Below are 55946 nucleotides of genomic sequence, written 5' to 3'. Positions count from 1 at the left end.
GCCGTTCTCCGGCGACCATCGCGAGCGGGCCGTACCCGGACTGACGGCGAGGATCTCCGAGACCATGGCCCACTTGACCTTCCGCTCGCGGGCCTGAAGCACCACAGCGGCCGTGAGCGCCTCGAGCTCCCTGCGCAGCATGGTCAGCAGCTCCAGTTCGGCGCAGGGACCGGGGCGGTCGTCCTGGGAGTCGGCGAGCCTCTGCAGCCTGCGGGCCTGGGTCACGACCTCATGGGACAGCCTGGAGACGGTCACGTCGTAGAGGCCGCGTTCTGGTTGGGGGCCACCCGCCGCGGCACGCCGCGCTGCCGCGCGACTGGAGGCCGCGCGGCACCGCGGGGTGCAGAAGCGCTGCGGTCGGCCCTTCGCGCTTGTCCGCGTGAAGTCGCTGTCGCACTGCTGACACACCATGATCTGCCGGGTCTCGGACATCTGCGGGTCGTCCTCCAACTGAAAATTCGCGCTATAGGGTGAGACCGCTGCGCGGTTTGCAACGCAGCGGAGAGGAATCTGACGCAGTCGCGCGTGCGAAAAGCGTCTGATGTCCCAGGGCGGGAGCCGACGGCTGGCCCGGGGCACCGGCGCGGAAGAACCGGCACGGTGAACCCCGGGCCCGGCGGCATCTCAGAGGCTGCGCCGCTGGTAGCAGACGTAGGAGCGGTTGGCGACGGCGCCGGCGCCGGCCAGGGCAAGGGCCCCGCCGCAGGAGAGCGCCTGTCCGTGAATGACGATGGCCATCGCTCCCGGAACGGCCACCAGAAGCCCGAACCTCAACATTGCCCAGCAGTCAACGACCTGCCGGGTTTCACGGGCGCGCAGATCAGGCATGTTAGTTTCGGGGCATCCCGCCGCCGGGAGCATGAGAGCCCGTCGGCCACTGCGGTCAAGAGTCATCGGAACTCCTTGGTCGTGATGATGTGTCAGCGGCTGAGCCCCGGCCCCGGTTACCAGGCCATTGGTCCGGGGCTCATCCGTACGGGGACCCTACCCCCCTGTCCGACACGCTGAGTCGAGCATTCATCACGTAAACGAACCGCCGATACGACCGTTCAATCCCATAAGTGCCCAGACACGGTCAGTACTGATCGACGGTGGCGCAAGTTCGGTCGAACGCCACCGGAAAACGGCCTGAAGCTGAGACGCCCCGCTCAAATCGGCCAGCGCAAGTGCCAACCGGACGAAACTCAAAACCTCCCGCAACCCGGCTCGTCCACCTCCCCGGCACACAGTGCCTGAACGGGCATTCATGCCAGAGCGGACACACCCGGGACCGCCGGGAAGCCACAACTGCACGGAGCGCGATGCCCGGGCTACCGGTCGGTGAGCCCCCGGGGTATGAATCGGCCGGGCCTTGGCCATGGGGACGGCCCCGGGCGGCGCGGTGTGTTTGATCGAGGCAGTTGTTACCAGGCGCTTCCCGCGGGCTGCGCCTTCTGCCCGCCTTGATCGCGCTGACTGCTACTAGCTAAGAGCTGTCCCGCCATGCCCTACGGCCGGCGAGCGGCTGACTCGGCCGGGACCGTACTGTTCATTCGGTGATCAGTCACGCTGGTCGAGTCGCGGTCCTCGGCCCACGTTGACGGGGTTACAGGTCGGCTCGATCACGGGCCCCGGCTCATGGAGGTCGAACCAACTATGTGGACCGAAGCCGTTTCGGCCCTGTCCGTCACAGCGGTCCTCCAGCCCCCTGCATCGGAGTCCTCACTGATCCGCTGTGCCACGATCCTCGGTCACCCACTGCCTGCGGACCTGGTCGCGCTGCTCCGCGAAAGCGACGGCATCGAGGGCGAGTACGGAGACGGGCTCATCTGGTCGGCCGAGCGCATCGCCTCCGAGAACCAGACCCTTCGCGAGGACACCGAGCTCGCCACCCTGTACATGCCGTTCGAGCCACTGCTCTTCTTCGCGGACGCGGGGAACGGAGACCTGTTCGCGCTCCTCCCCAGGATCGACCGGCCCGATGTCTTCGTCTGGAACCACGATGACGACAGCCGCACCTGGGTGGCACCCAGCCTGGTCAAGTACCTCGAATGGTGGCTGACGGGTCAGATCAAGCTGTAGGACCACGCCTCACGGCCCACCCGATCCAGAGGGCGGCGGACTTCGTGCGGGACAGCCTCGCGTCACTGCTCCCTAATCCTCCCCAGGTCACGGCCGGCCAGGTCGTGGCTGCTGGGTAGCGACCTCCGCAGCGTCCCTCACGGCACTACGACCAGAGCCCAATTCCTCTTGGAGCGGGATTCGGTAGGGGTACGGTCACAGACGTCGCGACCAGGTGACAGCTATCGCGACCGCTCACATCGGCCGCGGCCAGAGCCGGTTCAGCGCAGGCCGCGCCACACGGGCTGGCGGAGGCGGCCGGCGTCGGTGAGTTCGAGGAACTCGACCTCGGCGCGCAGCTCGGGGCGGACGAATCGGACGATGGTGCCTCGCGGCAGTCCCAGCCCGGCGGCGGTGAACGGGGATACCGGGGAGTCGATGCGCCGCAGGACGGCGGCGAGGGCGCGGCGTTCCGCTCCGGCGAAGCCGGTGCCGACCGAGCCGACGAATGTCAGCGGGCCTTCGGCTTCGAGTGGGACGCCGACCAGGACCGCGCGGACCGACGCTTCGCCGGGGCCGGGCAGCCAGCCGCCGATCACGACGTCGGCGGTCCTCAGATGCTTGATCTTGATCCAGTCTCGGGAGCGTGCGCCCGGCCTGTACGGGGAGTCGGACCGTTTGGCGACGACACCTTCCAGTGCGTGCTCCCGTGTCCAGCCGAACGCCTCGGCGACCGAGTCCCACGTCGGCGGCACCCGCAGGCCCGGCCGCTCCAGTTCGAGGTTCTCCAGCAGTTGGCGCCGCCGCACGTACGGCTCCGTGAGCTGTGACCGGTCCGCAGTGTGCAGGAGGTCGAACGCGACGAACAAGGCCGGTGTATTCGCTGCCCCGGCCCGTACTGCGGCGGGGCTCGTGCGGTGGACACGACCCTGCAGCGCAGCGAACGAGGGGCGGCCTGCGCGCATGACCACGAGCTCGCCGTCCAGGATTAGCGGCCCGCGGAGCGTCAGGGCCTCGGCCACCTCCGGGAACCGGTCGGTGAAGTCCGTGCCGTGGCGGCCGAGCAGCCGGACCGGCGCGGCCTCGGGCACGTAGGCCACGCACCGCACCCCGTCCCACTTCACCTCTCCCATCCACCCCGGCCCGGATGGCAGTGGGCCGGCCGTGGCGAGCATCGGCTCGACGTGCGGCAGTCTCACCTGCGCGGATCCCCGGGGACTCATGCTTCCAGGGTGCAGGTGGCCGGACCCGTCGTGGGGCCGGATGCGGCCGGTCGGCCGACACCGCGACCCGGGCACGCCACGGCGGACTCGTGAGCGTCCCCAGGAGATCGGGACGAACCGCGGACGTCCGCAGGTATGGGCTGTGGTGGGTCAGAGGCGGCGCAGGACGGCGACGACCTTGCCAAGGATGGTGGCGTTGTCGCCGTTGATGGGTTCGTAGGCGGGGTTGTCCGGCATCAGCCAGGTGCGGCCGTCCTCGCGCTTGAGGCGTTTCACGGTGGCCTCGTCGTCGATCATGGCGGCCACGATGTCGCCGTTTTCGGCAACGGGCTGACGGCGCACGACGACGGTGTCCCCGTCGGCGATGGCCGCCTCGATCATCGAGTCGCCGCACACTTCCAAGGCGAACAGCTCTCCGCCGCCGACGAGTCGGCGTGGGAGAGTGATCTGGTCCTCGATCGTCTGCTCGGCGAGGATTGGGCCGCCGGCGGCGATCCGGCCGACCAGCGGTACGGAGACGCCGATCTGAGCGGGCTGCGGCATGGGGCCGGGGTCGTCATTGAGGAGGCAGTAGGCGCGGGGCCGGTGCGGGTCCTTGGCGACCAGGCCCAGCTTCTGGAGCCTGGCGAGCTGATGGGCGACCGAGCTGGAACTGGACAGTCCCACGGCTTGGCCGATCTCGCGGACGGACGGCGGGTATCCGTGACGTTGGACATAGGTCCGGATCGCTTCGATCACCCGGCGCTGGCGCTCGGTCAGCCCGTCGTCGCCTACGCGGACACCCTTGGGCCGGCCACTGCGGGCACGGGGGATGCTGGTGTCGTCCATCGTGGTGCCCTTTCGGTCGTTCGGGGGGACTGTATCCCGTTTGGGGATGAATGGTCACCCGGGTTGGTGCGGTGACCTGCGGGAACGCGGTTGTTGTCGTGTGTGGTCATCGGAAGTCACGGCTGCGGGCGCCGGGGGCGAGGGTGAGTGGGGTGAGGCGGGTGGCGACGAGGTTGACGGCGCCGTCGCGGCGTTCGGCGGTGCCGTGGACGAGCAGGCCGGCGGCCTGGGTGGCGGTGCGCCGGTGGCGTTCCCACACGTGCGGCTGGCAGACGACGTTGACCAGGCCGGTCTCGTCTTCGAGGGAGATGAACAGGACGCCTCCGGCGGTGGGTGGGCGCTGGCGGTGGGTGACGAGTCCGCCGACGGCAACCAGCGCGCCGTCGGCGGCGGCGGTCTTGAAGCCGGCGGCGGTGAGCGCGCCGCACCGGTCCAGGTGGGAGCGGGCGTGCTGGACGGGGTGGCCGGTGGCGGAGGTACCGGTCGCCCACAGGTCGGCGATGGTCTCCTCGATGGCGGTCATCTCCGTGAGGCCGGCCGGGGCGGTGAGGGCGGGAGCGGTGCCGGGGAGCATGCCGTCGCTGGTGCGGGCGAGCAGGCCTGCCGACCACAGGGCCTGGCGGCGGGTCACGCCGAGGCCGGCGAACGCTCCGGCGGTGGCGAGGGCTTCGAGGAGGGGTGCGGGTAGGTCGGTGCGGCGCGCGAAGTCCTCCAGGTCGGCGTAGGGGCGGTGGGCGGCGATCGCGTCGGCCTGCTCGGTGCCGAGGCCCCGGACGGCGGCGAGGCCGAGGCGGATCGCCGGCCCGCTTGCCGCGTCGCCGGTGCCGGCGGGGTCGGGCTCGAGGGTGGGCTGGGCGTCGCTCGCGTTGACGTCGGCGGGCAGGACGGTGACGCCGTGGCGTCTGGCGTCGGCGACCAGGGTCAGCGGTGAGTAGAAGCCCATCGGCTGGTTGGCCAGCAGAGCGCAGGTGAAGGCGGCCGGGTAGTGGTGCTTGAGCCAGGCACTCGCGTACACCAGCAGGGCGAAGGAAGCGGCGTGGCTCTCGGGGAAGCCGTAGCCGGAGAACGCCTCGATCTTGCCGTAGACATCCTCGGCGACCTCGGACGGGATGCCGCGCTCGGCCATCCCCGTGAGCAGGCGCTCGCGCAGCTCGGCGACCCGCTCGTGGGAGCGTTTGGAGCCCATCGCCTGACGCAGCTTGTCGGCCTCGGCGGGAGTGAACCCGGCGCAGTCGATGGCCAGTTGCATCATCTGTTCCTGGAACAGCGGCACTCCGAGAGTCTTCTTCAGCGCTCGCTCCATCAGGGGGTGCGGGATGGTGGCCTTCTCGCGGCCGTTGCGGCGGCGGATGTAGGGGTGGACGGATCCGCCCTGGATGGGTCCGGGGCGGATGAGGGCGACCTGGACGACGAGGTCGTAGAAGCGGCGCGGGCGCATCCGTGGGAGTGCGGTGGCCTGGGCGCGGGACTCGACCTGGAAGACGCCGACGGTGTCGGCGCGGCAGAGCATGTCGTAGACGGCGGGGTCGTCCGAGGGGATGGTGGCGAGGTCGTGGCGGACGCCGTGGTGTTCGGCGATCAGGTCGCAGGCGTCGTGGAGGGCGGAGAGCATGCCGAGGCCGAGCAGGTCGATCTTCACCAGACCGGCTTCGGCGCAGCTGTCCTTGTCCCACTGGAGGACGGAGCGGCCGGGCATGGTGGCCCACTCGGTGGGGCAGGTCTCGGCGATCGGCTCGCGGGTGAGGACCATGCCGCCGGAGTGGATGCCGAGGTGACGGGGCAGTCCGCGCAGCTGGGCGGCGAGGTCGCGCACGTCCGCCGGGACCGGGGCGTCAGGGGGCGGCATCTCGTGCCAGCCGGTCTCGCGCGCGAAGCGGTCGAGGTCGCCGGGGGCGTAACCGAGGGCGCGGGCGGCGTCGCGGATCGCGAGGCGGGGCTGGTAGGTGATGACGTTGGCGACCTGGGCGGCGTGGTCGCGGCCGTAGGTGTCGTAGACGTACTGGATGACCTCTTCGCGGCGGCGGTGCTCGATGTCGAGGTCGATGTCGGGTGGTCCGTCCCGCTCGGGTGACAGGAAGCGTTCGAAGAGCAGGCCGTAGTGGATCGGGTCGACGCTGGTGATGCCGAGGGCGTAGCAGACGGCGGAGTTGGCGGCCGAGCCGCGGCCCTGGCACCAGATGTCGGTGCGGCGGGCGAAGTCGACGATGTCGTGGACGATGAGGAAGTAGCCGGCCATGCCGAGCTGGTCGATGACCTGCAGCTCGTAGGCGATCTGGCGGTGGGCTTTCTCGTTGTCCGGCGCGAAACGCTCGGCGGCGGCGCGCAGGGTGAGGTGGCGCAGCCAGGTGGCCTCGGTGTGGCCGTCGGGGACGGGGAAGCCGGGAAGGGCTGGGGCGAGGTCGCGGAAGTCGAAGGCGCAGGCGCGGCCGAGGTCGACGGTGGCCTGCTGGGCGCCGGGCCAGGGGGTCAGGAGGGCGGCCATCTCCTGCGGGGAGCGCAGGTGGGCTGCGCCGGCGGCGGCAAGGTAGGGCTCGGCGTCGGCCAGGGAGCGGTTCTGGCGCAGTGCGGCGAGGGTTTGGGCGAGGCGTAGTTGGGCGGGGGAGGCGTGGTGGGCGGCGGTGGTGGCGATGAGGGGCAGGCCGAGGCGGGTGGCGAGGGTGGCGAGGGTGTCGTTGCGGTCGTCGTCGCCGGGCATGCGGTGGTCGGTGAGTTCGACGTAGAGGTTGTGGTGGCCGTAGCGGTCGGCGAGGGCGCGCAGTTCGCGTTCGGCGCCGGCTTCGCCTTCGGTGTCCAGGGCGCGGCGTACGGCGCCTTTGCGGCAGCCGGTGAGGACGGCCCAGTGGCCCTGGTGGGCGTGGGCGAGGAGGTCGCGGTCGTAGCGGGGGCGGCGTTTTTGGCCGCCGGCGAGGTGGGCGTCGCCGATGACCTTGGCGAGGCGGCGGTAGCCTTCGGCGCCGCGGGCCAGTACCAGGAGGTGTTCGCCGTCCTGGTCCGCAACACCGGTGGGCGCGAGCGCTGCGTCCAGCGTCAGCTCTGCGCCGAAGACCGTGCTGATGCCGGCGCGGCGGGCTTCGGCGGCGAGGACCGGGGCTGCGTAGAGGCCGTCGTGGTCGGTGACGGCGAGGGTCTCGATGCCGAGGCGGGCGGCCTCGTCGACGAGGGCGGCCGGGTCGCTGGCGCCGTCGAGGAAGGAGTAGGTGGTGTGGACGTGGAGTTCTGCCCAGCCCGGTCCGGCCGGCGGCGCGGCGGGCCGGAGTGGAGGGGCGGGCTCGGCCTGCGGGCCCGGGCCGGGAAAGGGAAGGACCGTACGGTCACCGCGGGGCTGCGGGGCGCCGGCCAGGCGGCGGTGCAGCTCGCCCCAGGGGGTGTGGGGGTGGTTGGTGAAGCCCATCGTGCTCGTCCAGGTGGTGGTTCTCGGTCGTGGACAGGGCCGGCGGTGCCGGCAGGTGAGCGGGTGTCAGGTGTCGTAGTCGCCCTCGATCGTCCAGCGCCCGCCCGTGACGGCCAGCAGTAAGGCGCGCCCGTCCTCGACGACGACCTGAATCCGGGCGGTGCGCCGTGCCTGCTCCGGGTCCCACCAGCGTTCCTGCTCCGGCCACGGCCCGGCCCAGCCCACCACCCGCGCGCTGTCGCCGGGCAGCACCAGGCGTGCCGGGGCCGAGCGCACCTCGGCGCGAGCGGTCACTTCGACGTCGCGTCCGTCAGCGTCCAGCAGCCGCACCGCCGACGGCGTCGGCGGCACGTGGGTCGGGGACGGCGCGGGAAGCCGCCCGGGCCAGGGACCGTCCGCACGGCGCTCCTGATGGGCGTCGCCCCACGGGGTGCGCACCACCCGGTCACCCGGTGCCCGGCCGCCGGCCAGGTCGAGGGTCACCGGCGCGCCGTGACCGAGGATCGCCTGCACGCGAGCCACCGCCCGCTCCGCGCGCTCCCGCGCCTCTTGGTCACCGTCCATGAGGGAGAGCTGACGGCCCGGGTCGCGCACCAGACCGTCGGGAACCAGGCGCAGCACCGTCACCCCGCCCGCCCGCTCGTCGAACAGGGCGCGCTGCTGCCAGGCCTGCAGCTGCCAGCGCACCCGCTCGGCGACCGCCCCGACCGACAGGACACCCTCGTGGCGCCACGCCCTGCCGGCGGTGGTGCCGTCGGCGCACTCGATCTCCACCTCGACGCGTTCGCATGCCAGGCCTGCTGCGGCGAGGCCTGCGTGCAGGCGCTCCGCGAGGCCACGTGCGTGGAAGACCATCGGCTCGGCGAGCGTCATGGGCTCCTCGAACCGTTCCTCGGCTGTCAGGTCCACCCCCGGCGGCCGGGCAACGACCGGCCTGGCCTCCAGGCCGCGCGCCAGGCGGTGCGAGAGCAGGCCCGCCTGGCCGAAGCGGTCCGCCACGCTCGCGGCCGACAGGGCCCCGAACTGGCCGAGCGTCATCAGTCCGAGCCGGCCCAGCAGGTCGGCCAGCCTCTGGTCCCCCAGCTCGGCCACCGGGTACGGAGCCAGGAAACGGGCACTTTCCCCTTCGGGGACGATGCGCTGCGTGCGAGCGGCCAGCCGTGCGGCGAACAACCCGTCGGCGACGCCGACCCGGCAGGGATGCCCGGCGGCCTCGACCGCGTCCATCACCCGCTCGGCCAGCACGTCCTCGCCGCCGTGGAAGCGCGCCGCACCGGCGGCCGCGAGCGCCAGCAGCCCCGGGCGCACCACCTCCAGGTGCGCGGCCAGCGCGCCGACGGCATCCGCGACCGGCTCGAACCGGCGTGCCTCGGCGTCCAAGTCCCGGTCGAAGATAGTCAGATCCGCGACCAGGGACTGGGCGGAGCGCACCTTCTGCCCACCGCGGACCCCGGCAGCGCGGGCCGCACCACTCGCGGCCAGGATCCGGCCGTGCTCGGCCACCGCCGCCAGCCGTCCCGGCTCCGGCTCTTCACCGAGTACCGCGACCACGGGCCAGTCCGGAACCCAGCCGACCATCAGCCGCGCCACGTCCTCGCCCATCTCACACCACCACCAGCGGAGCCCGATCCGTGAGCACCGGCCGGTCCATCCCGCCCACAGTGCCGGCCGGCTGCTCGACGGCGCGGACCACACCCTGCGCGTCCGGAAGCCACAGGCCGACCCGGCGCTCGCGCGCAGCCGCGCCCCGCCCGCCGGCCTCCACCACCAGTTGCCGTGCCCGCAGCCGGCCCCGCCCCTGCCGCAGCCCCTCCCAGTGCCGCGCCACCACCCGCAGCCGCACCCGGGCCCCCGGCCACTGCCCCGCCACCACCACCGCGCACCCGCTGCGCCGGGCCACCGTGACCAGGCGCTCGGCGACCGGACCGGGCGGCGGGGCGCCGTTCAGAAGGAGGATCCCGAATCCGTCGGCGAGTGCCATCGCGACCTCGGCCCGCCGTTCGCGTGGGGCGTCGACCACCACCAGGCGGCCGATGTCGACGCCGAGCTCCGCTGCCGCGAGCGCCCCGATCCCGTCGAAGCCGAGCGCCGCGCAGTACAGGCCGGACGTCGTCGCGGCGGCGGCGAGCGCGAGCACCAGCGCGGTCGCGCCGCCGGTCACCGACACGACGGCGCCCGGGCGCAGCCCCCGCTCCGGGAGAAGGTCCTCCAGGGCGGGCAGCACCGGGACCAGCGGTCCGGGACGGGAGAGCTGGAGCCGGGGGGCCAGCGCTGCGAGGGTTGCGTTCACACCCCCAGCATCGAACATGCGTACGAAAATGAGCAAGCGGAATCGCATCTCTCATTAAATCGGTCACCCGTTCGATCGAAGGTCGTTACTGCAGGTCACAGCCCCACCGGTGCGGTACTGTCCCGGCATGCCGCACCCCGGCGGCAGGGGCACACAGCGCGAGGAGGCCGGACCGTTGGAACCGATCCGTCGCACCTGGCGGCCGCCGTTCCCGCTCGACCTCGCCCAGGCCCTCGGCCCGCTGCACCGCGGCGCCGGCGACCCCGTTTCCGCGTGGTCGACCGGCGAACTCTGGCGCACCTTCCGCACCCCGGCCGGCACCGGCACCCTGCGCGTCACCGCCCGCCCCGCCGCCAGCGAGGTCTCCGCGCAGGCCTGGGGCGAGGCCGCCCACTGGATCCTGGAGCGCCTGCCAACCCTGCTCGGCGGCAATGACGCCCCCGAGCAGCTCGTCCTGCCGCCCGGACCGCTGCGCGAGGTCCAGCGCCGCCACCCCGGCCTGCGGCTGTGCGCCACCGGCCTCGTCCTGGACTCCCTGGTACCCGCGATCATGGAGCAGAAGGTCACGGTGACCGAGGCACGGCGGGGCATGCGCTACCTCGTCCGGCGCCACGGCACCCCGGCGCCCGGACCCCGCCCAGACCTGTACGTGATGCCCTCAGCCCGCGCCTGGGCCGCGGTGCCCAGCTGGGAGTGGCACAAGGCCGGGGTCGACCCGAAGCGCGCCTCGACGATCCTGCGCGCCGTCCGCCTGGCACCGCGACTCGAGGAGGCCTCGGCGATGACCAGCCCGCAGGCCTTCGAGCGACTCATGACGGTGCCCGGCATCGGCATCTGGACCGCGGCCGAGACCCTCCAGCGCTCCAACGGCGACGCGGACGCCGTCTCCGTCGGCGACTACCACCTCGCCAATCACATCGGGCACTACTTCACCGGACGTGCCCGCAGTACCGACGAGCAGATGCTCGGACTCCTCGCGCCCTACGCAGGCCAGCGTCACCGGGTCTGCAAGCTCGCCTTCCTCGCCGGCGCCCGCGCTCCCCGCTTCGGTCCCCGTCTCGCCCCCAACGACCACCGTCACCGATGAGCAGGCCGACCCGGGCTCGTCGGTACTGGCCCGGTGACGACGGCCGCCCGCGCTAGCGTGGAGAAGAAGGCAGATCAGCGGCTCGGAGGTGCCCATGCCCGAGACGGCGACGATGGTGTGCGAGGCCTGCGGCCGCAGGGCCCCCTGGAACCCGTGGCTCGCCTGCTCGATCGGGTGCTTCGACCGCGACCGCGGCACGGCGCAGGAACAGCAGGCCATGATTGACAGCGCTCCGGAGGCGCTCGCCTACTTCCTCGGCCTCGGCCCGGGCACGCGCACGGACGACGACGGGTAGACCGGCGCCCGGGCCCGGCGTCCTCAGGGCGGGCCCGGACACCGGGCCGGCCGTAGAGTCCGAACGTGGCCAGCCCGCACGACTTCGACGAGATCGCCGACACGCTCTACGCCCTCGCGCCGCCGGACTTCACCGCCGCCCGCAACGCGCGCGCCGACGACGTCAAGAAGACCGACCCGCCCCTGGCCAAACGCATCCGCGCGCTGCACCGGCCCACCCTCACCGCGTGGGCGGCCAACGCCCTCACCCGCCGCCACCGCGACCTTGTCGAACAGCTCCTGGACCTCGGGCAGGCCCTGCGCGACGCCCAGGACCACCTCGCCGGAGACCAGCTGCGCGCGCTCGCCGACCAGCGCCGCCAGCTGGTGCGGTCGCTGGCCGAGCAGGCCCGCCGAAACGCTGCGGCCGCCGGCCACCCGCTCGGCGCGGACGCGGCCGCCGACCTGGACCGCACGCTGTCCGCCGCGCTCGCCGACCCGGACGCCGCCCAGGCCCTGGCCGAAGGCCAGCTGACCGCCGCCCTGGAACCGCCGCTGTGGCCGGGCACCGCCCCCGGCGGGACGCAGACCGCGCAACCCGACGTCCCGGACGATGTCGACGCGGGCTCGGGCACGACGGGCCGCAAGCGAGCAGAGCGCTCCGGCCGCACTCCTGCCCGTGCTGCCGGCGAGCCGTCCGAAGACCGGGGATCGGCCGCGCGGGCCCGAGCCGAACGCGAGCGTGCGCGTGAACGCGAACGGGAGGAGGCCGAGGTGACCATGGCCGCGGCTGAGGCAGCCGAGCGGGATGCCGCCGAGCGGGCCGCAGCCGCCGAACAGGAGCTGCGCGCCGCCAGGTCGGCCCGGCAGGGCGCCCAGGGTGAGGCCGACCAGGCCAACGTCGAACTTAGCCACGCGCAGGAACGCGACGACCGGGCCCGGGACACCCTCGCCCGGGCCGACAGCCGGGTACGGACCGTCGAGGACGCCGTCGACTCCGCCCACGCCCAGGCGTCCCGGGCGCACGAGGCCACACGGGAGGCGGCCATACGGCTGCGGACCCTGAAGGACGACGACCGGGCCGGCTGACCCGCGATCGCGCGGGCGCTCGTGGTTTGGGTCGACGGGCCGCTGCGCAGGCGCCCGGTAGGGCGCGTCGCCGTGTCGCCTCCGAGCGGGGCTCAGCAGGGCGGCGACGCCCGCCGGCCCAACACCGCGTGCGGAAACCCCGGCCAGGCGGCGACGCTGGCCGTGACCCGCCGCGGCGAGCGACGGCGGACCGGCTCGGTAAAGGAGGCGGCCTTCATGGCCCGACCCATGTGGAGCGGGGTGCTGACCTTCGGCCTGGTCACCGTGCCGGTCGCCCTGTACACGGCCACACAGTCCCACGACGTGCGCTTCCACCAGCTGCAGCGCGGAACGTCCGACCGGGTGCGCAACAAGCGCGTCAACGAGCGCACCGGCCAAGAGGTGGAATTCGCGGACATCGTGAAGGGATACGAGGTCACCGAGGGCGAGTACGTGGTCGTCGAACCCGACGAGCTGGAGCAGATCTCACCCGGCCGCTCCCGCACCATCGACATCGCCGGCTTCGTCGACCTCGCCGACGTCGACCCGATCTTCTTCGACCGCACCTACTACCTCGGCCCCCGCGGCAAGGAGTACCAGAAGGTCTACGCCCTCCTCGTCGAAGCCCTCGACCACGCCGGAAAAGCCGGGCTCGCGATGTTCGCGATGCGCGGCAAGGAGTACCTGACCGCCATCCGCTCCGAAAACGGCCTCCTCGAGCTGCACACCATGCACTTCGCCGACGAGGTCCGCGATCCCCGCCACGAGGTCGGCGACCTGCCGGAAAAGATCAAGCTGTCCGCGCAGGAAATCAAGACCGCCGAGCAGCTGATCGGCATGCTCGCCATCGACTGGCAGCCCGATCAGTGGCACGACACCTACGAGGAGCAGGTCAAGAAGCTCGTCGAGGACAAGCTCGCCGGCCGCGAGATCGCCGTCTCCACGGGCCCCGCTCCGGAGGCCACCAACGTCGTCGACCTCATGGACATGCTGCGCCGCAGCCTCGAGACCGCCCGCAAGGGCGAGACGACCGAGGGCCCGAAGAAGTCCACCGGCCGGGCCCAGGCCGCCCGTGCCAGCGGATCCCCCAAGCAGACCGGCGGCAAGAAGAGCACCTCCACCAAGACCGCCGCCAAGTCCACGGCCAAGCGCAGCAGCGCCACAGGGAAGCGGCAGCTGTCCCAACTCACCAAGGCCGAGCTCTACCAGCGCGCCACCGACCTCGACATCGCCCACCGCTCGACGATGAGCCGCGACGAACTCCAGAAGGCCGTGGAGAAGGCCACTCCGGGAAGGCGGCTGCGCTCTGCGTCCTGATCGCGCATCCCGTAACGCAGGTCGACCGGTTCGGGTCAGCGAGCAGCGGCCTGTACGGATCCCACCGCTCGCGGCCGCGGCAGCCCTGGCCATCGGTGCCCGTCCGGCTCCAGCAGCAGCCGAGCCTGCAGCCGGGCAGGGCCCGTGTGCAGGGCCACGTCGGCGAGCAGTTCGCCCGCAACGATGACCAGCCGGAGCCGGAACGAGCCGGTGGCCAGGAACGCGCTCTCGCGCACGGTGACCGGCGCGCCCTCACCGGGGAAGGGGAGGGAGCTCCTCCCTGTCCGCTGGCTCAGTCGGCAACCACTCCTGCTCGAACGCGCTGACGGCGCGCGCGACGTCGAGCAGAGCGGGCCCGGCGGTGGCCGCCTCGGCCTCGGTGGCGGGCCTGAGGAGCGCCGCGTAGGTGTACGCGACCGTGTCGACCCAGGTCCGGGTGTGGCTGCGCCGGTTGGGGCCCGCGTAGCCGGCGGCGATGCGCAGGACCTCGGCGGTGAGCTGACCGTCGGCGGCGCCAGCGTCGCGGACGATGAGGCGGGCGGCGTCGTGGTCGGCCCACCGGGTGGGAGTCCACGCCCCGCTGCTGAGCGCCGCCAGCGCGCGCGAGGCGACGTCGTCGGCCAGGCCCGAGCGGGACGGCTCCTCCTCGGACGCGGCGGCCGTCCTGATCACTGTCCGCATGGCGTCGATGCCGGCGTCGCCCGTCCACGGCCGGTGCCGGCTCCCACAGGCGCCGCACAGCAGCTCCAGCTCGTCCGTCCAGCGTCCGTGCGCGAGCAGACGCTGGTTCCGGCAGTCGCAGGGAACACCCGCTCGCCGTGGAGCGCCCAGGGCTCGTTGGTGTCGTCGTAGGTCCACGTCGTGTGGGGGACGTACACCGTGTCGATGCCCACCCGCCATAGCTGGGCGGCGTCTCCGGTGGGCGGCCCCTCGGCCGTGGTGGTCGTCATGAAGGCCTCCTCGCTGCTCGACTGCCCTGCCTACCACAACCGGCCCGGCCGGGGCAGGCGGTCCGCCGGAGGCGACGGCGCGGGCCGGGCCCCCGGAATGCTGGGGCGGTGACAGAACATCAGCGGCGCCCGCTGTAGACCGGGCCCAGGGACAGCGCGGACGAACAGCAGACAGCCCGGCAGCGGCGCGAAACGGTCGCGGAACGGACAACGTGGGACGGCGTCGTGCGGGCGTGTGTCGTACGGATGGACCTCGAGTATGCGGTTACTCGACGTCGAACGAGCGACTGGGAGCTCGCGGTGGTCTGAGGCGTCAGCGCCAGGCGGGATGGTTCGCAGGCTGTCCGGATCCGATTCGATCATGGCCACCGTTCTTGCATCAGCGGGCAGGAGGCCGAGGAACCAGGCCGCCGTATCTGCCCAGACGTCCGCGTCACCATCCCGCAACACCAAGTGGCCGCGCTCGAAGTACGCGCCGTGCCGGCTCTCGCCGTCGAGCTCGACATAGAAAGAGACGTAGTTCTTGCCGGTGGACGGCGAGTGCTCCTGCCCGGCCTGCAGGTCCGGGCAGGAGCACGAAGGTGGTCTTCGGCAGGCCCTGCAAGGCCCTAGCTACGGATCCGGTGTCGCGTCGACCGGGCGGCTCCCTGGGGTCAATCCAGCGGAGAGGAACCGCTCGATCGGACCACCGCGCGCCGCGCCGTCCCGAGTCGCCCGGCCTGCGCACATAGCGTTCGCTGGCGTGATCCCCTCGCCGAACGGACGCCCCGTTCCTGATGCCCTGACCAACCTCTTGGACTTCGTCGCACTCAACACGATGAAGCACCTGCACCGCGCTCTCGAAGCAAGCCGCGACTGCTCCGAAGCCCCGTCCATCATGGAGTGGTACCGCCTGGTCGGCTACGCCCTGTCCGATGCGACCGAATACCAGCGATTGGCGCTGGGTGTACTCGCGGCCCACATGCAGAGCACGGGTCTCAGTTCCGCAGCGATCGCCCGATACCTCCAGACCCCGCAGAGCGCACTGCCCGCCCTGATGACCGAGTCCGCCAGGGAGATGTTCGCCGGGCTCGTAGACTCGCCTGACCCCTACCTCGAAGACAGCACCTGGTGCGAGGCCGGCCGCGACACGGCTTCGGGGGAATGCTCCCTGGCCCGTGATCGGTTCGAGGTAGCCCTCGCAGCGCTCTACCACAACCCCGAAGACCCGGACGCGCTCAACTACTTGCCTGACAACCTCCGAGAGGCAGCCCTCGCAGTCAGCCAGGTACTCAACCACATGCCGACCCCTGCATGAAGCGGAACAGGCCCCACAGCCGCGCGGCTTAGCCCCATCGCCGGGTCGCGCATGCGCTGAACCAGGTACGGCCGGGGCCACAAACGTTGACAACAAGGCCCAGGGTAAGAAATTTCTTACCCCGGGCCCGTTGGTCGGTCAGGTCACAGCACCTACGCGGCGGGGACGGCAGTCTGCTGCTCCAGGCCCCGCTGTGCGAGCCGGATGAACGGGACGAACTCCCCGTCGGGCAGCAGGTACGGGAAGACCCGCTCTGGGGCCGGCGACTGGTGCCGTGGGATCAGGCACACATTCCGTGAAGACGGTGCGGTGGTGGGCTGGAACGGCCGCAGCGGGTTCTGGCCCTTGCATCCCAGGCTCCTGCCGCCGCTTCCTTGGGCCGGCACGCAGACATGAGGAGTATCGCAATGAGACACCCTGAGATGTCTCTCTGCGCTTGATCTACGCACCGACGCCATCATGAGAGCGGCGGGGACTGGCGGACCGGCGCCCGGTCCCCCGGGCATAAACAGGGGCGGGCGGCGAAGGTCGGCACGAGGCGTTGGTGCCCTGCGCGGTCGCCGTGGCCCGCATGCCGCGTCCTCTGCGGCCTGCTGCTCCGGATAGCCTGCCTTCCGTGTATCGGATTTTTGACGGTCAGAGGGGCCGGGCATGAGCGAAGTGATCGCGGTCTACAGCGAGAAGGGCGGCGTCGGCAAGAGCGCCCTGGCGGCCGGGCTGACGGCTGCGGCCCGCAGGCGAGGGCTGGACGTTGTCGCCGGGGACCTTGATCCCCGGGGAACATTCACCGCCGAGCTGGGCATCTCCGAGGAGGAGGCGCCGGCCTTCACGATGAACGACCTGCTCGCACTCGACCCGCAAGGTGAGACCGGGCTGGCGGCCGAGGCGTTCGCCCCGGCGTCCGACGCATGGCCGGGAGTCCAGGTGATTGCGGCGGAGCGCGCCCTGGCGAACCGCGAGACGGACAACATGGCCGTGGGGCTCGAGTTCCGCCTGCGGCTCGCCCTGAAGGGGGCCATAAAGCCCGGATCGATCGGCATTCTCGACCTGCCGCCACGCGCGGGCGGCAAGCTCGTCACCTCGGCCCTCGTAGCGGCAAAGAAGGTTGTCATCCCGGCGACCCTTGACGAGGACGGACGGATCGGCGCCAAGGAGGCCCTGGCGACCATCAAGCTGGTCAAGGATCTCGGCATGAACCCGGACCTTGAGGTGGTGGGCATCGTCCCCTCTATCGTCCCCGGCGGGCGGAGCACCCTGAAGGACGCCATAGGGGAGTATCTGGCGGAAACGTATGGGGAGCTGTACCGCGACGATCTTGCAATCCCCCGGCACGCGGTGCGCCAGCAGACGCGATTCGCCTGCGTGCCGATCACCGCGACCTCCGGCAAGGAGGCTCAGTCCCTTGCGGATGCCTATGACCGAATCCTCACCGCGGCGGGAGTGACACCCTGATGGGCAACAAGTTGATCGCAGCCGGCACGAACCGACTGAAGAAGGCGCCGGACTCCGCCGTGGATCCGGCGGTGCCGGCCAAGCTCCAGCAGGCGGCACAGCAAACCGCCCCCTCGGCGCTCCCTGCGATTGTGGGCACCCAGGACTCGCCGAGCGTATTCGCGGGCGGCCGGGTGCTCACCGCAGAGGACATCACGGGCACTCCAGAGGAGCAGCTCGCCTACGTCACCGACCGACTGGTCGAGATCGACGGCCTCGGGCGGCGCGCCGAGGACTTCGTGATACTCAACAAGGGCATCCTGCTGGAGATCGCGCAGCACCGGGAACTGCACGTGGTCGCCGGCCACACGAACTTCGCAGTGTGGGCTGGCGGAGTCCTGGACGTCGACGAGAAGTACGTCTTCGAGCTGATGCAGGACGCCGCCCGGACGCGGGCTGTCGCGGAGCTCGGGCCTGAACTCTCCCAGCACCTGAGCCGCGCCTCGGCCCGCAAGGCAGTGGCGGCGGTCATTTCCTCGCACGACCTGAAGACGGCCCGCACCGTGGTCGAACTGGGTATCGCCGAAGCGGCCGAACAGGGCAAGAAGCGCCCAACCGCCGCCAGGCTTGTCGAACTCGCCGAAGAGCTGACGGCGCCTTCCATTCCCGGCCAGAAGTCGGGGTCAGAAATTTCTGACCCCGCCCCCCACGAACAGAGGTCAGAAATTTCTGACCCCGACACCGGAGGGCAGCCGGGCGTCGCACAGCTGCGTGACCTGAGCCGGTCGGCATCCGTGTTGCGGGAGCGCGTGGCTTCGCTCATCGCTCCTCGCGCGCTGAAGTCCGCAGTGGAGGCCGACCCGGCCGCAGCCCATCAACACCTGGAGGACCTCGACGCCGAACTGCAGCGCTTCGCGAAGCGCCTGGCGGCCGCCAAGAAGACGGCCGCGGCGGCAGTCGCGTCCGCGCCGGTGGATGCGGAGATCGTCGACTGATCCGAGGGCAGTCGCATCCTCGCCCAGAACGCAAGAAGGCCCGCCTCTCTCGGCGTCAAACCGAGGAAGGCGGGCCCTTTGCTGCGCTGGGATCAGGCCGGGACTAGAGCGCCTGCGCGGTCCAGGCCGATCGCGCGGCTGACGGTGGCGAGGGTGTCGGTCCAGTCCCCGGCATGGTGCACGGCCCGGTCGTCAACATACGCGGCCGCACCCAACTTCGTGTTGGTGACCAGAATCGGGCCGCCGACCGCGGTGTAATAGGCCCGCTCGGGGTCAGGGTCGACAAACGCCGGCAGGCCGGAGTACCAGGCGACCCAGTCCGCGATCTCAGGCAGCCAGCGACTCGGCCGGGCCGTGAACACGAAGACGGCACGCTGCTGCGCGACGGTGCGCAGCGCCTCGATGGCGCCGGGCTGGGGCAGGCCGATGCGGCCGCCCTGCCAGCCCTGATCGACAGTGAGGGTGCCGTCGAGGTCGAAGCCGACGGCCTGGCTGGCGGGGCTGTCGGGGCGGGGGGCGATGACAGGTCGGTGCATGTGGTCCTCCGCTGGGTGGGCTGGGGTCTACAGGAGGGCGAGCTGGTTGTCGTCCGGCTCGGGGGTGTCTTCGGTGCGGGCCTGGGCGCGGGCGTCGTCGTGGGCGTCGTCGGTGCGGTCGCAGACGAGCCGGTCGTCGGGCAGCTCGCCCCACTCGCGGCTGCCGACGGCGTCGTCGGCGGCGGCCTGGGGGGGTGTCGTGGTGGGGGATGAACTCGTCCTCGACCAGGTCGCCGCAGACCGAGCAGCGGGCGGTCCAGCAAAGCGAGGACACGGCGATGCCGGCGTCCGAGCGGGCCGCGCCCTCGCGGCGCCAAGCGTCGCCGTGGTGGAGGACCAGGGCGTGGGTGGCAGGCTGGATCGGGGAGCCGTCGTCCAGGTCGGCGGCCAGGGCGTTGTGCTCGGCAGCGGCCATCAGCGCGGTGACGAGGTCGGGCATCTCCAGCAGAGTGCCGGGGCCGGTGAGCCACAGCTCCCAGGCCTTATCCGGGTTGCCAGGGCGCAGCTGCTGGTCGGGGTCGGCGGTGAAGAGTCCGCGGCGGCCGGCCTGGGCGGGGGTGGTGGTCATCTGCGGTGTCTCCTTCGACGGGTCGGCCCGGCCCGCTTGGGTACGGGCCGGGCCGGATTGGCGGCAAGCGGTCAGGTGCGGTGGGCGGCGGGTCGGTCCTCGAGGAGTGCCGGCCCGCCTCGGGGCGGTTGCTACAGCAGGCCGGCGGCGTGGGCCTCGGCCTCCTGGTCGACGTCGTCGTCCTCGTCGGCCTGGTCCTCGCCGTCGGCGGCCGCGGTGGGGCACAGCTCGGCGATGGCGAGGCCTTGGCCGAGGGTGGTCCACGGGTCGCCATCCTCGTCCTCGCTGTCGGCGGGCTGCGCCGTGTCGGTGGCCGGGCCGTCCAGGAGCGCGACCAGGTCGCCGATGCTGCGGACCTCGAGCGGCTTCTCCTCGCCCTGGACGAACAGGTAGGAGCGGCTGCAGTACCCGTGGTCGGCGGGGGAGGGGACGCACAGCAGGTGCGCGCCGCCGGGCAGCTCGCACGTCGCGGTGCCGTCCTCCGCGCCCAGCCAGTTGGCGGCTTCGGTCAGGCTGCCGCCGCTGTGGTCGAGGCGGTGGGCTGCGGTGGCCGCGCGGTGTGCGGCGTCGGCGGCGACCTCTGCGGCAAGCTGCTCCCTCGACGGCGCCGGGGCGGGAGCAGCGGCGGCAGGGGCGTAGCCGTAGGCGGGGACGCCGAGGCGGTGGCGCAGCGGGCGGCGGAGCTCGGTGGTGGTCTGGTCGGCGAGGCAGGCGGCGAGGCCGGCGGCGGCCGCGGCGAGGGTGAAGCGGGTCTCGGCTGGGCGGCCGGTGAGGGTGCGGTAGGTGGTGAGGCCGGCGGCGGCCGCGGCGGCGGCGATGGCGATGTTGTCGGCGGTGTCGAGGGCGGTGCTCAGCAGGCGGGCGCGGGTGGTCTGCTCGGTCATCAGGTGCCTCCAGGGGAGCGGGTGGGTACCGGCCAGCGCCGCTCACCACGGCGCCCCGCTCGCCGGACCTGGGTGGCCGGTGGGCGGGGCGCGGTGGTGGGCAGCGTCGATGCCCGGTGAATCGGCGGGTTAGGGGCGGGTGGTGGGGTCGTCGGCGAGGTCCTGGGCCTGGGCGAGGTGGGCGGCCGCGAACTCGAGCAGCTGGTGGCGCTCGCCGTCATGCCCGGGGATGGCCCGCAGGTACTGGCCCGCCGCGAGGAGATGCCGGCCGGTTTCGTGGAGCCGGGTGTCCAGGAGAAGGTGGGCGGTGTCGCGGACCGGCGCGGTGAACGACGCCAGGGTGAGCGGGGTGCGCTCGTCGGTCGCGGCCAGGTCGGCCAGCGCCGTGGCGTGGCGGCCGATCAGCATCTGGACGGTCACCGGGGCGGTGGGCTCGGTCAGCTCCTGCTCGGGGGCCGGGCTGAGGTCGTGGCAGTAGACCTCCACCAGGTCACGGCCAGAGGCGTTGATCCGGCCGGTGGCCGTAACCGGCTGCCCGACCTCGACGAAGAGCCGCTCGCGCAGCGGCATCCAGGTCCGCGGGAAGACGCGGAGGTCGATCTGCCCGGTGGTGTCGGTGAGCGTGAGGGTGGCCCACTGGTTGCCGGCCCGGTTGGTGTGCTGGCGGGCCTGGGTGATGGTGCCGACGAGCCGGACCTCGCCCTCGGTGCGGCCCGAGGCGCGTAGGGCGGCGACGGTCAGGCGGGCCGGGGCCGGGGTCGTGCAGAGGGCCTGATCGATGATCACGTGTTCTCCAAGGCAGTCTTCGTTCTCGGCCGGGCGGCCGCGCCGCTCACCGGAACCCGGCCCGTGCCCGGCTGGTGGCCGGGTGGCGGTGGGGGTCCGGTGGGCAGCGTCAGCGTCCGGGACGACGGTCAGTCCAGTCCGGCGCGCAGCCGGTCTGCCTGCTCCTGGGCTGCGTGGGCGGCCGCCGGGTTGGCGCCCGCGCCCAGGGCGGCGGCCCTGGTGTAGACGCGGATGAGGGACTGGCGGGTGGCCTGGTCCAGGGGCGGCATGGGGCGGCCGTCGCGCCTGGCGGCCCATCGGGCGGCGAGGGCCTCGATGTCGGACAGGTCCACCCGGTACTGCGGGGCGGCGGGGTCGGGGTTGGTGGTCATCGGTCCTCCGGGCGCGTGTGGCGGGGTTCGGCCGGGCGGCCGCGCCGCTCACCACGGCGCCCCGCGTGCCGGGCCTGGGTGGCCGGGTGAGCGGGGCGCGGTGGTGGGCAGCGTCAGTGCCCGGTGCGGTGGTGGCGGACCTCGTCGAATCCTTCGTGGAGAAGGAGGGCGCGGGCGGAGCGGGCCATGCGGTGCTGGTAGCGCAGGACGTCTTCCGGCACCCGCTGGTGGTCGGGCCTGCCCGAGTTCCGTGCGAGGCACAGGCCGAGTGGGGCGTCGGTGAGGACCGCGACTGTGCGGCGCCCGTGGGCGTGGGCGAGGTCGACCAGCTGGAGCCGGTGGTGACTCTCGCAGCTCACGTTGTCGATGTACGTCGTGAGCCCCCTGCGCAGCCGCATGCTCAGGATCTGGTGCTGGAGGAGGAGGGCGTCGGCCGTCGCGGCCTGGTCGCCGGGCTCGGAGGCGACGGCGCGCAGCTGGTCGAGGCTGACGATCTGGTGCGCTGGCAAGGTGAGCAGCGCCGTGGACTTGCCCGAGGCGCTGGCGCCGATCATGACGACGACGTCGCCGGGTTCGACGGGGTCGAGGGTGCGGGCTTCGGCGGTGGGGAGGGTGGTGGTCACGGGGGTTGCCTCCGGGGTGGGGTGGTGGGTGGTCAGACGGCGGCGGACAGGAGTGCCGCAGCGGAGACGGTGAGGACGGCGACGAGCGCGAGGCGGGCCGCCCACTGGAGGAGGCGCATCTTGCGCTCGCACAGCACGCTGAGGGCGTGCAGGCGGGCGGGGCGGACGTCGTCGGCCAGGGCCTCGCGAAGTGCGTCCGGGTCGGTGCAGCGGGCCCAGCGGGAGAAGCCGTTGGACCTGGTCGGGTCGAGCTTGGGCATGACGACCAGGACCGAGAGCAGCGCGGAGGCGACGGCGGTGGCGATGCCGACGGCGGCCAGGGCGAGCGCGGACGTGGGCGCCTTGCTGAGCGCGGCCACGCCGGCGATGAGGACGCCGGTGAGGCCGAGCAGCAGCGATGCCTTGCTGTCCGTTCGCGCGATGTCCGCGCTCACGGCGGCCAGTTCGCGGTCGAGGGCCTGGTCGAGCGCGGTCAGCGGCGTGGTGGTGTCCATCGGGGTTTCTTCCCTCCCTGTCGGGGTCCGGCCGGGCGCCGGCTCCGCTCACCACGGCGCCCCGGCCGCCGGGCCTGGCCGGCACCGGGGGCGGGGCGCGGTGGTGGGCAGGGTCAGAGCCCGGACTCGTGGCACTCGCAGTTCGGGACGGACTGCCAACCGCTGGGGGTGCGCGTGCGGGTGGGGCCGGCGCCCGGGATGCCGCTGCCGCCGCAGGTGGTGCAGGAGGCGTCGGCCCCGGGGTCGAGGGCCCATTCGAGACCGCAGGTGCGGCAGCGGGCGCAGTCCGCGTAGTCGTCGCTGTTCCAGGCCGGCTCGCCGTACTCCTCGGCGCCGGGTGTCTGGCAGCGCGGGCAGGTGATCGTGTACTGCCGGGTGCGGATGGCGTGGCCGAGGGGGTCGGCGATCACACCGAGCAGCACCTGGTGGTTGATGGCCTCGTACTCGGCGACCCGGTGCGCCAGGCTCAGGGCCTGCTCCCGGGTGTGCTTGTAGGCGGCGGCGCGGCCGATGTCCCTGACGGGCTGCCAGCCGCCGTCCTCGCCTTCGGCCCAGGCCCGCAGGCCGACCAGGGCGCCGTCGGTCACCGCCCAGCCGGTACCGGTCTCGTCGCGGCGCACGACGATCTCGCCGTAGCCGCCGACCGGGCCCTGGGGGATCGGCACGCGGAACTCCACGGCCAGCGCCAGCTGCTCCTCCGGGGACAGGGTGCTGTTCATCCTTCTCCTTCTTCCTGCTTGGGGTTCGTGTCTCTGGTCAGCCGGCGGTGGTCGGGCGGCCGGTGCGCCCACCGAGCAGGGGCGAGAAGGCCTGCGGCTTGCGGGACCAGCGGACGTAGTCGACGCTGCTCGCCGCGTAGGTGTTGGTCAGGAGGCTGCCGGAGCGGTCGAGGCAGTCGTGCAGGCGGTCCAGGCGGTCCCAGGCCAGCCGCAGCTGGCCGATGAGCCAGTCCCGGTCCTCGCCGGTGAGCTCCTCGGCGGCGGCGACGGCCTCGAGGTGGCCGGTGTCCTGGATGGCGGCCGCGAGGAAGGCGTCGACGCGCTGCGCTTCCTCGGCGGTGACCTGCTCGCCGATCCGTTGGGCTTCGTCGGCGCGCGGGTCGTCCTTGTAGGTGGCGAAGCTGCGCTCGGAGAGCGCGAGGCGGGCCAGCTCCCAGTCGGTGCCCTCGCCCAGGATGCTGTCCTGGCGGAAGGTTCTCCCGGGCTGGTTGAACGGCTCGTAGGCGGTGGCGGCCAGGGTGGACGTGGTGGTCACGGGGGTCCTCCTGCCGGGGTCCGGCCGGACGGCCGCGCCGCGCACCACCGCCCCCGCCGTCCCGGCCTGGATGGCGGAGCGGCGGGCGCGGTGGTGGGCAGCGTCAGTGCCCGGAGGCGGGTCAGGTCCAGGCGCCGGTGGGGTCGTCGCTGATGGTCTGCGCCTCGGCGACGACGGCTGCGGGGAGGGTCCAGGGAAGGTGGAGGCCGTCGTAGGACCGGCGGGGGACCAGGTGGATGTGCAGGTGCTCCACGGACTGGGTCGCCTCGGGGCCGATGCTGGTGATGAGGTTCGCCGGGCCGGCGCCCTGGGCGAGCTCGGCGGCGCGGCGCATCGTCACGGCGGTGACGGCCGGGTCGAAGGCGGCGTCGGGGACGTGGCAGGTCGGCAGGACGAGCAGGTGCCCGTCGGTGACCGGGTTCAGCGGGACGATGGCGAGCGCCTCGGGCCAGCGGGCCACGACCTGGGCGGGCGCGAGGCCGGCGGCGATAGCGCAGAACACGCACCCGCCACCGGCCTTCTGCGCGGTGGGCGCGGTCACCGGCTCGTCTCCACGACGGGCAGGTGGACGTGGCGGTGCGTCACGGTCACGGCGGCGCCGAGGCCCTGGAGGAGCCGGCCGACCTCCCGGCCCAAGGAGACACTGCGGTGCCTGCCACCGCGGCAATAGACATGGATGCGGACCGTCTCGCCGGACAGCGCGGCGTGCTGGGCCAAGGCCCGGCGCACCGTGCGGTCGGCGATCTCGCGGGCGCCGGGGGTGGCCAGGACGTAGTCGAGGACGTGCTGGTCGAGGCCGGTGGAGCGGATCATCTGCTCGCGCACGGCGGGGTCCTCCGGCGGGTTCCTCAGAGCGGTCGTCAGATCGACGGTGAGGGCGTCGCCGAGCGGCGGGTCCTGGTGGAGGGTGCCGAAGGTAGTGATCTCGAAGGTGGCGGCGGCGAGCTGGTCCGCCGTGGGGATCGTGCTCAACGTGTTCTCCGATCTGGTGGTCAGTGCCGGCCGGACGGCCGCGCCGCGCACCACCGCTGCCCGCCGTCCCGGCCTGGGTGGCGGGGGCGGCGGGCGCGGTGGTGGGCAGCGTCAGCGCCCGGCGGCGGGCGCGGTGGTGGGCAGCGTCAGCGCCCGGCGGCGGGTCCGGGGGCCGGTTCTCCGCGCAGGGCGGTGGCGAGGATCGCGGCGTGGTCGAACGCCAGCTGCTCCGGGAGCTGGTCGGACGGCCACCAGCGGGCGGTGCGGGCGTCGTCTCCGGCGGTGGTCGCGGTGTCTTCGGGGACGACGGCGAGGTAGGCGACGGTGACGTACCGGCCGCGGGGGTCGCGGCCGGGGGTGTCCCAGGCGCCGAGCTGGAGCAGGTCCGCGGCGTCCACCCGCACGCCGGTCTCCTCCGCCAGCTCCCGGGCTGCCGCCTGGCGGCTCGTCTCGCCGGCGTCGACATGGCCGCCGGGCAGCGCCCAGGCGCCCTCGTACGGGGGCCAGCCCCGCTCGATCAGCAGGACGCGGCCGTCCGGGGTGGTGGCGACCACGTCGGCGGTGTAGCGAATGGACTCGACGGTCTCGGTCATTTCAACCCTTCCTGACGGCTGTTGGGGCGGTCCCGGCCGGGCGGCCGCGCCGCGCACCATGGTGGGCTCGGTGTGCTGGTTCACGGGGTGCTGCTCCCGTTCGGATCGGTGTCCTGGTGTTGGTGCCGGGGCCGCCCGGCGGTGCGGGGCGGGCCGGGTGGTGCGGGGTCAGCCGGGTGGTGCGGGGTCAGCCGGTCAGGCGCACGGGCATGACCAGGTGCTGGTAGGTGGCGTCGTTGCCGTCGCCGAGGCGGCCGGCCAGGTACGCGGGCTTGTGCGGGTGGCGGACGTGCAGCTCGGCCTCGCTCGTTCCGAGCGCCTTGAGGCCGTCGGCGAGGAACTGCGGGTTGAAGGCGAGGACCAGGCCGTCGCAGGTGCCGTCGGTGTCGGTGCCGGCGGTGTGGACGGGGATGCGGTCGCTGGCCTGCGCGTCGTCGCCGGAGCCGGCCTCGATGCGCAGCTGCTCGCCGCCGGGCTCGACGACCAGGCGCACGGGGGTGTTGCGGGTGGCGACCAGGGCGACGCGCTGGAGCGCTGCGACCGCCTCGGAGACCGGGACGGCGATGGTCATCGGCCACTCGCCGTCGAAGAAGGCGCCCATCTTCGGGAACTCGTAGCCGTCCAGCAGGCGGGTCATGTAGGTGCGCCCGCCCGGGATGGACAGCCCTAGCAGGCCCTCCGACCAGTGCAGCGTGAGGGTGTGCTCGCCCTCCAGCGCCTTCGCGGCCTCAGCGAGGTTCTTCGCGGGCACCAGCGCCGCGGCCTGGTCGTCGCCGTCCTTCTTCTTGCCGCGCTTCGCGGGCGTCGGGAGAGTGCCGGTCGGGCGGACGGTCGGGCGGACGGTCAGTTCCTTGTGGGCCATGCGGTAGCGGTCGGTGGCGTCCAGGTGCAGGGCGTCGCCGTCCAGTCGCACCTTGATGCCAGTCAGCGCGGGCAGGGCAGTGTCGGCGGAGGCGGCGACGGCGACCTGGGCGACGGCCTCGGCGAGGACGTCGGCCTGCACGGTGGCGACCGCGTCCGGCAGGGCGACGGTGGCCGGGTACTCGTCGACGGGGAGCACCGGGAGGGTGAAGCGGGCCGCGCCGCAGCCGACGACCAGGCGGGCGCCGCCGTCGACGAGTTCGAGGTCCACGTCGGCGGTCTTGGGCAGTCGGGAGCAGATGTCGTTCAGGAGCCGGCCGGGCACCAGGGCGGTGCCGTCGTCGGCGATCTCGGCGGAGACGGTGGCGGACGTGTAGACCTCGCCGTCGCAGGCGGACAGGCGCAGGCCGCCGTCGCCGGTGGCCAGGAGCATGCCGAGCATGACGGGGACCGGCGCGCGGGACGGGAGGGCCTTGGCGGTGTAGGAGACGGCGTCGGCGAGGGCGGAGACGGGCAGGCGCAGCTTCACGGTTCGGACGCCTTTCAGGGGGCTGGGCTGGTGTCGGATCTGGTGGTGGAGGCGGGGCCGGTCAGGCCTCGTCGTCGTCCTCGTCGTCGGGGCCGGAGAACTCGCAGTTGGAGTAGCCGGTGTCCAGCAGGAGGCAGTCGCCGTAGTCGTCGGCGCTTTCCAGGACGAGTTCGGCGGTGCCGGCCCAGCCGGGGACGACGGCCATCACCGGGGCGTGGTCGGGCAGACCGGCCAGGACGGTGGCGAGCTCGCAGACCGTCAGCACTCCGGCCAGGGCCGTGCGGCGGGGAACAGAGGGCTGCAGGCCCGGCACTTCACCGTCGCCGTCGGTGGGGGCGGGCAGGTGAAGGTCGAGGGCCTGTGCGTTCGGGTCGGGTTCGGGCGCAGTGGTGTGCAGGACCAAGGCGCCGTCCCAGGTGGTGGAGCGCACCGGCCAGGCGGCACGCCGGTCCCACTGCGGGATGCCGGAGACGACCATCAGGTGGTCGGGCAGCTCGGTGATGCGGGCGGTGAGGTCGCCGACGGTGAGGCGGGCAGCGCTGTAAGGGGTGCCGGTGATCCGCCAGGGCGCCTGGCGGTCGACCGGGCGGCGGTGGGCGGCGGCCTTGAGAGCCTCCGAGATGGCAGTGACCGCGGCGGCGCCCATCTCCTCGGGGCTGGCCGGGTCGGCGGTGACGGTGATGCTCACGACGTCCTCCAGGCGGATCGCGGTGTCGGCCGGTCGGCCGGCCCCGTCCCCGGAAAGCGGCCCGCCCGCCCCGGCTTGGGTGGCGAGGCGGGCGGGGTGCTGCCAGGGGCGAGGCTGGTAGGCCGGTCAGGTGCGCTGGAAGCGCTGGGTGTCGGGGTTCCAGCGGGCGTCGGTGATCAGGCGGTTGAGGTCCTCTTCGGCGTCGGGGGCGTCGGCGGGGCAGGGCACCAGGCCCAGGCCGGGGATGTCGCGCACGTACCAGCCCCACTCACGGCACTCGGCCGTTCCGGGCCACTGCCCGGTCCAGGTGCTGCGGCAGCGTTCGTCGTCCTCGTCGTGGCCGCACATCAGGTGCTGGCGGCCGGTTTGGGCGCAGAGCGCGATGTCGCAGCCGTCCTGGTGGATGTCGCCGGGGGCGACCTGGCAGTCCGGGCAGGGAGCCTGCGCCGCGGAGTCGGACCGGTTGGTGGTCACTGGGATTGTTTCCTTCCAGTTGATACGGGCCCGCCCGCCCCGGCCTGGGTGGCGGGGCGGGCGGAGTGCTGCCGGGGGCGAGGCCGGTCGACCGGTCAGTTCTGGGTGTCGGTCAGCGCCTGGTGGCCGGGTACGGTGCGACGTCCTCGCTGGAGCTGGGTGACGGTGCCGGCGAGGTAGTGGTCGCGCAGGTCGAGCGGCCACGTGCTGAGGCGCAGGTCGCTCACGGCGATGACGGTCTCGACGGCGGCGGGGCGGCCGGTGGTGACCAGGCGGTACAGCTGCCCGGCGAGCGGCTCGCGGCGCAGGATGCGCTCGGTCTCGTCGATGAGCAGGCGGATGCGCGGCTCGGCCTCGGTGGGTTGGTGGGTGCGCTGGCGGGCGTCGCGCAAGGCCGCGTTGCGCTGGTCAACGATGGCGAGGGCGTCGGTGAGCATCTGCTCGGCATCGGTGGTGTGGCGGTCGGCGGTGGTCAGCTCGTCGTGGAAGTGGATGGCCCAGGTGGTGGTGGCCTCTTCGCTGGCGGCCTGGGCGATCAGCTGCTGGAGGCGGTAGGACTTGCCGGAGCCGGTGGGGCCGACGATCAGGTGGGTGGTCATGCGGGGTTCCTCTCGGTGGTGACCGCCGGGACGGCCGGGTGACTGGGTGCGGGAAGCGGTCCGCCGCCCGGCCGCAGTGGCGGGGCGGGCGGACGCGGTGTGGGGCGGGACGGCCCGCCAGGGTCAGAGGCTGTCGGCGGGCTCCGGCAGGCTGCCCTGATCGGTGTTCTTGAGCAGCGGCAGGCCGTATTCGCCGGCGTTGCGGCGTACCAGCGTGCCGTTGCCGGCGAGCATGGAGCATCTGTTCAGGACGGTCTTGCGGGCGACTCCGGTGATCTCAGCGATCGCGTCCAGGCTCAGGAAACCCACCTCCTCGTTCATGGGGTCGCGGTAGTCGTCGAGGATTCGAAGGATCTTCTCCTCCGCGGTGGGTTCCTTGGTCAGGACGGTCGGCGCGGGGCCGGGCTCCCAGGCGGTGCCGTCGCCTTCGCCGTCGGTGCCGGTGGCAGGGCGTGCGGTGGGGTCAACGGGGGTGGCGGCGATCAGGTCGCGGTCGTCCCAGCCCGGGAAGTCGTGCGGGATCGCGATGTTCGCCGGGTCGAACAGACCGGCGGCGGATTCGAGGATCCAGGCGCGCATCATCTCGGCACGCTCGTCCGGGCCGACGACGTAGCCAACGCCGAACGTCCTGCGCGGATCGTCCTCGGGGACCGTCGGGTCGTAGATGAGCGAGTCGTTGCTGCTCTGCCAGAACGCCGGGATCTTCGACGGGTCCACGCCGTCGAAGCTGTCGGGGAGGTCGACGCGGTTCTTCTGCGCCCCGTCGCTCCTGAGCAGGATGAGCGCCCCGCCGTAGAAGACGTTGTCGCGGATGCTGGTGTCGGAGCCCATCTTGTCGAGGTTGAGGATCTGCCCGCACAGCACGACGCACATACCAAGCGAGCGGCCTGTCTCGGCGACGGCGGCGACGATCATCGCGGCCTCGGCCAGGAAGGGCGAGTTCTCGCCGAGCAGCTGCGCGAACTCATCCAGGACCAACGCGATGAACGGCATCTCGTCGGTGGCGACAAAGTTCTTCATCCGCAGCCGCTGGGACTGGGCGACGCGGTGCAGCAGGATCGCGTACGCCAGACGCAGGGCGCCCATCGCCTTCTCGCGCCCGCAGCCGGCGTAGGACGCCATGTCCTCCACGTCCGGGTTCGAGCTGCCCTTGGGGTCGGCGTAGATGATCGCGACCTTGTTGACGTGGTACGAGAGGCACACCAGCTGGAGGACGCCGCCCTTGCCGGAGCCGGTGACCCCGGCGACCAGGACGTGCCGGGCGCCGCCCTTGAGGTCGAACAGCTGGATCCGGGAGGGGCGCCCCGAGATGCCGGTGCCCAACGAGACGAACCCGTTGGGATTCGCGCGCAGCGCCTCCGGCCCGGGCAGGGGCCTGCCGTCCTCCAACGGCGAGCGTTCCATCTTGCGGAACTTGGCGCGGCGCGGGTCCTGCGTCGGCTCGAAGGAGACGAGCAGGGGCGTGGTGTGCAGCGCGCCGGCGAGCTGGTGGATGTCGGGGACCGTGACGGTGTCGGTGTCCTCGTCCGCGACGACCCACGCCGCGACACCGCCGGTGGCCGGGTCGTCGATCAGCCCTTCGAGGTGCGTGCCCGGCACGCAGCCTCCCTTACGCGCCACGCGCCGCAGCCACCGGTCCTCCAGCTCGCCGCGCTGCGCCTGCTCGGCGGGCGGGGCGACGAGGTCGACGTGGATGTACTTGGAGCTGGTGTGGGGCCCGTCGGTGATGCGCACCCAGGCGGCGGGGATGCGGTAGACGCCGGAGACGCTCTCGCGGGTGACGTTGACCGGCCGCCCGGGCGGGGCCTGGACGATGCCCTCCCACCCGGCCGGCCCGAGGGCGGTGAGGTAGAGGTCCTCGCCGGTGTGCACGCCGTACTCGCCGGAGATGTGGGCTTCCCACAGCTGCAGCACCTTCCGGACGGCGGGCGAGGGCTGGTCCGGCTCGGCGCTCTGCTGCGCCGGGGCCACCTTGCGCCGCGGGCGGCGGCTGCCGCCCAGGACCCGGCGCAGGGAGAAGCCGACGAAGGCGATACTGCCCCACCAGGCGATGGAGACCAGGCCGGAGACGGACGGCAGCTCCATCCATCCGGCGGCCAGGGCATCGATTCCGGGCAGACCGCTGACCGTGGCGGTCGCGGACGCCGTCGCCGTGGCGACGGCGGAGACGAACATCGGCCGGCGGTGCGCCCGCACGATGTCGCCGCCCGGCACCGCCTCCAGCGTCCGGTCGGCGATCAGACCCGCGTAGTTCGCCCCGGCGACCAGCACCGGCGCGGCGAGGAACGTGCACATGGTGGTGGCGGCCTGCGCCTGCAGCAGCGGCATCACCGCGGCGGTGACCACCGGGGCGGCCACCTCCGCCACGGCGAAGGCCTTCTCGACAGACGCGCTGCGCACCGCCTCCGGGGCGGGGGTGGCGTGGTCGGTGGTCACGGCATCTCTCCTATTCCTGGGTGTACCAGCTGCTGTTGGCCATGGGGACGGACGAGCGGTCGACGGCTTCCTGGATGCCGTTGTGCAGGCGGGCGGCCTCGTTGTCGGCGGCAACGGCGGCGCGGGAGGCCGCGTCGGCGGCCGTCGCGTAGGCGAGGGCCGTAACCGACAGGCCCCGCATGATCCGCGACACCTCGCGGGTCTCGGAGACCGTGGCCGTGTCGACCTTGAGGGCGGCGATCTGCTCGGCGATGCGGCCGGTGTCCCGCGCCTGCGCCTCGATCTCCCTCGCCAGCTTCTTGTGCTCCTCGGTCCCCTTCCGGACTTCCTTGGCCAGTGCCCTCAGCTCCCTGCGCAGCGCGCGGTAGGTCAGCGACTTCGCCACCGTCAGCTCCCTTCCTTGTCCTGGTAGAACTCGCGTTCCGCGGGGCTGGTGAGCGGCGAGTCGACGACGGCCTTGTAGACCACGCCGTGCCGCTTCTCCGCGTTCGACGCCAGCACCTTGACGGCCTCCGTGCCACGCTCGGCGCCCTTCTCGGTCTGCTCCGCCTTGGCCCGCAGCGACTGGACGCGCTCGGCCAGACGCTGCGCCATGGCGACCAGCCGGTCGCCGCCCTTGACCTGCTTGGCGTCCTCGGCCAGGCGCTGCGCGCGGGTCGCCTGGTCGACGGCCGTGGCCCGGATGTCCTTGCTGCCCTCGGCGACCTTCGCCAGCACCTGGCCCTTGGCGGCCATGCGGCGCTCGAACTGGCGCAGGGTGCGGACCTCGCCGCGGGTCATGCCGCGCTGCTCGCCGTCGGCGACGAAGGTGACCCCGTCCTGGAGGACCGCCACGTTCCGCGCGGGCTCCGCCTCGGCCGCCGGGGCCGGTGCGGTGGGGCCGGCCTGGGCGGGAATCCTGGTCGGGCCGGGTGCGGAGACGGCCCCGGTGGCCGGGGCTGTGGGGGGCTTGTTCGCCCGGTCAGCGGTCGATCCGCTGACCGGGACCATCCCGGCGGCGGCATTGTTCGGGTCGTGCATCGTCGTCCTTCCGTCCCACGTGGCGGGACCGGTCGCAGAGGTAGGGGTTGTCTTCGTGTCGGCCTTCGCCGGCGCGCAGCCCGCCGAGGCACGCTTCGGTCCCGCCGCGCCGGGCTTCACCGGCCCGGCCGGTGCGGTCTTGGGCTTGCGGAACTTGTCGTCCGGGCCTTTGCGGTCCGGCGGCGTTTGCGGGGAGGCCGGCTCCGGCGTGGCGCCCACGAGGCCGGAGACCTTCGCTCCCTTGAACTTGGTGTCCGCACCCTTCGCGTCGGCGGGGTTCGCGTCCCGCGCTCCGCCGGGGCCCACGGGGCCGCCCGGCGTGCTGCCGCGCCCCGGTGCGGCACCGCCCGGTGCCGGGCCGTTGTCGCCGGGCTTCGGCCCGCCTCCTGGTTTCGCGCCGCCCGGGTCGTCCTTCGCGGCTCCGCCGTCCCCGGCGGAGCCGTCGGGCTTCGACGTCCTCGCCCCGCCGTCGTCCTTGCCGCCCTTCGGCGCCGTGGGGTCGGCCGTCTTCGAGTCCGTCCCCTTGGAGGTCTTCTCGTCACTGTGGTGCTTGTCGTCCTTGCCGGTCTTCGACGCGGTGTCGTTCTTCGAGCTCTTGGTGTCGGCGGACTTGGTGTCGTTGCTGTTGCTGTCCCGGCTGTCCTTGCCGGTCTTCGACGCGGTGTCGTTCTTCGAGGCCTTGGTGTCGGCGGACTTGGTGTCGTTGCTGTTGCTGTCCCGGCTGTCCTTGCCGGTCTTCGACGCGGTGTCGGCCTTGGAGGCCTTGCTGGCTGCGGTCTTCGCGTCCGTGCTGTCCGCCTTGCGGACGTCCCGGTTGTCCTTGCCCTGGTGCTGGTGGGTCTTGTTGTTCAGGTCGGCCGTCTTGGCGTCGCGCTGGGAGCGGTGCTGGGCGGCGTGCTCGTTCTTGGCGAGCAGGTCGGACTTGTTGGCGTTGGTGGTGTTGGTCGAACTCCCGGAGACCCGGGTCTCCTTGACGTCGTGGGACTTTTTGATGGTGGTGGCCGTGCCGGTGCGGCCCAGCCGCTGAGCGAGGGCGCGCACCAGGGCGCCGATCGGGCCGTCGCGGCCGTCGTCCTTGCTGTCGGCTCCGGCGGCGTTCTTCCCGGTGGTCTTGCCGGTCTCGGCGCTGGCGGGGTCGGCGGCGGCGTCCTTGGGGTCGAGGTCGGCGGTGGTGCCGAGGACGGAGCGGGCGGGCTGGACCGGGGCGAGGAGGTCGGCGAGACCGCTCGGCGCGGCGCCCGCGCCGGACGCCGGGGCCGGTTCCGCGGGCGCCGCCGAGGCGGCGGGACCGGGGTCCGGAGTCGGGGGCGCGGGGTCGGTGGGGGTGCTCGGGGCGGGCGCGGACGGCACCGTGGGCGGGTGGTCGGGCGGAGGTGGAACGGCCGCGGCAGCGGGAGTCGCCATCACATTGTCCTTACTCTCGGTAGCCTCCCTCCCACTCCCTCCCACTCTCTGAAAGCCTCCTTCACGCCCATGACCGGTACTTGGGAGAGGGGAAGGCCTGTTTCATGGATGGGAGGGAGTGGGAGGGAGTCACGGACGGTTACTTGCGGGCGAAGTGCTTCTTCAGGTAGCCAGCGGCCACGGCGACGCCGGCGACCCCGAGGACGGCCAGGCCGACACCGGAGTTCGAGGTGTCGTCGCCCTCGCTCGTGGCCACCTTCTGGGCGGTGTTGACCATGCCCGGGGAGTCGACCGCCGGGTACGCCTTGGCGCAGTCGGCGACGGCCCCGTAGGCGCCGGAGGCCTTGGCGACGCACGCCTGGACCGCCTCACGGCGCGCCTTCTGCGCGTCGGATTCCACGCCGCTGGTCTTGGCCATCTCGGCCGCCAGCGACGCCTCCTGCTTCTGCTTCTCCAGCTCCAGGCGGGAGCTGTCGAGGGCGATCTGCGCCTTCTTGACCTCGGCGTCGGCCTCAGCGGAGGCGTACTGCGACCAGGCGACCATCCCGGTGGCGACCAGGACGACACCCGCGACGGCCACACCGGCCTTCGCGCGGGGGGACAAGCGGGCGTTGGGGGCGTAGGCGCCGTGCAGCGGCGGCGTCTGCTTCCACGACGGGATGCTGCTGATGTCGTAGGCGGGGTCGTTGTAGACCGAATCGCGGTCGGCCATGGTGCGTGCTCCTTTGTCTGTTCGGTGGTGCTCGGCGCCGGGGCCGGACGCCTTCGCCAGCCGCCGAAGACGCCCTGGTGGGGCGCGCCGGCGACCGGCCGAGAGGCCCGGATCTCGGTGGGTTGTGGGGCGGTCGGTCAGCGGCGCAGCCGCGGGTGGCACCACCAGCAATCGGGGCCGTGGTCGCGCTCGCGGGCGTGAACCAGCAACAGCGGGGTGGCCACGGCCAGGACGACGACCAGGACGACCAGCGCGAGGCCGACCAGGTACTCGAGGGTGTTCATCGGGGGCTCCTTCACTGGGGCCGTGCTCGGTACGGTGGTGCTCGGCGCTTCGGCGCCTTCGGCGGTCACCAGGACGATGTGAGCGTCCTGGTGGCCACCGGAGAGGCCGGTGCTCGGCGGTGCGGGTCAGGGCCGGTAGCCCTGGTTGAGCAGCTCGGCGGCTTCGATGCGGTACTCGGAGGCCGTGGCGGGTGAGGAGACCTCCAGCGCCTGATGGATCTCCGCCAGCGGCAGGTCCGCGATCTGGACCTGACCCGTTTCGGGGTCGGCCCTCTGCAGGAGCATCCGGGCGACCTTGCGCACCGCCCGCTGGCGCGGCGTCAACTTGGCGGCGTCCTCCGCTTCGACCGCGCGCTTCTCGATTTCGGCAGCAGCCCGGCGCGTTTCGGCAGCGGACTTCTCGGCTTCGGCGGCGGCCAGCTTGGCCCGCTCGGCGTTGGCGAGAGCGGCTTGCTCGCGCTCGCACTCCTCGGCCGCGAGGCGGTCCTTTTCGGCGGCGGCCAGCCGCGTTTCGGCGGCGGCGAGCTCCTTTTCGGCGGCGGCCTCGTCGGCTTCGGCAGCGGCCTTGCGGGCGATCGCGATGGTCTGCGTGTCGATCGCTGCGGCCTCGGCCGCGGCGACCCGGTCGGCCTCCTCGATCGCCCGCCGCTTGTCGGCAGCCTGCTGTTCGAGCTCGGCCGCCTGGAGGTCGGTCTCGGCCTTCGCCTTGCGCTCCTGCGCCTCCAGGAGCTCGGCGGTGGCGGTGCGGGCGCGGGCCTCGGCCGTCGCCGCGGTCTCCAGCGCCTTCTCCTCCAGAGCGGCGGCCCGCTCGGCGGCCGTGACCTGAGCCTTGGCCTGCGCCCGGGCCTGCCCGGTCTCCCCTTCCACCTGGGCCCGGACCGTCTCCACCTGGCCAGCCGCACGCAGGGCCTCCGCCTCGGCCCTCGCCGTGGCCTGCTTGCGGCGGGTGTCGGCCTCCAGGCGGCGGCGCTCGGCCTCCTCCTGGCGGGCCTCGGCGGCCTGGTCCTGCTCGTCCGGCATCGCGAGGGCCTTGGCGACGGTGTAGCCGTGTGGGGCCATCGTCATCGGCAGCTGCTCGTCCTCAGTGGCCTTGGACAGGTCACCGTCGTACTTGCGCTTGAGCCACAGCTCGTAGGCGATGAGCTCCTGGTCACGGCGGACCATCTCCGGGTAGGAGTGCACGTCGTACAGCCGCATCCGCCGGTAGATCCGGGACGTCGCGATGGGTGCGAGGATCCAGCGGATGAGCGGGATGGAGTCGCGTTCCGCCTGGTCGGGGCGCACGACGCGGTCGATGGAGTCGCGGCCGACCTCGACCACCATGATGAACAGCACCGGGACGACGCCGTGCGCGAACGCGGCGACGTAGTCGAGCAGCTGCCAGGGCCTGCCCTGCGGGGCGGCCGAGGCGGCGTTGAGGACGACGGTGGCGGCCGTGAGCAGCCACACGGGGTAGCGGATCCAGTTGATGGGGCGCTTGAGCCAGGCCATCAGCAGGTCGACCGCGATCATCACCATGATCCCGGTGTCGACGCCGACCGCGAACAGCCGACCCTGGTCCAGGGTGGAGAAGTGCAGGCGCCCGAAGGCGAACGCGGCGACGTGCCCGAAGGACAGGTAGAGGCCGATGCCGGCCAGGGCGAGCGCGGCCGCCACGATCCCGCCGGCCGCCAGCTTCTGCGGAGTGGTCAGCGCCCCGGTCGGGCGCGCGGGCGAAGCAGGTTCGGCCGTCTCCGAAACCGCCCGGCGCGCGGGCGAAACACTCTCAGGCGCTCCCGAAAGCGGCGCGGGCGGTGCCGAAACGGGGCCTGGCGCGGGGCGCGTCGGGCCGGTCGGGGCCGCCGTCGGCGGCATGTCGGTGATCGTCACAGGGGCCTCCGGAAGGCTCGGTTCAGGTGGGTCCGAAACGGCGGCCGGCGCTCCCGAAACGCGATCACGCGCTTCCGAAACCGGCCGCCGCTGGGGCGAAGAAGAGGCCGCCGGGCCCGAAACACGGACCCCGACCGACGCGGCGGTCAGGCCTGGTGGTCGCCAGTCAGGTCCGCGACCTGGCGCAGGTGCTCGCGCTGGCGCTCGACGGCGTTGAAGACCTCCCGGTTGAGCGGGTTGCGGCCCCAGCTGTCGTAGTCGCTGCGGGCGCCGAACTCCCAGGCGGTGTCAACGCCGGCCTTCTCGCAGGCCTCGCGCTGGGACAGGTTGCTGTAGTTGTGGGCGTTGTGGACGTCGACGATGGTCCGGGCCTTGCAGTCCCAGGCCGCGGCCTCCGCCAGCGCCTTCTCCTGGGCGGTGACCAGCTGGAAGACGGTCGAGCGCCAGTGGGTGTCGGCGGTGGAGTCCAGGGAGGCGAAGAGCCGGTCCATCTCCTGGCGGGCCTGGGCGTAGGCGGTCCACAGCTCATCGGCGCCGACGACCGCGGCCTTCAGCTCGCGGACGTACCTGGCGTCGAGCCACAGCCTGCGGGCGTCCTCGTACTCGGCGGCCAGGGCCTCGCGGGCGGCATGGGTGAGGGACTCGTCCCGCCATGCCTCCGCCGGCATCACCGGTTCATTCTCGGTACCCGTGAACGGCTTGAAGGTGAAGACGAGGTTGTTGAACTCGGTCTTCGCGGTGCCCTGGTAGTTCTGGTGGTGACGGCCTTCAAGCTGCTGGGCGATCTTGTCGAAATCGCCGAGGCTGATCACGAACATGGTGTCCTCCGTTGAAGTGGTGAAGCCGGTGCGTCGGGCACCGTCGAACACCGCCGCACCCCGCTCCCCGTGCTGGCAGGGCGGGACGCGGCGGCGAACGACAGCAACCGGGCGGGTCAGGAGTGCAGCTCCCGCTGGACGGTGGGGTAGCGGGGGACCGTGAGGTACTCGACGACGGACTGAGTACTCACGCACCACACGCCGGGCACCTGCTCGTAGGGGATCAGCAGCAGCGCCTCATTGAGCATCGCGGCCAGGGCGCAGGCCTCGCCGCGCATCGCCATGAAGCGGGACCACAGCTCGTCGCGGGTCAGCGCGTCGTCGATGTATTCGGCGGTGGTGAACGCAGCAGCGGCCAGGCGAGCCTGCGCCAGCTGCACGGTGATCCGCGTCTGAAGGTCCTCGTTGCCAGGCGGCAGCGGGTTCTCCAGGCTCATCAGCGGGTGCAGATCGATGTACGGGGGCGGCACATAGGCCATCTGCTGCTCCTTCGTCAGGGGTAGGGCGCGGCCGGTGGGTCGGGCACCGACGAACACCGCCGTGCCCGGCCTCCGAGGGGGGTGGGCGCGGCGGCGAACGACAGCAACCGACGGTCAGGCCAGGGCGGCAAGGCGCCGCAGCGCCTCGACCTGGTCGGGGTGGGCGGCCTCGTGCAGGACGTGCCGCTGCTCCAGGAGCGCACCGCCGGTGGCCGGCTGCTCCAGGACCGGGTCGGCCCAGGCCGCGACGTCGCGGGCGTCGAGCTCGTCCATGAAGGCCACGTACTCGGCCTGGTCGGCCTCCTCGTAGTCGCGGTGCATCTGCTCCAGCCCGGCCTGCCAGGCGTCGTACTCCTCGGTCGTCCTCACGGGCGGTCCCTTCTCGTGTCGTAGCTGGTACTACTGCTGCTGGCCGCCGGCCTTCGCGGCCTGCGCCCGGGCGTGCATCTCGCGGGCCCGGCGCAGCAGCTCGTCCATCTGCTGGCCGGTCCAGGCCTGGTCCTCGGGGCTGCTCACCGGCCACCACCGCCGGGGGTGGGGGCGGGCGGGGCCGGGGGCGCGGGTGGGGTGCCGCCGTTGCCGTTGGCGTACGCGCGGCAGGCGGCGAGATCGGTACAGGTCACTGGGGGCCTCCGGTCTGCTGCTGGCGCAGCTGCTCGGCGAGCAGCCGCTCGGCGGCGCGCTGCGCCTCGAGGGCGGCCTGTTGGGCGGCGATCTGGCGCTGGAGGTCGGCGGCGGCCTGGATCGGGTCCATCGCGGTCACCCGGCCATCGGGAGGTCGCGGAGGAGGCCGTCGAACGCCTGGCTGGTGGCGGCCGGGCGGAGCGGACGAGCGGCAGCCGCGTTGATGGTGTCGGCGAGGGCGTCCAGGCCGACCGGGTCGGCGGTGCGCCGGGCAGGAAGTGCGATGCCAGCCGCGTACTCGCGGCCGCGCTGGCGGCGGACCTGGGCCACTGCGTTGTCGAGGAGCGCCAGCAGGGCCTCGAGGCCGCGGAGTCCATCGGGCAGGCCGTGCTCGAGGACGTGGGTCCACACGTCCTGGGTGACGTCCTCGTCCAGCTCGACGGCGGCCGGGCCGATGGCGGCGAGGCGCTCGCCCGCGGCCGCGAGGAGGCGGCAGGAGTATCGGGCGTACAGGTCGTCGATGGTGCCGCTGCTCACCGGGGTGGTGCTGGAGAGTGCCATGATGGTGTCCACGGTCGTAGTCCTCTCGTCGTTGGGTGGTGCGACCGGCGACGGCCTCGGGGCGCAATCCCGGGGCCGTCATCTGTGTCTGGCTGCTGTACGAGCAGCCACGGCCGCCCACCCCGCATGTCGGGGGTGGGCGGCCGTGGTGGTTCGTGCAGCTGGCGGTGGTCAGGCGGCGAGGCCCTTCCGCTTCCGGTGCTTCCGGGGCGGCTCGGTGGCCACGCCATCGGGCAGGGGCAGCGAGAAGAGGGGGCCCCGCGCGCCGTACAGGGGCTGCTGCCGCAGGACGTCCGTGACGAGCACGCCGACGCGGACGACTTCCCAGCCCTTGGCTCGCTTCCGCGCGGCCCGCTTGGCGGAGACGATGGGCTCGGCCGGGCGACCCTGCGCGATGTGGAGGACAGCCGGAGGCTGCGGGGCCTTGACCTTCTTCAACACCGTGGTCGGCCGACGGGCGGCGACCTGGGTGCTCCCCTCTTCGACCTGCTTCGCCCAGTGCGCGACCTTGACGTCGATCTCGACGATCCGGCGTGCGGACGGGCAGCGGGTGTCCCGCTGGCCGGCTTCCAGCTCGGCGCCGGACAGGTCGGTGGAGTAGTGGTCGCGGATGGTGCGCGTCTTGTCGCCCATGATCCGCTGCCATGTCTGGCAGTCGGGGCAGACCACGGTATTCACCTCGCCCGGGCGGAGGTTGTAGCGGCTGGGGAGCAGGGTCGAGAGCTTGAGCGGGGGGAGAGCGGAGCGGCGCTTGGTGCGGGTGCGAGCGGGCATCTGGGCCTCCTGGCAGGGAGATGGAGAGTCCGGGGAGCGGAGTGCTGCTCTCTCCGCCCGCCAGGCCCGGCCCGAAGGCCGGCGTCCTGGCGGACAGACAGCGCAGCAGCGCTGTGGTGGAGCCATATGTTCAGCCCAGCAGCTGCAGTGATTAGGAGCGGATGGGCTCGACTTGATCACTGCCGAAGCGATTGGGCCTGCACGCCTGACGGTCCAACAGGACCGCCCCGACCAGAGCCGGTTGGCTTATGTCTGAACTGTACGTACAGAAGATTGGCGCCGCAAGTCTTCTGTACGTACAGACTTGACAAATAGCCGAACGCGCAGGTCAGCGACGCGCAGTACGCGTGTCGGCACGTTCCGTCGCGGCCTCCGCCACGCCCGGCCGGCGGGCTCGGGGGCGACGGGGCGACCAAAACGCGCTATCTTCTGTACGTACAGAACGGACACGATGAGGGAGTGACGGGTGCCAGCCGACAGCAGGGCACGCTGGGAGTGGGTCTACGACGACCTCAAGCGGCAGATCGAACAGCACGAGCTGTCTGCTGGCGACCAGGTCCCCGGTGAACTCCAGCTCGCCGACAAACACAAGGTCAGCCGTCAGACCGTTCGGACCGCGCTGCAGCGGCTCCAACACGAGGGGCTGATCAACGAGGGCAAAGGCAGGTTGGGGCGCACTGTTCGCGAGTGGCGCCCGCTGGTCTACCGGCCGCAGTCGGAATTTCGGCGGAAGCCGCCGACGGTCGACATCTACACCCAGCTGCTCCAGGACGAGGGGCGCGATGGTACCCAGACCATTGAAGTGGGTGTGGAACTGCCGGACGACGCAGTGCGGCAGCGGTTGCAGCTCGCCCAAGGCGTGCCCGTCGGCTACCGACGGCGGACCAGCTTCGTCGACGGCGTGCCCTTCGCCACTGACGACTCGTATGTTCCCCTTCGAATCGTCGAGGGCTCGGAGTGGATGACACCGGGCAGCGTCGAACGCGGCACCAATCAGGTGCTGGCCGAGCTCGGCCATGAACTGGTGGAGTCGCTCGATGAGATCTACCCGCGGCTCCCGCGAGCCTCGGAACTGGAGCGGCTTGCTCTCCCGCCCGGCACCCCGATGGCCGAGCTGATCAGCACTGGACACGACTGCGAAGGGCAGCCGGTCCAGGTCACCATCTGTCTGCTGCCCGGGGACCGCCACGTGATCGTCTACGAGCGGAATCGGCGCGCCAAGGAAACCGAGCCCGAGACCGAAGAGGCGGTCGCAGAGTGATCATCGCGCGCGCTGAACTCGCCGACCTGCCGCGGCTGGCCCGGTTCCGGACCGACGCCGCAGCCTGGCTTGCCAAGGCCGGCAGCGACCAGTGGTCCACGGACTTCCCCAGCGACCACATAGCTCGAAGCATCCAGGCCGGGGACGTGTTCGTCGTCCGGGAGTCCGCAGGGGCCGAACTCGCGGCCACCATCACCCTCGACACCGAGACCGACCCGCTCCTCTGGACGGCCGACGAGCGCGAGGTCGCCGCCATGTACATCCACAAGCTCACGGTGGACCGGGCGTACGCCGGCCAGAAGCTCGGCACCCGGCTGCTGGACTGGGCCGGCGACCGCGCAGCACGGCGCGGGGCCAAGCTGCTCCGCCTGGACGCCTGGACCAGTAACCGCCGGCTCCACCAGTACTACTTGGAACACGGATTTCAGCACGTCAGGACGGTTCTCAACCCCGAAGTCGGCGGCTCGGGCTGGGTAGCCCAGCGCAAGGCCGTTGTCGCCGACCACGGGTTTGACGACCAGACCGCCAGCTAGGCAGGGGGGCGAACTTGTTGGACATTCAGCTCGTCGGAACGTCAGATCGACACGGTGCCTATGCCGTTACTCCGAGTGTTGTCCACAGGGGTAGGCTTGCGCCGACAGTGATCCAAAACGACTTCGCCGCCCGGACCCGAGAGTCCGGACGGCGTTCAAGTGGAGCGGCGCCCGGCCAGGGGCCCGTCCCGGTCAGCCACGTAAGGGGTGGTGACGTGATGCAGGGTACCCGCAGTGGCGCCCCCTCATACGCGCGGCACCCCGCCGTGGAGTCGACCGAGGGTTCTCGGGTCTCGCTCCGGCGGGGTGCCGTCTCTGTATGTGTGGCCGGCCACGGCGGCCCCCGAGGCGGGGGTGTTCCGTGACCTAGCCCTCGTCTGCGGTGCCGGACCTTTCCAGGGGTCTAGCTCCGCTGGCCGCTCCCCCGGGTTTTCCACCCCGGATCAACGCGGCCTTCCTGCTTCACCTGCTCTCGGGCTTCCCAACCGTTGAGCGGGCTTGCTGGGGGATCGGCGCCAACCGACCACCAGCCGTACTACCGGTTCGCCAGAACCAAGCACCACCACCGGTCATCCAAGGCCGGCCGCAGTACCCGCAGTCGGGGCCCTTGCAGGGGCCTCGGCTGCACCCGCACCACCACCAAGACCGACCCGCACGAGACGAACGCGAGCGAGACCCGAAAGGAGGCAGTTCGGCACCCCCCGGAGGGGGTCTTACCAACACCCACGAGGGGCGCTTTTCACGAACACCCCCGAGGGGGCGCCGCTGCGTCCCCATGTAGCTGTAGGGAGCAACGCCATTTTGCAGCAGGTCAGTAGCCCTTTCCAGTCACCCGGAGTCGTCACCGAAGGGCGTGGTGTCCCCGGTTTGAGCTCGGGCGATGTCCCCGGGGAGGGGGGCGATCTCTCCTCCCCCGTTCCTGCCTTGGGTTCTGTCCAGGGACCGGTTGGCGGACCGGTTGTCGGATCCGCCGCGCTCACTGTCGACAATGTGACGCACATCACTCGTCTGGGTGAGGCTTCGAGTGTCACACGGTCGGGTCCGAACCGGGTGGTTCCGGCCGTGCCGGTCGTTCCCGGCCAGCGGTCCGGCGGACCGGCGGAGGCCCCGGTGCCCTCGCGTACCGGCGAAGCCGACGCCGGGGAGGCCGCGTTCGGCACCCGCTTCCCAGTCGGCTGGCTCGCCCAGTTCACGGGGGATCAGATCCGGGCCGTGACCGTGGTGGGCGACTACTGCCGGAGCAAGGCCGGGTACTGCTGGGCGTCGAATGCGACGATCGCCCACGGGCTCGGTCTGCACGAGAAGACGGTGGCCGCGCTGCTGCGCGGGGTCGAGGGCGTTCTGGTGGAGTGCGAGCACCGCCAGGGCGGCACGATCGCCCGCCGGGTCGAGCAGGCCGGCCGGGAGGTGCGCGCGGTCTGGATCTCCGCGGTCGCCCGGAACGTGCTGTCCGGCACCAGGTTCAAGGTGTACTCGGCCCTGGCCTACCGGGAGCACCTGGAGACGACGACCTCGGCGAAGCAGCTCGCCGCGCTCTGCGGCCTGCGCACTGAGACCGCCCGCGTGGTCGCGGCGCAGCTGGTGGCGGAGGGCTGGGTGAGCCGGGAGGGGGAGAGCGGCGGGGCGTTCCGCTACACCGTGCACCCCGTCCCGCTGGTCGGCGTGGTGACGCAGGAGGCGCTGTTCTCGCAGCCCCAGCAGGCCCGCCTGCTGGCGGAGCCGACCGACGTTGAGGAGGTCGAGGGGGCGGCTGTCTGCGTCGGGCAGCTCGACCTGTTCTCCCTGGTGGAGCCGATCGAGACCCCCCTCGTTTCGGCTCCACCCTCCCCCCTCGATCTGACTCCACCCTCCCCCCTCGTTTCGGCTCCACAATCAAGCTCTCTTGATCAAGCTCTCCTGAACAAGCCCCTGCGCGCCGTTCGTGGTGTCGGGTCCGGCGAAGCCGCAACGTCCGTACCGCGCGACACGCGCGTATGCGAGGCCGTGGCCACCCCGGCGGTCGAGTTGGTGCCCGCCGTCGCCGGGCAGCCCAACGTCGTGGCTGCCCGGATCGCGGCTTCGCCGGAACTGCCGAAGACCCCCAGCGCGACCATGACCAAACCGAAGATCGGGGCGTTGCCTCCGATGACGGTCAGCGCCGAGGTTCACCAGGTTCTGCGCCTGGTGCCGGAGCTGGTGGACCGGATGAACCGCTGGCAGCAGCGGGAGGTGGCCCGGGCGATCGGTCAGGCGATCCGCGAGGTGGGCGGCGACGTTGAGCGGGTCGCCCAGCGGCTGGAGCGCCGGTACGTCCTGGAGCGCGACGAGATCCGTGACCCGTACGCCTGGCTCGCGGCCCCGGGGCGCAATCGCGGCCTGGTCCGGCGCGGCTGCCACCTGCCCAGCTGCGAGTCCGGCACGGACGTTGAGCTCGGCGGCGAGTGCCAGACCTGCGCGTACCACGTCGAGGGTGCCCAGCACCGGCACGCGATGCGCCGCCAGGCCGAGCGAGAGCAGGCCCGCGCCGAGTCCGGCACCGCACCGGCACCGATGCCGGCGGACACCCTCGGCCACGCCGACCAGGCCGAGGAACAGCGCCCGGCCTACTGCGACCGGCACGTGCGGATCGAGCTGCCGTGCGGCCTGTGCGTGCCGGTGCTGGACCAGCCCGCCCGGCCCGAAGTCCCCCGGGCAATCGACGGCGCCGAGCTGCCTCTGGTCACGGTCCCGGCCTGGATGACCGTGGACCGCTCTGAGGGCATCGCCTTCCGCGAGCAGCTGGCTGCCCGCCGTCGTGAGCGCGGACTCGTCGGGAGCCGCTGATGACCGTGACCACCGGTGCCGACCTGGCCCGCACCGCGCTGCGCGCCGCCCGTCAGGCCGCCCGTATCAACGGGGACGTCCCCGCCCAGCGCACCACCCGGCAGACCACGGCCGCGCCGCGGCGCGGCGCGCGCGAACCCGAGCCGATCGCGGACGTGTTCCTCGCCCTGGTCGCCGCCCACGGCTGGACCCTCGGCACCGCTGGCGGAGGCCTGCGCGACCGCTGGCCCTCGATCGTCGGCCCCGAGGCGGCCGCCCACTGGCACCTCGCCGGCTACGACCCGACCACCCGCCGGCTGCGCGTGGTCGCCGACTCCTCGGCCTGGGCCGCCCAACTCCGCTACCAGACCCGCCGCATCCTTGCCGACCTCGAGCAGCTGCGCCCCGGCACCGTCCGGGCCATCGACGTCCGCGTCGGCCCCGCCCCCGTGGTGCAGCACGACCAGGACCCCGACGACCGACCTGCCCGCCGTGACGATCGGGCCGCCGCGCAGCCGGCCCGGCCCCCGCTGGCCGACCACCACGCCTACCAGGAGCTGCGCCGCCGGATGTGCGAGGACGCCGCCGCCCGCCAGGCGGCGCTCGACGAGGCCGCCGCCGAACGGGAAGCGATCCTGCGTCAGCACTACAACCGGCTGCGCGAGCCCGAGGAGGCCCACCGCCGCGCGATCGAGGACACCCCGGCCACCGCTGCCGACGACCACGTCCGCCAGCAGCGCGAACGCCACCGTGCCGCTCTCGCCGTCGCCCGCGCCACCCGGGCCGGGGCGATCCCGCTGCGCACCGCCCGCCCGGCCCCGCCGCAGACCGGAGCGGCGTGAGCCGCAGCCGGCCTCGCTCGTTCGGGGAAAGCCGGGACAGCCGTGCGGCGGTGCGACAGGGTGGCCGCGACGACCCGTTCGCCGGCCCCGGCCCGGGCCACACCAGGCGATCAGCAGAGAGGTGGACGCGCGTGAGCGAGCAGGACCCGGACGGCGGTCCGGCCTTCGAGGTGCCCCACGACCTGCGTGCCGAGCAGCTGCTCCTCGGCACGACGATGCGCTCCAAGGACGCGGTGGCCGACGTCGTCGAGATCCTGTACCCGGCCAGCTTCTACCGGGTAGGCCACGAGCTCATCTACAACGCGGTGTTGGAGCTCTACGCGGCCGGAGAGTCCACCGACCCGATCAAGGTCGCCGCAAAGCTGACCGAGCAGGGCCTGCTCGCGAGGGCTGGCGGCCGGGACTACCTGCACAAGCTCGTCAACATGGTCCGCAGCACCGCCGAAGCCGAGACCCTCGCCACCCTGGTTGAGGACAAGGCGCTGCGCCGCCGGCTGATCGAGACGGCAACGCGCATCGACCGCCTCGCCTACACCGACGCCCCCACTACCGACCTGGTCGACGCGATCCAGGCCGAGGTGCACGCCGTGACCACCGGCCACAGCCCGAGCTGGGTCGAGGCGCGCCCGATGGCCGACGTCATGGAAGGCGTCCTCGACGAGGTCGAGGGCATCGGCTCGTACATCGGCGCCCCGGCCGGCGTGCCCACCGGCCTCTCGGACCTGGACGCGCTGACCAACGGCCTGCACCCCGGGCAGCTGATCGTCCTGGGCAGCCGGCCCGCCCACGGCAAGAGCACCCTCGCGCTGACCATCCTGCGAGCCTGCTCCTTCCGCAACGGCCTACCCGCAGTGATCTACAGCCTCGAGATGGGCCGCAACGAGATCGGCATGCGCCTGCTCTCCGCCGAGAGCCGCGTCCCGCTGCACCACATGCGCTCGGGCAACATGACCGACCGGGACTGGACCCGCGCCGCCACCCGCATGCCCGAGATCACCTCCGCCCCGCTGCTCATCGACGACGCTCCGAACCTCACCCTCGCCGAGATCCGCTCCAAGAGCCAGCGCCTCAAGGCCCAGCACGGCATCAAGCTCATCGTCGTCGACTACGTCCAGCTCCTCGACCACGGCAGGCACAAGTACGGCAGCCGCTACGAGGACGTCAACGAGGTCAGCCGCCGCCTCAAGCTCCTCGCCAAGGAACTGCAGCTCCCCGTCATCGCCCTCTCCCAGCTCAACCGCGCGCCCGAGCAGCGCGCCGACAAGCGGCCCCACATCTACGACCTGCGCGACTCCGGCACCCTCGAGGACGACGCGGACCTGGTCGTCCTCCTCCACCGCGACGACGCCTACGCACCCGACAACCGGCCCGGCGAAGCCGACCTCATCGTCGCCAAGCACCGCAACGGCCCCACCGCCACGATCACCGTCGCCTTCCACCCCACGATCTCGGCCTTCACCGACCCGGGCGACCGCGGCTACATCCCCCACCAGGCCGACGAAGACGACGTCCAACCCGCGAACGAGACGAGTGCCGGCACCGCCCCGTAGCCGCGACCGCTACCGTCAACCATGCGGCCCCCCGCCTCCACCTCGGCCACCTGGAGGACGGCGTCTACGTCGACCGGCTCGTCCAGGCCGACGAGACCACCCAGCTCACCGACCCGTTCCCGCTCGATCTGGACCCCGCGATGCTGCGCCGTAGTCCCAGGCACTGATGAGCTTCAAGTACATGTGACGTGACCCTGGGATCACGTCACATGTACTTGAAGGCAGGTTGCACTGCCCAGCGGGGATGGACTCATGGTTCATTTTGGTGATCCTGGTGTCCCCCAAGATGGACCATGAGTCCATCCCCGCCCCTTCGCTCTTCCCCACCTCCGCAACGCCCGCCGCCTGCCCTGCCGACCAGGCCGGGACCGGGCGGCAACTGCGAACCAATGCGGACTGCGGCCGTGCGGGTGGCTGGGCGCGGCGTGCTCCGTCGCCAGGGCCGTGGCCGGCCCCGCCGTCGGCCCGTCGCCGCACCGGTCACGCCGAAGACGGCGTGACACCGGGCTTCCCTGTCAAGTCAGCATGTTGAGATCTTTCAGACCCTGTGGCGGCCCTGACTAGGCTCGTAGGGGGGTGTTGAATTCTGGAGGCAACCATGGCTGACGCGACTGTGGTGGCGGCGAGCTGTCGCGAATGCGAGTACGTCTTCCCCGACCCTGCGGCTGCAGCGGCCGCAGCGGCTGGAACCCCTTGCCCGGCGTGCGGGGCGAAAGCGGGCCGACTCTATGAGGTCGATGCTTCCGCAGATGCCGGTTTGCGCGAGTTCGTAGTGGCGACAGGGAAGCGGCCTGGGCGTAAGAAGCCCTTTCTGGATCTTCGGCAGGGGGACGAGCCAGCACGAAGTTCAGGGCGATGGATGGACAAATACCGTCGCATCGACCACGACGCTGACCAATATGATGAGCTTGTAGTTGACCAGGAGACCGGCGTCATCGTCCACGAGTGCCACGAGCCGCTGAGGCAGCACTTCGGGCATGGGTCCGACAAGCCGTCCAGCCCCTCGGAAGCGGACCAGGACGCCGAGAGGCCCGGAACTGACGGCTAAGGCAACGTGCGTCGACGCCCTCATGGCAGGCATCCCATCCCTGGCGGACCTGAGGGAGGCGACGAGCAGCTGCAGGGAGTCCGCCGCGGAGGGCGACCAGGGTCGGATGGGCCGTCTACAGCCAGCCTGATGCCCGCCGACGGAGCAGCTGCCCAGTTCATGCTGCACGTCCTTCCCTGGTGTGGATAACTTCCGCTTCGGCCAGCAGCGACTCCAGGCGCAGGTTGCGCACCGGCGCCAGGTAGGTGTCGATGGTGACCTGGCGGGTGGCATGGCCGAGCAGGCCCTGGACCAGGTGCCACGGGTCGCCATACAGCAGGGCGAAGTCACGGCGCTCGCGCGGGCTGAGCCCGAAGCGCCGGTCCAGCAGCGAGTTCAGCACCACCAGCATGATCAGCGCCATGCTGTGCCGGGCGCTGTGCACGGTGGCGAACGGGGCATAGATCCGGTGCGGATCCACCCGTCGGTGCACAGGCGGCTCCAGGATCAATCGACAGCGCTGGTTCGCGGTCCGGAAGACGGCCTCCCAGGAGTGCGGGTGAAAGGGCAGGCCGGCCTCGTTCAGCCACAGCCACAGCGGCTCCGGACCGTCGGGCCCCTCGGTGAACAGCCACATCCGCTCCCACCAGGCCAGGGTGTCCAGCCCCCGCTCGAAGACGACCCCGTACTGGTCCCTCCAACGGACCTTCCGCCTGGGCCCGCGGGTGACCTCGGTGACCAGCCGTACGTCGGTGAGCCGTTCGTAGCGGCCCTTCGCCTGCGCCTTGCGTACCGCCCAGGCCCACGAGGACTCCACGTACGACTCGATGTCGCGCACCGCCTTCGCCGAGGCGTAATAGGTGCGCGAGGCCTTCGACCGGGTCACCGCCCCCGCGACACGCCCCCGGTAGTACCGGCTGCCGGCCAGGCGCGCCACCGGCAACTCGACTGTCAGCAGCGACCCGCCCTCCTGACGCCGCAGACCAGAGGAGAGCACCAGCTCGACGAACGCGGTGTTGCGGTCCTCCAGCCGTCCCACCCACCCCGGCTCCACGGTGCCGTTCGCAGTGCGGCCGCGCAGACCGATATCCGTCCACAATCGCCAGGTGCGCGCGGCGTCAGCCAGTGCATCTCCGACGCCGCCGGTTTAACCAGCCCGCTCGAGACCTCCCGCGCAACGCCGTACACGTCGGTGACCTGGCGCATCGTCACTGGGCTCATCGACACGTACCGCTCCCGCCGGGCCCAGGCGTACAGCGCGGTGAACGCCGCCAGCTCCCGGTTCCACTTCGATGTCCCCACCCGGGACGGATTCTCGGACGCGCTCAACCGCCAACCTCGGAAGTCCGCCAGATCCCGCTCCCCTGCCTGCGTCCAGTGCCGTCCCCGGGCAGACAGGAAGTTCAGCAGCAGGCAGATGTCCGTGGCGTAGTTTCGCCGGGTTTCCGGCTCGAACCCGCGAAACCGCGAGGACTGACCGAACCGGCACAGTAACGGATCGATCCGGTGGTCTGGCCCGACGAACACCGCGTCCCCGAGCCTCATCCCCGACTCCGACCAGATGCTCTCGGCCGACTTCGACGGGGCCAGCCAACCGGGGCGAACCCAGAACACTCACCAGTCAGGCACTGCCGCTCCTCTCTGTACCGGTGCACCACCTGCCCTCCCGCAGCATCCGCCTCCGGGGGCGCCGGTCCGTGCCGCTGCCGCCGCCCGGGCCGGTCACCGCCGCGAGCCTGAAGACCTGAAGGTGGCTGGCCCTCCTGCGCCGGTCACGGAATTGCGGCTGCCGCCGCAACCGGGCCCCAGGGGGCCCTTTCCGCGCCCATGAGTTCCAGTGGCTGATGGTCGTGCTGGGCTGGTGCGCCGGCTTCGTTCGTCGTCGCTGTACCAACGACCGTGGTGGCCCCTTCAACACGGCGACCGTATCGGGACCTGGGCAGTTGCCATCGAGCAGGCGGCCGACGCCCGTGCTGGGCGGAGCCACCTGCCGGTCCGGCCTGCATCGAGTACTTCGGCCTGCCCACCACCAAGCGGTTGCCGATGTCACCACCCACCTGACGAAGACCTTGTTTCCCACCTTCACGACCTGGGAGCGCTGGCCGGGACCACCCAGCAGCCCGCACCCACCACAGGACCGCAGCGCCAGCAGCGGCAGGGCACGGGCACCAGCCACTGAACTCGTAGGCATGGAAAGGGCCGTCAAGGCCCGGGTCCGGCGGCAGCCGGACTTCCATGACTGGCGCAGTGACACCCGTCGGCCCCGGCCATCAGGGCCAAACCGAGCCCGGCCCGGGCGGCGGCAGCGGCACGGGCAGCCAGCCCGCCGGAGGCCACCCCAGGAACAAACCTGCAGGTCAGAACCCTTGCAGTAGCCGCTGTGACACAAGGTGCCGCAGGGCCCGCAGGTACGGGAGCGCCCGGTTCTCCCGCGCAGCGGGTGTATGAGAGAGCCCCGCCCGCAAGAACCGGCCAAAAACGTGCTCTGACCTGCGAAAATGACCACTTTGCGTCAGGCATTGTTTGGCCCTGGCCAGCAGGGCCAAACGCCCGCGACTTTGGCCCTGCTGGCCAGGCCAAACCGGCGGGCGTTATCCACAGCTTCCCGGGCCTACCGTCAGGCGCAGCCGGGCGACTCGCCGAGACGGTTTGGCCCTAAGGGTAGGGCCAAAGCACTATCACCGGTGATAGTGTCCCGGTGACATTGGATCAAGGAACCTGGAGAGCGCCGATGGCTGACAAGCCCAAGCTGGGCTACGGGGAGCAGCTGGTAACCCGGCTCGACAGCCGGGGGAACGTCGTCTACTCGGTGCAGAAGATCTCGGGCCGCACCTTCGCGGAGTCCGACACCACCAAGGGCTACACGACCGACGCCCCGCTGATGATGCTCACCCTCGCCCAGATGGACATCCCGCAGACCTGGATGCGGACATGGTGCACCCTGGTCGGATTCCAGCAGATGAGCGGAAAGGCCCCGCGCCGGGCGCCGCTGGGCATGGTGAAGACCACCCACCGCGACATCAGCGCCGCCTCCGGCGTCTCGCGGACCTACGTGGGCGAGTCGCTGCTGTTCTTCAACGAGATCGGCTGGCTGCGGACCGCACGCCGCTCGGTCTACCAGCTGAACCCGTTCCTCACCTTCGCCGGGTCCAGCGCCGACCAGGAGCTGGCCCAGGAAATCTGGGTCGCGGAGGTGCCCGAGTTCCTCATGCCGGGCCCGGAGTACGCCACGGCCTGGCGCAAGGAGCGCCGCGAGGAGCAGCGGTCGGTGGCCAAGGCCGCGAACGTCGTGCTGCTCGGCTCGAAGGCGGAGAAGAACGAGATGCCGGCGGCGGCCCCGAAGGTTCGGGCCGTCCGGAGCGCCTGAGAGACGGCGAGGCCCGCTCCGTTGCACCGGAGCGGGCCTAACCTGACATTGGATGCTCAACGTATCAGCAGCCGGCGGGCGCTCCGCGCCCCTGACCGAGGACTCCAGATGACGACCACCCGGTACGTCCCGCCGATCCCGACCACCGAGTACGTGACGATCAGCCGTGAGGCGCTGGCCGTCCTCAGCCTGGTCGAGCTGACCGCGAACAGCTTCCGCCTGGTGAACACGCTGCTGGCCTACCAGGATCCGGAGACGGGGTGCGCCGGCCTCTCCCAGGCCGAGATGGGCACCCTGCTGGGGCTGAGCGCGCCGAGCGTCAACCGGTCCGTGAAGCAACTGGCGGACAAGGGCCTGGCCTGGCTGCTGGAGCCGGGTGTCTACCAGATTCACCCGCTGCTGACCGGCGGCAAGATGCGGGCCAGCCTGGCCTCGGTGCCCCGGATCGACTCCCTCGACCCCGAGCGGTTCGGCGAGCGACTGCGGCAGCGCTACGAAGGCCAGCTCGCCAACCTCGGCATCAGCGCATAGTCAGCACGACCTGCGACGGCCCGGGCAACCGCCCGGGCCGTCTTCGTTGGCCCTGCCAGCAGGGCCAAAGCACTACCACCCGTGATAGCGGTTTGGCCCCGCAGGTGGGGCCAAACCGAATGTTTCACCAGGTGAGGCAGTCGGCCCTCGTTCTGGCCCTGCTGGCCAGGGCCAAAGCACTAGCACTGGTGATAGCGGTCTGGCCCTACCTGTAGAGCCAGACCGCGAGGCGGCTACTCGGCTCGGGCCCCGAGGTAGCTACGGCTTGACCACTCTGTTCTGGAGATCTGAAACAAGCCTGGCTGCGGCCCCCAGGGCCCGATCGCTAGCACCGGTGATAGCGGTGTGGCCCACCGGCCTGTCCGAGCTGCGAGACTGGTGATCATGACTGACCGTCGCAGGCTCTCCCTGCGCTTCTCCGAGTCCGCCGTCGAAGCCGCCGTGCCTGCCCAGTCCGGCGGGCGCCGGCTGCTGCCGGTCGAGCAGGGCGCCGACTTCCGCCAGCCGCCTGGCGAGACCGCGGCCGCGCCAGCACCGGCCCGGCGTCCGCTTGCGGCCGGCGGCCTGACCTTCTCCGACCCGGACCGGCAGATCTGACCGGCCCGACCATCCCCACCGTAGGCCCCTGACCTGCGACGGTTGACTGGTAGGCCCGCATGTTCAGGTGTCGCGTATTCTGCGGGCGGATCCCAACCTCGTCACGGTGAGTGGTCACACTCGCCGGGATCGTGGCGTGGTGGAGAAACAGTCTGTTTCGACCTGTGCGGGACCGCCGCAGCCGGGCTGGGACGGGGCTGTCCCAGCCCGCGTCTCAGCGGGCGTTTTTCTGGGGCTTCAAGGCGGCTGACCAGGTCTGCCCGGTGCGCCACGTCCGACCCGCATGAAAAACTGCACCCCTTGAGCACCCAAGCAAGACAAGAGGGGAAGAGTTGTGACACGACCGGTCCTGACCAGGGTCCACCGGGCGCTGATTTTGCTCGTCGCGTTGGGTGCCGCGTTTGTCGCCCTGATCGGCCTGGCCGGCTCGTACCTGGCCGTCCGCCACGTGGCCTTCGGCGTCGGGATGGGCACGTTTTCCTACGCCTTCCCGATCGGCGTGGACGTCGGCATCCTCGTCCTCCTCGCGCTGGACCTCGTCCTCACCTGGCTCCGCATCCCCTTCCCGCTGCTGCGCCCTACCGCCTGGGCCCTGACGGCGGCGACCATCGCCTTCAACGCAGCGGCGTCCTGGCCCGACCCGCTGGGTACGGGGATGCACGCCGTCATCCCGGTGCTGTTCATCATCATTTCTGAGGCGACGCGGCACGCGATCGCCCGGCTTGCGGAGCTCAGCTCGGACCGGACCATCGAGAAGATCCGGCTGATGCGCTGGCTGCTCGCTCCCCGTCAGACTTGGGCGATGTGGCGCCGGATGCAGCTGTGGGAGATCCGGAGCGTGGACGATGCGGTCCGGCTGGAGCAGGCCCGCCTCACCTACCTCACCCTGTTGAAGGACGCTCCGGTTGGTCCGAACAAGAAGCTGCCTGCGGCCGCGCGCTTGCCGGTGGATCTGCTTGAGCTGGGTGTGCCGATGGAGATCACCTACGAAGACGGCCTCGCGGCCGCCGGCGTCGCCACCCGCCCGATGGACCGGATCTTCGCCGCACGCGCAGCCGCCGACGGCCGGCCGAAGCCGCAGGCTCCGGAGAGCGCGGCCCAGCTGCCGACGGTCGCTGGTCCGCGCAAGGAGCTGACTTCAGCGGACGGCGAGATACCGTCCACCACTGCCGGGGAACGGACGGAGCCGATGCGGGCACAGTCCGAGAGTGTTGCGGGCGCGCCGTCCGGTCGGCCAGCCGCTTTGCGGGAGTCGGCGGGACAGGCCGTTGCGGGTGCGGGACCGGGCGCCGAGGCCTTTGCGGTTGCGGGCAGCCTCGGTCGGCAAACCCCGGTTCCTGCGCAGGCATATCCCGAGTCTTTGCAGGTCAGCGCACTTGCGGAAGGCCTTGCGGGCCCGGCACCGGCCCCGGTGCACGCGGTGCGGGCCGAGTCGGGACCGGACCTGATGGTCACGTACGAGCAGCCGAACGCCCCCGATTCCCGCACAGCTCTTGCGGGTGCGGGACAGTCCGAGCGGCTGGTGCAGGAGACCTCTGCAGTCCTTGCAGAGACCACCCGCACCGAAGGGGCCGCCCCCGCTGCCGACCCGGGCGAGGACGACCTGCCGACCATCGACCCCACACTGGCGGACCAAGCGCTCGCCAAGAACATCCCCTTGAAGTGGGCCATCGGCTTCGCCGTGTTGGTCGCTGAGCACGGGCGCCACCCAGGGCCCGAAGAACTCCGCCGCCACCTCTTCAAGAGCCCCTACAACCTCCGGGCGCGGGGCAAGGGCGACCAGCCGGTGAGCCTGCGCAGCGTCGAGCGCTACTACAACGACCTCAAGGACCTCTTCCCGCTCCCCATCCAGGAGGACCAGGAGCAGCTCCAGCTGGAGAACGCAGGGGTCTGACCCTCGCACCACGACGACGGTCCGGCCCCTCGGGCGCCGGACCGTTTCACTGCTGCTGCGCACGCTACGGTCAGCGGGCCGCTTCCGCCTCGTAGCGCCGGATCAGGTCCTGGCCGGCCGGACCGGAGAGCGCGGGTACAAGCGCGGCGTCGGCCACGACGGTGTGCCCCGCCATCGGCACGAACCCGGCGGCGTGCAGCGCGGTCATCAGCGACTGGTGACTCCGGCCGCCGCGCATGAACGACGGTGCGGTCGCCACGACCGCGGAGCCGCCGATCCGGGCCAGCAGCTCACCGAGCAGCAGGACATCGAGACCGGCGTTGGCCCAGGGATCGCCGACCGACAGGTGGCCGAGGATCACGTCGGCCTTCTGGGCCGTGCCCTCCCTCTGGCGGCGGCCGCGCTTGACCGCTGCGCAGAAGCGGCATCCTGTGTACTGCGCTCCGCGTGAGGCGACCCCGGCCGGACCGTGCTGAGGTGCGGGGCCACCTCCTTGCCGCAGGCCTGGCAGTGGCATCGCCACGCTTCGCCCCGCTGGCTGGCCGGGGCTCCAGCGGTTGCAGACTCGCTGTCAGCATCATGGCGACGGCGGCCGCCTCGCTCACCTGCCGTGGCACCCGAACCCCTCTGTCTGCGGATCGCGAAAGCACGCTGGCCCAGACTGTCGGGCGGGACCGACAATCCGGGCCGGAACGGGAATCCCTTGACAGGCCGGACGGGCTGGTGATTGGCCTGCGGTGCAGGACGGCCCCTTCGGTCAGAGGGGATAACCGGGGTAAACCCGTTGCCAGAGAGGTGAGGGGATCACTACGGTTATCCCATGTCTGACGATGAAGCGCGCACGCCCTTGGGTGCGAGCGAACAGGGGCGCCTTGAGCTGGCCATTGACGAACTGACATCCGCCTTTGCACGCGAACTGGCCGGGGTTGTAGGCGGGCCGAGAGTGGACGGGCCGATCGACCCGGAGGATGACAGCAGCGCGGACGAACCCGAACGCCTCGCCTACCTACGGGTCCTCAAGCACGCCGCCGGGCACCTCTCCAACCGCACCGACCAAACCGCCCTCGGACTCATCGACCGCGGAACCGACCTGGAGGACGTCGCCCAGGCCCTCGGCGTGGGCGTCCCTGCCGTGCGCAAGCGGTTTGGCTCCGTTCGCCAGGGCGAGCGAGTTGCCGTCGTCATCTCACGGCGCGATCGGGTGCGGCACGACGAGAGCGATCCCCGAGGGAGTTTCGGCGAGGTCGGCGGGTACGAGCAGTACGCGAGCGACCGAGGGGTCTGGCCCATCGGCGCCGGTGTACGGGCGCAGGCTGAGTTCGCCATCGTGGCCGTGGACGGAGTAGTCCGACGCGTCTACCGGATCGACCCTGACGGTTGGCGTGAGCACTCCCCCCGGCTTTGGGAGTTCACGGCCGTCGGGGGTGTGCCGCTCACCCCTTCCGAGATTCGGCAGGCCCAGCTCGCAGGTGACCTGCCCCTGGTCCCGGGCGACTCCTGCCCCACCCGCGCTGGCGGGGCTTACCGACCACACCGATTCCACCCGACCGCCACACCGACGCCGTACGCAGAGCTGCGGTAAGGCGGTGCTCAGCACCGTGCAGCAGCGAGCCCCGGTTCGGAAGCTGACGCCATCGATGACAAAGGAGCAAGCAGCATGACCGGTTCCGTTCCCGACGCCGTCCGCTACTTCTGCACTGCCACCCTTACATGGGACACGCAGACACAGACGCGGATGCCTGACGGCCGCACAACTCGCTACACAACCAGGCAGTGGGTTGCCACCTCTTTCCCCCGCTTCCGCGTGGACCCGCGGTCGGACCGTGAGCAGCTGACCCAGGACGTGATCCGGGATGCGCGGGATAACCTCGGAGCCCCCCACGATGCGGCCGTCGTATTCCTCTCCCTGGAACCGAACGACCTCGGACTCTCGGGGTCCGACCCGGTCGACTACCTCCGCACCGTCACGCTCGCCTGGTTCGAGGAGGCTCCGGGCCCGGACGGTCACCTGTCTCGCCAGCTGATGCAGGTCACCTCCTCCGCCCGTGTCAGCGTGGACCCGGGGTCGGACCGTGAGCAGCTGACCCAGGACGTGATCCGGGATGCGCGGGATAACCTCGGAGCCCCCCACGATGCGGCCGTCGTATTCCTCTCCCTGGA

General features: G+C 71.9%; 59 protein-coding genes (1 of these 59 cut by a window edge). 20 read left to right on the top strand and 39 right to left on the bottom strand.

From position 1 onward, the window contains the following. On the bottom strand, positions 1–225 hold the 5' end (the start) of the coding sequence (locus ACZ52R_RS30580; RefSeq protein WP_465754483.1) for a helix-turn-helix domain-containing protein. The gene continues 687 nt to the left of window position 1, outside the view; only the first 225 of its 912 coding nucleotides appear in the window; its start codon is at positions 223–225; its stop codon lies beyond the left edge, outside the window. Positions 226–1635: 1410 nt separating this feature from the next. Here ACZ52R_RS30580 and ACZ52R_RS30575 point away from each other — a divergent pair. Beyond that, the gene (locus ACZ52R_RS30575; protein WP_465665466.1) at positions 1636–2061 is read left to right on the top strand and encodes an SMI1/KNR4 family protein; all 426 of its coding nucleotides are present in this window, start codon (positions 1636–1638) and stop codon (positions 2059–2061) included. A 260-nt stretch (positions 2062–2321) separates the two neighbouring features. Here ACZ52R_RS30575 and ligD read toward each other — a convergent pair whose 3' ends face one another. The 5 genes from ligD to ACZ52R_RS30550 all read right to left on the bottom strand — a co-directional run bounded on the left by ligD (position 2322) and on the right by ACZ52R_RS30550 (position 9772). Next, entirely contained in the window at positions 2322–3263 is a 942-nt protein-coding gene (gene ligD, locus ACZ52R_RS30570) for a non-homologous end-joining DNA ligase (protein ID WP_465665468.1), read from the bottom strand. Positions 3264–3413: 150 nt separating this feature from the next. Then, complete coding sequence (gene lexA / locus ACZ52R_RS30565) at positions 3414–4091, bottom strand: transcriptional repressor LexA (protein ID WP_465626442.1); 678 nt, start codon at positions 4089–4091, stop codon at positions 3414–3416. A 106-nt stretch (positions 4092–4197) separates the two neighbouring features. Further along, positions 4198–7482 carry an error-prone DNA polymerase gene (locus tag ACZ52R_RS30560; protein WP_465665470.1) on the bottom strand — a complete coding sequence of 1095 codons (3285 nt, stop codon included), beginning with the start codon at positions 7480–7482 and terminating at the stop codon, positions 4198–4200. Between the two features lie 66 nt (positions 7483–7548). Further along, positions 7549–9084 (bottom strand): DNA polymerase Y family protein, encoded by a 1536-nt coding sequence (locus tag ACZ52R_RS30555; RefSeq protein ID WP_465754482.1) that lies wholly within the window; start codon positions 9082–9084, stop codon positions 7549–7551. A 1-nt stretch (position 9085) separates the two neighbouring features. Further along, positions 9086–9772, bottom strand: coding sequence for a hypothetical protein (locus tag ACZ52R_RS30550; protein ID WP_465754481.1), 687 nt, complete (start codon positions 9770–9772; stop codon positions 9086–9088). A 127-nt stretch (positions 9773–9899) separates the two neighbouring features. Here ACZ52R_RS30550 and ACZ52R_RS30545 point away from each other — a divergent pair, with 127 nt between their 5' ends. The 4 genes from ACZ52R_RS30545 (at position 9900) to ku (ending at position 13517) form a co-directional block, all read left to right on the top strand. Beyond that, positions 9900–10859 carry a DNA-3-methyladenine glycosylase family protein gene (locus tag ACZ52R_RS30545; RefSeq protein ID WP_465665476.1) on the top strand — a complete coding sequence of 320 codons (960 nt, stop codon included), beginning with the start codon at positions 9900–9902 and terminating at the stop codon, positions 10857–10859. A 94-nt stretch (positions 10860–10953) separates the two neighbouring features. Next, positions 10954–11154, top strand: coding sequence for a hypothetical protein (locus ACZ52R_RS30540; RefSeq protein ID WP_465754480.1), 201 nt, complete (start codon positions 10954–10956; stop codon positions 11152–11154). Positions 11155–11219: 65 nt separating this feature from the next. Continuing rightward, complete coding sequence (locus ACZ52R_RS30535) at positions 11220–12221, top strand: hypothetical protein (RefSeq protein ID WP_465754479.1); 1002 nt, start codon at positions 11220–11222, stop codon at positions 12219–12221. Between the two features lie 216 nt (positions 12222–12437). Next, positions 12438–13517, top strand: coding sequence for a non-homologous end joining protein Ku (gene ku, locus ACZ52R_RS30530; protein WP_465754478.1), 1080 nt, complete (start codon positions 12438–12440; stop codon positions 13515–13517). Between the two features lie 35 nt (positions 13518–13552). On the opposite strand, the gene ACZ52R_RS30525 is transcribed toward ku, so the two are convergent. Together ACZ52R_RS30525 and ACZ52R_RS30520 are read right to left on the bottom strand one after the other, a co-directional pair. Next, positions 13553–13753 (bottom strand): hypothetical protein, encoded by a 201-nt coding sequence (locus ACZ52R_RS30525; RefSeq protein ID WP_465664409.1) that lies wholly within the window; start codon positions 13751–13753, stop codon positions 13553–13555. 16 nt (positions 13754–13769) lie between these two features. Then, positions 13770–14198: a hypothetical protein gene (locus ACZ52R_RS30520; protein WP_465664410.1), complete on the bottom strand. Its 429-nt coding sequence runs from the start codon at positions 14196–14198 to the stop codon at positions 13770–13772. 204 nt (positions 14199–14402) lie between these two features. Here ACZ52R_RS30520 and ACZ52R_RS30515 point away from each other — a divergent pair, with 204 nt between their 5' ends. Together ACZ52R_RS30515 and ACZ52R_RS30510 are read left to right on the top strand one after the other, a co-directional pair. Then, positions 14403–14579 (top strand): hypothetical protein, encoded by a 177-nt coding sequence (locus ACZ52R_RS30515; RefSeq protein ID WP_465664411.1) that lies wholly within the window; start codon positions 14403–14405, stop codon positions 14577–14579. 630 nt (positions 14580–15209) lie between these two features. Continuing rightward, positions 15210–15764 carry a hypothetical protein gene (locus ACZ52R_RS30510; RefSeq protein WP_465664412.1) on the top strand — a complete coding sequence of 185 codons (555 nt, stop codon included), beginning with the start codon at positions 15210–15212 and terminating at the stop codon, positions 15762–15764. A gap of 152 nt (positions 15765–15916) precedes the next feature. On the opposite strand, the gene ACZ52R_RS30505 is transcribed toward ACZ52R_RS30510, so the two are convergent. Continuing rightward, positions 15917–16054: a hypothetical protein gene (locus ACZ52R_RS30505; protein WP_465664413.1), complete on the bottom strand. Its 138-nt coding sequence runs from the start codon at positions 16052–16054 to the stop codon at positions 15917–15919. Positions 16055–16415: 361 nt separating this feature from the next. On the opposite strand from ACZ52R_RS30505, the gene ACZ52R_RS30500 reads away from it, so the two are divergent. Both ACZ52R_RS30500 and ACZ52R_RS30495 read left to right on the top strand, forming a co-directional pair. Continuing rightward, positions 16416–17216, top strand: a complete 801-nt coding sequence (locus ACZ52R_RS30500; protein ID WP_465664414.1) for a ParA family protein — start codon at positions 16416–16418, stop codon at positions 17214–17216. Next, entirely contained in the window at positions 17216–18190 is a 975-nt protein-coding gene (locus ACZ52R_RS30495) for a hypothetical protein (protein WP_465664415.1), read from the top strand. Before ACZ52R_RS30500 ends, ACZ52R_RS30495 begins: the two co-directional genes overlap by 1 nt. 92 nt (positions 18191–18282) lie before the next feature. Here the strand turns inward: ACZ52R_RS30495 and ACZ52R_RS30490 are convergent, their stop codons facing one another. The 27 genes from ACZ52R_RS30490 to ACZ52R_RS30360 form a co-directional block, all read right to left on the bottom strand. Next, the gene (locus ACZ52R_RS30490; RefSeq protein WP_465664416.1) at positions 18283–18726 is read right to left on the bottom strand and encodes a hypothetical protein; all 444 of its coding nucleotides are present in this window, start codon (positions 18724–18726) and stop codon (positions 18283–18285) included. Between the two features lie 699 nt (positions 18727–19425). Beyond that, positions 19426–20178, bottom strand: coding sequence for a hypothetical protein (locus ACZ52R_RS30485; protein ID WP_465664417.1), 753 nt, complete (start codon positions 20176–20178; stop codon positions 19426–19428). A 129-nt stretch (positions 20179–20307) separates the two neighbouring features. Next, the gene (locus tag ACZ52R_RS30480) at positions 20308–20964 is read right to left on the bottom strand and encodes an OB-fold nucleic acid binding domain-containing protein (RefSeq protein ID WP_465664418.1); all 657 of its coding nucleotides are present in this window, start codon (positions 20962–20964) and stop codon (positions 20308–20310) included. Positions 20965–21092: 128 nt separating this feature from the next. After that, positions 21093–21335, bottom strand: coding sequence for a hypothetical protein (locus ACZ52R_RS30475; RefSeq protein WP_465664419.1), 243 nt, complete (start codon positions 21333–21335; stop codon positions 21093–21095). 113 nt (positions 21336–21448) lie between these two features. Further along, positions 21449–21958, bottom strand: coding sequence for an AAA family ATPase (locus tag ACZ52R_RS30470; RefSeq protein WP_465664420.1), 510 nt, complete (start codon positions 21956–21958; stop codon positions 21449–21451). A 32-nt stretch (positions 21959–21990) separates the two neighbouring features. Beyond that, complete coding sequence (locus ACZ52R_RS30465; protein ID WP_465664421.1) at positions 21991–22452, bottom strand: Pycsar system effector family protein; 462 nt, start codon at positions 22450–22452, stop codon at positions 21991–21993. Positions 22453–22565: 113 nt separating this feature from the next. Beyond that, positions 22566–23171, bottom strand: a complete 606-nt coding sequence (locus tag ACZ52R_RS30460; protein ID WP_465664422.1) for a hypothetical protein — start codon at positions 23169–23171, stop codon at positions 22566–22568. Positions 23172–23208: 37 nt separating this feature from the next. After that, complete coding sequence (locus ACZ52R_RS30455) at positions 23209–23706, bottom strand: hypothetical protein (protein ID WP_465664423.1); 498 nt, start codon at positions 23704–23706, stop codon at positions 23209–23211. Positions 23707–23827: 121 nt separating this feature from the next. Next, positions 23828–24247 (bottom strand): HIT family protein, encoded by a 420-nt coding sequence (locus ACZ52R_RS30450; protein WP_465664424.1) that lies wholly within the window; start codon positions 24245–24247, stop codon positions 23828–23830. Then, complete coding sequence (locus ACZ52R_RS30445; protein ID WP_465664425.1) at positions 24244–24678, bottom strand: RapZ C-terminal domain-containing protein; 435 nt, start codon at positions 24676–24678, stop codon at positions 24244–24246. The genes ACZ52R_RS30450 and ACZ52R_RS30445 overlap by 4 nt, the downstream gene beginning before the upstream one ends. Positions 24679–24824: 146 nt before the next feature. Beyond that, complete coding sequence (locus ACZ52R_RS30440; RefSeq protein WP_465664426.1) at positions 24825–25271, bottom strand: NUDIX domain-containing protein; 447 nt, start codon at positions 25269–25271, stop codon at positions 24825–24827. A gap of 187 nt (positions 25272–25458) precedes the next feature. Next, on the bottom strand, positions 25459–26661 hold the full coding sequence (gene dnaN / locus ACZ52R_RS30435) for a DNA polymerase III subunit beta (protein WP_465664427.1): 1203 nt from the start codon (positions 26659–26661) through the stop codon (positions 25459–25461). A 61-nt stretch (positions 26662–26722) separates the two neighbouring features. Next, positions 26723–27349: a hypothetical protein gene (locus ACZ52R_RS30430; RefSeq protein ID WP_465664428.1), complete on the bottom strand. Its 627-nt coding sequence runs from the start codon at positions 27347–27349 to the stop codon at positions 26723–26725. A 126-nt stretch (positions 27350–27475) separates the two neighbouring features. Beyond that, entirely contained in the window at positions 27476–27823 is a 348-nt protein-coding gene (locus tag ACZ52R_RS30425) for a hypothetical protein (protein ID WP_465664429.1), read from the bottom strand. Between the two features lie 95 nt (positions 27824–27918). Beyond that, positions 27919–28422 (bottom strand): ATP-binding protein, encoded by a 504-nt coding sequence (locus ACZ52R_RS30420; RefSeq protein WP_465664430.1) that lies wholly within the window; start codon positions 28420–28422, stop codon positions 27919–27921. Positions 28423–28545: 123 nt separating this feature from the next. Next, the gene (locus ACZ52R_RS30415) at positions 28546–30858 is read right to left on the bottom strand and encodes a type IV secretory system conjugative DNA transfer family protein (protein ID WP_465664431.1); all 2313 of its coding nucleotides are present in this window, start codon (positions 30856–30858) and stop codon (positions 28546–28548) included. Between the two features lie 10 nt (positions 30859–30868). Next, complete coding sequence (locus ACZ52R_RS30410; protein WP_465664432.1) at positions 30869–31243, bottom strand: hypothetical protein; 375 nt, start codon at positions 31241–31243, stop codon at positions 30869–30871. 2 nt (positions 31244–31245) lie between these two features. Continuing rightward, positions 31246–33282, bottom strand: coding sequence for a hypothetical protein (locus tag ACZ52R_RS30405; RefSeq protein WP_465664433.1), 2037 nt, complete (start codon positions 33280–33282; stop codon positions 31246–31248). A 139-nt stretch (positions 33283–33421) separates the two neighbouring features. After that, positions 33422–33994 carry a hypothetical protein gene (locus ACZ52R_RS30400; RefSeq protein ID WP_465664434.1) on the bottom strand — a complete coding sequence of 191 codons (573 nt, stop codon included), beginning with the start codon at positions 33992–33994 and terminating at the stop codon, positions 33422–33424. A gap of 137 nt (positions 33995–34131) precedes the next feature. Continuing rightward, on the bottom strand, positions 34132–34278 hold the full coding sequence (locus tag ACZ52R_RS30395) for a hypothetical protein (RefSeq protein WP_465664435.1): 147 nt from the start codon (positions 34276–34278) through the stop codon (positions 34132–34134). A 126-nt stretch (positions 34279–34404) separates the two neighbouring features. Then, on the bottom strand, positions 34405–35934 hold the full coding sequence (locus ACZ52R_RS30390) for a DUF2637 domain-containing protein (RefSeq protein WP_465664436.1): 1530 nt from the start codon (positions 35932–35934) through the stop codon (positions 34405–34407). A 359-nt stretch (positions 35935–36293) separates the two neighbouring features. Next, positions 36294–36965 (bottom strand): hypothetical protein, encoded by a 672-nt coding sequence (locus ACZ52R_RS30385; protein WP_465664437.1) that lies wholly within the window; start codon positions 36963–36965, stop codon positions 36294–36296. A 116-nt stretch (positions 36966–37081) separates the two neighbouring features. Further along, positions 37082–37444, bottom strand: coding sequence for a hypothetical protein (locus ACZ52R_RS30380; protein WP_465664438.1), 363 nt, complete (start codon positions 37442–37444; stop codon positions 37082–37084). Positions 37445–37558: 114 nt separating this feature from the next. Beyond that, positions 37559–37813 carry a hypothetical protein gene (locus tag ACZ52R_RS30375; RefSeq protein WP_465664439.1) on the bottom strand — a complete coding sequence of 85 codons (255 nt, stop codon included), beginning with the start codon at positions 37811–37813 and terminating at the stop codon, positions 37559–37561. 250 nt (positions 37814–38063) lie between these two features. Then, entirely contained in the window at positions 38064–38198 is a 135-nt protein-coding gene (locus tag ACZ52R_RS30370; RefSeq protein WP_465664440.1) for a hypothetical protein, read from the bottom strand. A gap of 5 nt (positions 38199–38203) precedes the next feature. Continuing rightward, positions 38204–38641, bottom strand: coding sequence for a hypothetical protein (locus ACZ52R_RS30365; protein ID WP_465664441.1), 438 nt, complete (start codon positions 38639–38641; stop codon positions 38204–38206). 159 nt (positions 38642–38800) lie between these two features. Continuing rightward, positions 38801–39403, bottom strand: a complete 603-nt coding sequence (locus ACZ52R_RS30360; protein WP_465664442.1) for a hypothetical protein — start codon at positions 39401–39403, stop codon at positions 38801–38803. Positions 39404–39869: 466 nt separating this feature from the next. Here ACZ52R_RS30360 and ACZ52R_RS30355 point away from each other — a divergent pair, with 466 nt between their 5' ends. From ACZ52R_RS30355 to dnaB, 5 genes are all read left to right on the top strand, one after another. Continuing rightward, positions 39870–40664, top strand: a complete 795-nt coding sequence (locus ACZ52R_RS30355; protein WP_465664443.1) for a GntR family transcriptional regulator — start codon at positions 39870–39872, stop codon at positions 40662–40664. Beyond that, entirely contained in the window at positions 40661–41197 is a 537-nt protein-coding gene (locus ACZ52R_RS30350; protein WP_465664444.1) for a GNAT family N-acetyltransferase, read from the top strand. The genes ACZ52R_RS30355 and ACZ52R_RS30350 overlap by 4 nt, the downstream gene beginning before the upstream one ends. A gap of 1110 nt (positions 41198–42307) precedes the next feature. Continuing rightward, positions 42308–43999: a hypothetical protein gene (locus tag ACZ52R_RS30345; protein ID WP_465664445.1), complete on the top strand. Its 1692-nt coding sequence runs from the start codon at positions 42308–42310 to the stop codon at positions 43997–43999. Next, a complete protein-coding gene (locus ACZ52R_RS30340; RefSeq protein WP_465664446.1) occupies positions 43999–44820 on the top strand; it encodes a DciA family protein in 822 nt (273 codons plus the stop codon). The genes ACZ52R_RS30345 and ACZ52R_RS30340 overlap by 1 nt, the downstream gene beginning before the upstream one ends. Before the next feature lie 131 nt (positions 44821–44951). Beyond that, entirely contained in the window at positions 44952–46370 is a 1419-nt protein-coding gene (gene dnaB / locus ACZ52R_RS30335) for a replicative DNA helicase (protein WP_465664447.1), read from the top strand. Between the two features lie 1205 nt (positions 46371–47575). Here dnaB and ACZ52R_RS30330 read toward each other — a convergent pair. Further along, positions 47576–48436 carry a hypothetical protein gene (locus ACZ52R_RS30330; RefSeq protein ID WP_465664448.1) on the bottom strand — a complete coding sequence of 287 codons (861 nt, stop codon included), beginning with the start codon at positions 48434–48436 and terminating at the stop codon, positions 47576–47578. Beyond that, positions 48349–48942, bottom strand: coding sequence for a site-specific integrase (locus tag ACZ52R_RS30325; protein WP_465664449.1), 594 nt, complete (start codon positions 48940–48942; stop codon positions 48349–48351). The genes ACZ52R_RS30330 and ACZ52R_RS30325 overlap by 88 nt, the downstream gene beginning before the upstream one ends. Positions 48943–50128: 1186 nt before the next feature. On the opposite strand from ACZ52R_RS30325, the gene ACZ52R_RS30320 reads away from it, so the two are divergent. The 4 genes from ACZ52R_RS30320 (at position 50129) to ACZ52R_RS30305 (ending at position 53786) form a co-directional block, all read left to right on the top strand. Next, complete coding sequence (locus ACZ52R_RS30320; RefSeq protein ID WP_465664450.1) at positions 50129–50764, top strand: hypothetical protein; 636 nt, start codon at positions 50129–50131, stop codon at positions 50762–50764. A 108-nt stretch (positions 50765–50872) separates the two neighbouring features. Continuing rightward, complete coding sequence (locus ACZ52R_RS30315; protein WP_465664451.1) at positions 50873–51295, top strand: helix-turn-helix domain-containing protein; 423 nt, start codon at positions 50873–50875, stop codon at positions 51293–51295. A 384-nt stretch (positions 51296–51679) separates the two neighbouring features. Beyond that, positions 51680–51892 carry a hypothetical protein gene (locus ACZ52R_RS30310; RefSeq protein ID WP_465664452.1) on the top strand — a complete coding sequence of 71 codons (213 nt, stop codon included), beginning with the start codon at positions 51680–51682 and terminating at the stop codon, positions 51890–51892. Positions 51893–52226: 334 nt separating this feature from the next. After that, entirely contained in the window at positions 52227–53786 is a 1560-nt protein-coding gene (locus tag ACZ52R_RS30305; protein WP_465664453.1) for a DUF2637 domain-containing protein, read from the top strand. Between the two features lie 70 nt (positions 53787–53856). Here ACZ52R_RS30305 and ACZ52R_RS30300 read toward each other — a convergent pair whose 3' ends face one another. Next, positions 53857–54147 carry a hypothetical protein gene (locus ACZ52R_RS30300; protein ID WP_465664454.1) on the bottom strand — a complete coding sequence of 97 codons (291 nt, stop codon included), beginning with the start codon at positions 54145–54147 and terminating at the stop codon, positions 53857–53859. Positions 54148–54606: 459 nt separating this feature from the next. Between ACZ52R_RS30300 and ACZ52R_RS30295 the strand changes: the two genes are divergently transcribed. Together ACZ52R_RS30295 and ACZ52R_RS30290 are read left to right on the top strand one after the other, a co-directional pair. Then, positions 54607–55368 (top strand): hypothetical protein, encoded by a 762-nt coding sequence (locus ACZ52R_RS30295; protein WP_465664455.1) that lies wholly within the window; start codon positions 54607–54609, stop codon positions 55366–55368. A gap of 75 nt (positions 55369–55443) precedes the next feature. Beyond that, positions 55444–55946, top strand: a 503-nt coding sequence (locus ACZ52R_RS30290; protein WP_465754477.1) for a hypothetical protein, incomplete at its 3' end; no start/stop codon positions are given.

It is taken from the genome of Kitasatospora sp. NPDC034023, from assembly GCF_055575795.1.
The sequence above is the reverse complement of the archived record's forward strand: the minus strand, read 5'-3'. Positions and strand labels throughout refer to the sequence as shown.

Coding starts and splice junctions, on each gene's coding strand:
- ACZ52R_RS30440 (WP_465664426.1), bottom strand. CDS start 25,271: ATGACCGAGACCGTCGAGTCCATTCGCTACACCGCCGACGTGGTCGCC.
- ACZ52R_RS30465 (WP_465664421.1), bottom strand. CDS start 22,452: ATGGACACCACCACGCCGCTGACCGCGCTCGACCAGGCCCTCGACCGC.
- ACZ52R_RS30395 (WP_465664435.1), bottom strand. CDS start 34,278: ATGAACACCCTCGAGTACCTGGTCGGCCTCGCGCTGGTCGTCCTGGTC.
- lexA (WP_465626442.1), bottom strand. CDS start 4,091: ATGGACGACACCAGCATCCCCCGTGCCCGCAGTGGCCGGCCCAAGGGT.
- ACZ52R_RS30310 (WP_465664452.1), top strand. CDS start 51,680: ATGACTGACCGTCGCAGGCTCTCCCTGCGCTTCTCCGAGTCCGCCGTC.
- ACZ52R_RS30325 (WP_465664449.1), bottom strand. CDS start 48,942: ATGAGGCTCGGGGACGCGGTGTTCGTCGGGCCAGACCACCGGATCGAT.
- ACZ52R_RS30400 (WP_465664434.1), bottom strand. CDS start 33,994: ATGGCCGACCGCGATTCGGTCTACAACGACCCCGCCTACGACATCAGC.
- ACZ52R_RS30385 (WP_465664437.1), bottom strand. CDS start 36,965: ATGTTCGTGATCAGCCTCGGCGATTTCGACAAGATCGCCCAGCAGCTT.
- ACZ52R_RS30475 (WP_465664419.1), bottom strand. CDS start 21,335: ATGACCACCAACCCCGACCCCGCCGCCCCGCAGTACCGGGTGGACCTG.
- ACZ52R_RS30320 (WP_465664450.1), top strand. CDS start 50,129: ATGGCTGACAAGCCCAAGCTGGGCTACGGGGAGCAGCTGGTAACCCGG.
- ACZ52R_RS30340 (WP_465664446.1), top strand. CDS start 43,999: ATGACCGTGACCACCGGTGCCGACCTGGCCCGCACCGCGCTGCGCGCC.
- ACZ52R_RS30420 (WP_465664430.1), bottom strand. CDS start 28,422: ATGACCACCCACCTGATCGTCGGCCCCACCGGCTCCGGCAAGTCCTAC.
- ACZ52R_RS30560 (WP_465665470.1), bottom strand. CDS start 7,482: ATGGGCTTCACCAACCACCCCCACACCCCCTGGGGCGAGCTGCACCGC.
- ACZ52R_RS30575 (WP_465665466.1), top strand. CDS start 1,636: ATGTGGACCGAAGCCGTTTCGGCCCTGTCCGTCACAGCGGTCCTCCAG.
- ACZ52R_RS30495 (WP_465664415.1), top strand. CDS start 17,216: ATGGGCAACAAGTTGATCGCAGCCGGCACGAACCGACTGAAGAAGGCG.
- ACZ52R_RS30490 (WP_465664416.1), bottom strand. CDS start 18,726: ATGCACCGACCTGTCATCGCCCCCCGCCCCGACAGCCCCGCCAGCCAG.
- ACZ52R_RS30540 (WP_465754480.1), top strand. CDS start 10,954: ATGCCCGAGACGGCGACGATGGTGTGCGAGGCCTGCGGCCGCAGGGCC.
- ACZ52R_RS30370 (WP_465664440.1), bottom strand. CDS start 38,198: ATGGACCCGATCCAGGCCGCCGCCGACCTCCAGCGCCAGATCGCCGCC.
- ACZ52R_RS30545 (WP_465665476.1), top strand. CDS start 9,900: ATGCCGCACCCCGGCGGCAGGGGCACACAGCGCGAGGAGGCCGGACCG.
- ACZ52R_RS30360 (WP_465664442.1), bottom strand. CDS start 39,403: ATGCCCGCTCGCACCCGCACCAAGCGCCGCTCCGCTCTCCCCCCGCTC.
- ACZ52R_RS30380 (WP_465664438.1), bottom strand. CDS start 37,444: ATGGCCTATGTGCCGCCCCCGTACATCGATCTGCACCCGCTGATGAGC.
- ACZ52R_RS30460 (WP_465664422.1), bottom strand. CDS start 23,171: ATGAACAGCACCCTGTCCCCGGAGGAGCAGCTGGCGCTGGCCGTGGAG.
- ku (WP_465754478.1), top strand. CDS start 12,438: ATGGCCCGACCCATGTGGAGCGGGGTGCTGACCTTCGGCCTGGTCACC.
- ACZ52R_RS30555 (WP_465754482.1), bottom strand. CDS start 9,084: ATGGGCGAGGACGTGGCGCGGCTGATGGTCGGCTGGGTTCCGGACTGG.
- ACZ52R_RS30520 (WP_465664410.1), bottom strand. CDS start 14,198: ATGCGGACAGTGATCAGGACGGCCGCCGCGTCCGAGGAGGAGCCGTCC.
- ACZ52R_RS30500 (WP_465664414.1), top strand. CDS start 16,416: ATGAGCGAAGTGATCGCGGTCTACAGCGAGAAGGGCGGCGTCGGCAAG.
- ACZ52R_RS30315 (WP_465664451.1), top strand. CDS start 50,873: ATGACGACCACCCGGTACGTCCCGCCGATCCCGACCACCGAGTACGTG.
- ACZ52R_RS30405 (WP_465664433.1), bottom strand. CDS start 33,282: ATGGCGACTCCCGCTGCCGCGGCCGTTCCACCTCCGCCCGACCACCCG.
- ligD (WP_465665468.1), bottom strand. CDS start 3,263: ATGAGTCCCCGGGGATCCGCGCAGGTGAGACTGCCGCACGTCGAGCCG.
- ACZ52R_RS30295 (WP_465664455.1), top strand. CDS start 54,607: ATGTCTGACGATGAAGCGCGCACGCCCTTGGGTGCGAGCGAACAGGGG.
- ACZ52R_RS30515 (WP_465664411.1), top strand. CDS start 14,403: ATGCCCACCCGCCATAGCTGGGCGGCGTCTCCGGTGGGCGGCCCCTCG.
- ACZ52R_RS30485 (WP_465664417.1), bottom strand. CDS start 20,178: ATGACCGAGCAGACCACCCGCGCCCGCCTGCTGAGCACCGCCCTCGAC.